43 protein-coding genes and 1 pseudogene (1 of these 44 only partly in view) are annotated in these 57,671 nt (G+C 70.0%); 12 read left to right on the top strand and 32 right to left on the bottom strand.

The annotated features are described in order from the left end of the window. Nucleotides 1-150: 150 nt before the first annotated feature. The 4 genes from ACFORO_RS35625 to ACFORO_RS35610 all read right to left on the bottom strand — a co-directional run bounded on the left by ACFORO_RS35625 (nucleotide 151) and on the right by ACFORO_RS35610 (nucleotide 4,514). Nucleotides 151-852, bottom strand: coding sequence for a hypothetical protein (locus ACFORO_RS35625; RefSeq protein WP_377869793.1), 702 nt, complete (start codon nucleotides 850-852; stop codon nucleotides 151-153). Nucleotides 853-1,071: 219 nt separating this feature from the next. Further along, complete coding sequence (locus ACFORO_RS35620; protein WP_377869792.1) at nucleotides 1,072-2,205, bottom strand: acyltransferase family protein; 1,134 nt, start codon at nucleotides 2,203-2,205, stop codon at nucleotides 1,072-1,074. Between the two features lie 1,159 nt (nucleotides 2,206-3,364). Beyond that, on the bottom strand, nucleotides 3,365-3,925 hold the full coding sequence (locus ACFORO_RS35615; protein ID WP_377869791.1) for an isochorismatase family protein: 561 nt from the start codon (nucleotides 3,923-3,925) through the stop codon (nucleotides 3,365-3,367). Between the two features lie 64 nt (nucleotides 3,926-3,989). After that, a complete protein-coding gene (locus tag ACFORO_RS35610) occupies nucleotides 3,990-4,514 on the bottom strand; it encodes a MarR family winged helix-turn-helix transcriptional regulator (protein WP_377869839.1) in 525 nt (174 codons plus the stop codon). A 79-nt stretch (nucleotides 4,515-4,593) separates the two neighbouring features. Here ACFORO_RS35610 and ACFORO_RS35605 point away from each other — a divergent pair, with 79 nt between their 5' ends. Continuing rightward, on the top strand, nucleotides 4,594-5,415 hold the full coding sequence (locus tag ACFORO_RS35605; protein WP_377869790.1) for an oxidoreductase: 822 nt from the start codon (nucleotides 4,594-4,596) through the stop codon (nucleotides 5,413-5,415). Between the two features lie 31 nt (nucleotides 5,416-5,446). On the opposite strand, the gene ACFORO_RS35600 is transcribed toward ACFORO_RS35605, so the two are convergent. The 3 genes and pseudogenes from ACFORO_RS35600 to ACFORO_RS35590 all read right to left on the bottom strand — a co-directional run bounded on the left by ACFORO_RS35600 (nucleotide 5,447) and on the right by ACFORO_RS35590 (nucleotide 12,292). Continuing rightward, the gene (locus tag ACFORO_RS35600; RefSeq protein WP_377869789.1) at nucleotides 5,447-6,934 is read right to left on the bottom strand and encodes a S1C family serine protease; all 1,488 of its coding nucleotides are present in this window, start codon (nucleotides 6,932-6,934) and stop codon (nucleotides 5,447-5,449) included. A 203-nt stretch (nucleotides 6,935-7,137) separates the two neighbouring features. Beyond that, nucleotides 7,138-7,962: pseudogene (locus ACFORO_RS35595) on the bottom strand (glycoside hydrolase family 16 protein); the annotation flags it as partial. Between the two features lie 208 nt (nucleotides 7,963-8,170). Continuing rightward, entirely contained in the window at nucleotides 8,171-12,292 is a 4,122-nt protein-coding gene (locus ACFORO_RS35590; RefSeq protein ID WP_377869788.1) for a S8 family serine peptidase, read from the bottom strand. Between the two features lie 85 nt (nucleotides 12,293-12,377). Here ACFORO_RS35590 and ACFORO_RS35585 point away from each other — a divergent pair, with 85 nt between their 5' ends. Next, complete coding sequence (locus ACFORO_RS35585; RefSeq protein ID WP_377869787.1) at nucleotides 12,378-13,370, top strand: helix-turn-helix domain-containing protein; 993 nt, start codon at nucleotides 12,378-12,380, stop codon at nucleotides 13,368-13,370. Between the two features lie 244 nt (nucleotides 13,371-13,614). On the opposite strand, the gene glgB is transcribed toward ACFORO_RS35585, so the two are convergent. The 6 genes from glgB to ACFORO_RS35555 form a co-directional block, all read right to left on the bottom strand. Beyond that, nucleotides 13,615-15,816 carry a 1,4-alpha-glucan branching protein GlgB gene (glgB, locus tag ACFORO_RS35580; protein ID WP_377869786.1) on the bottom strand — a complete coding sequence of 734 codons (2,202 nt, stop codon included), beginning with the start codon at nucleotides 15,814-15,816 and terminating at the stop codon, nucleotides 13,615-13,617. 5 nt (nucleotides 15,817-15,821) lie between these two features. Beyond that, the gene (locus ACFORO_RS35575) at nucleotides 15,822-17,225 is read right to left on the bottom strand and encodes a maltokinase N-terminal cap-like domain-containing protein (RefSeq protein WP_377869785.1); all 1,404 of its coding nucleotides are present in this window, start codon (nucleotides 17,223-17,225) and stop codon (nucleotides 15,822-15,824) included. 1 nt (nucleotide 17,226) lies between these two features. Further along, nucleotides 17,227-19,020, bottom strand: coding sequence for a maltose alpha-D-glucosyltransferase (gene treS, locus ACFORO_RS35570; protein WP_377869784.1), 1,794 nt, complete (start codon nucleotides 19,018-19,020; stop codon nucleotides 17,227-17,229). 88 nt (nucleotides 19,021-19,108) lie between these two features. Then, nucleotides 19,109-21,088 (bottom strand): alpha-1,4-glucan--maltose-1-phosphate maltosyltransferase, encoded by a 1,980-nt coding sequence (locus ACFORO_RS35565; RefSeq protein WP_377869783.1) that lies wholly within the window; start codon nucleotides 21,086-21,088, stop codon nucleotides 19,109-19,111. Nucleotides 21,089-21,413: 325 nt separating this feature from the next. Then, a complete protein-coding gene (gene glgX / locus ACFORO_RS35560; RefSeq protein WP_377869782.1) occupies nucleotides 21,414-23,558 on the bottom strand; it encodes a glycogen debranching protein GlgX in 2,145 nt (714 codons plus the stop codon). Between the two features lie 103 nt (nucleotides 23,559-23,661). Continuing rightward, nucleotides 23,662-24,087, bottom strand: a complete 426-nt coding sequence (locus ACFORO_RS35555) for a nuclear transport factor 2 family protein (protein ID WP_377869781.1) — start codon at nucleotides 24,085-24,087, stop codon at nucleotides 23,662-23,664. A 63-nt stretch (nucleotides 24,088-24,150) separates the two neighbouring features. Between ACFORO_RS35555 and ACFORO_RS35550 the strand changes: the two genes are divergently transcribed. Next, nucleotides 24,151-25,131 carry a helix-turn-helix transcriptional regulator gene (locus ACFORO_RS35550; protein WP_377869780.1) on the top strand — a complete coding sequence of 327 codons (981 nt, stop codon included), beginning with the start codon at nucleotides 24,151-24,153 and terminating at the stop codon, nucleotides 25,129-25,131. Here the strand turns inward: ACFORO_RS35550 and treZ are convergent. The 5 genes from treZ to ACFORO_RS35525 form a co-directional block, all read right to left on the bottom strand. Continuing rightward, nucleotides 25,121-26,830 carry a malto-oligosyltrehalose trehalohydrolase gene (gene treZ, locus ACFORO_RS35545; protein ID WP_377869838.1) on the bottom strand — a complete coding sequence of 570 codons (1,710 nt, stop codon included), beginning with the start codon at nucleotides 26,828-26,830 and terminating at the stop codon, nucleotides 25,121-25,123. The genes ACFORO_RS35550 and treZ overlap by 11 nt on opposite strands. Beyond that, nucleotides 26,827-29,103 carry a malto-oligosyltrehalose synthase gene (gene treY, locus ACFORO_RS35540; protein ID WP_377869779.1) on the bottom strand — a complete coding sequence of 759 codons (2,277 nt, stop codon included), beginning with the start codon at nucleotides 29,101-29,103 and terminating at the stop codon, nucleotides 26,827-26,829. The genes treZ and treY overlap by 4 nt, the downstream gene beginning before the upstream one ends. Beyond that, nucleotides 29,100-31,226 carry a glycogen debranching protein GlgX gene (gene glgX, locus ACFORO_RS35535; RefSeq protein ID WP_377869778.1) on the bottom strand — a complete coding sequence of 709 codons (2,127 nt, stop codon included), beginning with the start codon at nucleotides 31,224-31,226 and terminating at the stop codon, nucleotides 29,100-29,102. The genes treY and glgX (ACFORO_RS35535) overlap by 4 nt, the downstream gene beginning before the upstream one ends. A gap of 54 nt (nucleotides 31,227-31,280) precedes the next feature. Beyond that, a complete protein-coding gene (gene malQ, locus ACFORO_RS35530; RefSeq protein WP_377869777.1) occupies nucleotides 31,281-33,221 on the bottom strand; it encodes a 4-alpha-glucanotransferase in 1,941 nt (646 codons plus the stop codon). Nucleotides 33,222-33,619: 398 nt separating this feature from the next. Continuing rightward, entirely contained in the window at nucleotides 33,620-34,474 is an 855-nt protein-coding gene (locus ACFORO_RS35525; protein ID WP_377869776.1) for an LLM class F420-dependent oxidoreductase, read from the bottom strand. A 152-nt stretch (nucleotides 34,475-34,626) separates the two neighbouring features. Between ACFORO_RS35525 and ACFORO_RS35520 the strand changes: the two genes are divergently transcribed. Then, on the top strand, nucleotides 34,627-34,920 hold the full coding sequence (locus ACFORO_RS35520) for a DUF3040 domain-containing protein (protein ID WP_377869775.1): 294 nt from the start codon (nucleotides 34,627-34,629) through the stop codon (nucleotides 34,918-34,920). Nucleotides 34,921-34,923: 3 nt separating this feature from the next. Here the strand turns inward: ACFORO_RS35520 and ACFORO_RS35515 are convergent, their stop codons facing one another. Continuing rightward, nucleotides 34,924-35,403: an Lrp/AsnC family transcriptional regulator gene (locus ACFORO_RS35515; protein WP_354750750.1), complete on the bottom strand. Its 480-nt coding sequence runs from the start codon at nucleotides 35,401-35,403 to the stop codon at nucleotides 34,924-34,926. 175 nt (nucleotides 35,404-35,578) lie between these two features. Here ACFORO_RS35515 and ACFORO_RS35510 point away from each other — a divergent pair, with 175 nt between their 5' ends. Further along, nucleotides 35,579-37,852, top strand: a complete 2,274-nt coding sequence (locus tag ACFORO_RS35510; protein WP_446681594.1) for a transketolase-like TK C-terminal-containing protein — start codon at nucleotides 35,579-35,581, stop codon at nucleotides 37,850-37,852. A 40-nt stretch (nucleotides 37,853-37,892) separates the two neighbouring features. Here ACFORO_RS35510 and ACFORO_RS35505 read toward each other — a convergent pair whose 3' ends face one another. From ACFORO_RS35505 to ACFORO_RS35495, 3 genes are all read right to left on the bottom strand, one after another. Then, complete coding sequence (locus ACFORO_RS35505; RefSeq protein WP_377869773.1) at nucleotides 37,893-38,975, bottom strand: alcohol dehydrogenase catalytic domain-containing protein; 1,083 nt, start codon at nucleotides 38,973-38,975, stop codon at nucleotides 37,893-37,895. A 23-nt stretch (nucleotides 38,976-38,998) separates the two neighbouring features. Continuing rightward, complete coding sequence (locus ACFORO_RS35500; protein ID WP_377869772.1) at nucleotides 38,999-40,411, bottom strand: aldehyde dehydrogenase family protein; 1,413 nt, start codon at nucleotides 40,409-40,411, stop codon at nucleotides 38,999-39,001. Nucleotides 40,412-40,474: 63 nt separating this feature from the next. Further along, on the bottom strand, nucleotides 40,475-41,146 hold the full coding sequence (locus tag ACFORO_RS35495) for a GntR family transcriptional regulator (protein WP_354750754.1): 672 nt from the start codon (nucleotides 41,144-41,146) through the stop codon (nucleotides 40,475-40,477). A gap of 183 nt (nucleotides 41,147-41,329) precedes the next feature. Between ACFORO_RS35495 and ACFORO_RS35490 the strand changes: the two genes are divergently transcribed. Continuing rightward, on the top strand, nucleotides 41,330-41,818 hold the full coding sequence (locus tag ACFORO_RS35490) for a hypothetical protein (RefSeq protein WP_377869771.1): 489 nt from the start codon (nucleotides 41,330-41,332) through the stop codon (nucleotides 41,816-41,818). Between the two features lie 260 nt (nucleotides 41,819-42,078). Here ACFORO_RS35490 and ACFORO_RS35485 read toward each other — a convergent pair whose 3' ends face one another. After that, nucleotides 42,079-42,285, bottom strand: a complete 207-nt coding sequence (locus ACFORO_RS35485; protein ID WP_377869770.1) for a hypothetical protein — start codon at nucleotides 42,283-42,285, stop codon at nucleotides 42,079-42,081. 916 nt (nucleotides 42,286-43,201) lie between these two features. Between ACFORO_RS35485 and ACFORO_RS35480 the strand changes: the two genes are divergently transcribed. Beyond that, nucleotides 43,202-44,116: a trypsin-like serine peptidase gene (locus ACFORO_RS35480; RefSeq protein WP_377869769.1), complete on the top strand. Its 915-nt coding sequence runs from the start codon at nucleotides 43,202-43,204 to the stop codon at nucleotides 44,114-44,116. Between the two features lie 164 nt (nucleotides 44,117-44,280). Here the strand turns inward: ACFORO_RS35480 and ACFORO_RS35475 are convergent, their stop codons facing one another. The 5 genes from ACFORO_RS35475 to ACFORO_RS35455 all read right to left on the bottom strand — a co-directional run bounded on the left by ACFORO_RS35475 (nucleotide 44,281) and on the right by ACFORO_RS35455 (nucleotide 49,342). Then, nucleotides 44,281-44,838, bottom strand: a complete 558-nt coding sequence (locus ACFORO_RS35475; protein WP_377869768.1) for a DUF3558 family protein — start codon at nucleotides 44,836-44,838, stop codon at nucleotides 44,281-44,283. A 583-nt stretch (nucleotides 44,839-45,421) separates the two neighbouring features. Then, the gene (locus ACFORO_RS35470; protein WP_377869767.1) at nucleotides 45,422-46,237 is read right to left on the bottom strand and encodes a hypothetical protein; all 816 of its coding nucleotides are present in this window, start codon (nucleotides 46,235-46,237) and stop codon (nucleotides 45,422-45,424) included. Nucleotides 46,238-46,331: 94 nt separating this feature from the next. Next, complete coding sequence (locus tag ACFORO_RS35465; RefSeq protein WP_377869766.1) at nucleotides 46,332-47,858, bottom strand: CehA/McbA family metallohydrolase; 1,527 nt, start codon at nucleotides 47,856-47,858, stop codon at nucleotides 46,332-46,334. A gap of 397 nt (nucleotides 47,859-48,255) precedes the next feature. Continuing rightward, nucleotides 48,256-49,056, bottom strand: a complete 801-nt coding sequence (locus ACFORO_RS35460; RefSeq protein ID WP_377869765.1) for an alpha/beta fold hydrolase — start codon at nucleotides 49,054-49,056, stop codon at nucleotides 48,256-48,258. A gap of 124 nt (nucleotides 49,057-49,180) precedes the next feature. After that, a complete protein-coding gene (locus ACFORO_RS35455) occupies nucleotides 49,181-49,342 on the bottom strand; it encodes a hypothetical protein (RefSeq protein ID WP_354745896.1) in 162 nt (53 codons plus the stop codon). A gap of 168 nt (nucleotides 49,343-49,510) precedes the next feature. Between ACFORO_RS35455 and ACFORO_RS35450 the strand changes: the two genes are divergently transcribed. Beyond that, complete coding sequence (locus ACFORO_RS35450; protein WP_377869764.1) at nucleotides 49,511-50,032, top strand: 2'-5' RNA ligase family protein; 522 nt, start codon at nucleotides 49,511-49,513, stop codon at nucleotides 50,030-50,032. Here the strand turns inward: ACFORO_RS35450 and ACFORO_RS35445 are convergent. From ACFORO_RS35445 to ACFORO_RS35435, 3 genes are read right to left on the bottom strand one after another with little or no spacing between them, the layout of a single operon-like run. Beyond that, nucleotides 49,974-51,050, bottom strand: a complete 1,077-nt coding sequence (locus ACFORO_RS35445) for a hypothetical protein (protein WP_377869763.1) — start codon at nucleotides 51,048-51,050, stop codon at nucleotides 49,974-49,976. The two genes, ACFORO_RS35450 and ACFORO_RS35445, sit on opposite strands and share 59 nt — an antisense overlap. Nucleotides 51,051-51,057: 7 nt before the next feature. Further along, complete coding sequence (locus tag ACFORO_RS35440) at nucleotides 51,058-51,666, bottom strand: hypothetical protein (RefSeq protein WP_377869762.1); 609 nt, start codon at nucleotides 51,664-51,666, stop codon at nucleotides 51,058-51,060. Beyond that, the gene (locus ACFORO_RS35435) at nucleotides 51,663-52,106 is read right to left on the bottom strand and encodes an XRE family transcriptional regulator (protein ID WP_377869761.1); all 444 of its coding nucleotides are present in this window, start codon (nucleotides 52,104-52,106) and stop codon (nucleotides 51,663-51,665) included. The genes ACFORO_RS35440 and ACFORO_RS35435 overlap by 4 nt, the downstream gene beginning before the upstream one ends. Nucleotides 52,107-52,340: 234 nt before the next feature. Here ACFORO_RS35435 and ACFORO_RS35430 point away from each other — a divergent pair, with 234 nt between their 5' ends. Together ACFORO_RS35430 and ACFORO_RS35425 are read left to right on the top strand one after the other, a co-directional pair. Beyond that, the gene (locus tag ACFORO_RS35430; RefSeq protein WP_377869760.1) at nucleotides 52,341-53,285 is read left to right on the top strand and encodes an NAD-dependent epimerase/dehydratase family protein; all 945 of its coding nucleotides are present in this window, start codon (nucleotides 52,341-52,343) and stop codon (nucleotides 53,283-53,285) included. Beyond that, the gene (locus ACFORO_RS35425) at nucleotides 53,282-55,456 is read left to right on the top strand and encodes a glycosyltransferase (protein WP_377869759.1); all 2,175 of its coding nucleotides are present in this window, start codon (nucleotides 53,282-53,284) and stop codon (nucleotides 55,454-55,456) included. The genes ACFORO_RS35430 and ACFORO_RS35425 overlap by 4 nt, the downstream gene beginning before the upstream one ends. Here the strand turns inward: ACFORO_RS35425 and ACFORO_RS35420 are convergent. Next, nucleotides 55,386-55,892, bottom strand: a complete 507-nt coding sequence (locus tag ACFORO_RS35420) for a GtrA family protein (RefSeq protein ID WP_354745883.1) — start codon at nucleotides 55,890-55,892, stop codon at nucleotides 55,386-55,388. The genes ACFORO_RS35425 and ACFORO_RS35420 overlap by 71 nt on opposite strands. 187 nt (nucleotides 55,893-56,079) lie before the next feature. Here ACFORO_RS35420 and ACFORO_RS35415 point away from each other — a divergent pair, with 187 nt between their 5' ends. Together ACFORO_RS35415 and ACFORO_RS35410 are read left to right on the top strand one after the other, a co-directional pair. Continuing rightward, entirely contained in the window at nucleotides 56,080-57,237 is a 1,158-nt protein-coding gene (locus ACFORO_RS35415; protein ID WP_377869758.1) for an NAD-dependent epimerase/dehydratase family protein, read from the top strand. A 147-nt stretch (nucleotides 57,238-57,384) separates the two neighbouring features. After that, nucleotides 57,385-57,671, top strand: the beginning of a protein-coding gene (locus ACFORO_RS35410) for an SWIM zinc finger family protein (protein ID WP_446681593.1). 1,027 nt of this gene lie beyond the right edge of the window; the window shows 287 of its 1,314 coding nt (coding positions 1-287); the start codon lies at nucleotides 57,385-57,387; its stop codon lies beyond the right edge, outside the window.

Here is a 57,671-nt window from a genome sequence, read left to right as displayed (position 1 = left end):
GCAGCGACCGCCTCGGCGAGACTGCCGCACAGGTCTTCCCCGTCCGGGCCGTTCGCCAGCGGTCGCCGCGAACTGGTTCCGGGCTGTGCCGCGGCGTTGATCGTCTGCTTCGCGGTGACCCTCTCGCCCGGTCACCTGGTCGCGACTGGATCAGCGGGAGTCGAGCCGGATTTCCCCGGCGCTGGAATTCACCTCGATGCGGTGGGCGCCGGTCGGCCGGTCCGGGAGGGTGCCGCTCCGTTCGCCGACCGAGGTTTTCGCCGATACCGCGTAGTCCGTGCCCGGGACGGTGAGGGAAACGGCACCCACGTCGGTCCTGATGGTGGCGTCGGCTGCCGCGCTCAGGGTGATGTCTACTTCGCCGACGGAGGTCACGGCCTTGACTGGCCCGGCGGCGTCCTGGACGGCGACCCGGCCCGCGGACATCGTCAGGTCCAGCGAGCTGATCTTGCCCGCTTCGAATTCGCCAGCTCCCATCTTTCCGGTCACTGCCACGCGATCGGGCAAGGTGACGGTGTAGGAGACTACGCACTGGGTTCCGCAGGTTCCGTCGAGTTCGAGCGACGTCCCGGTCAAGCGATGCCACACGCCCTCCGGTTTCGCGCCCTGGTAACGGATCTCGCGCTCGACAGTGATCGAGTCGCGGGCACCGCCGGAACGCAGCCGCACGTATCCGGCGGGGCTGTCGATCTTGATCGCCGTCGCCGAACCGGTGAGCGTCGACGTGTCCTTCACGGTGTTCTGCCAAACCCCGACGGAGACGCCGTCAGCTCCGTCCTGCTGCACGGGGAGCTGGCACGCCGAGACGCTCGCCGCCAGGACACCAGCCGCGACCAACCGACCACTTCGCACGTTTCTCGTCCTCTTCTCGTTCAAGCCGGACTTTCACGTTATGGCCATGATCAGCTTTCGGGCATCAGGGATGACCCGGACATAGACCGGGGATTTCTGCTGGAACGCCGAATTCCCGGAAGGTCGTTGCGGCACCTGCAACGGAACGCGCCTCAGACTGCTCCATCGTCGAAGGCGGGGCGTTCAGGCCGGACGGACGGCGCGGTCGGGTGCTGAGCGTCAGGGATTTCCGGCGGTGACCGGGGCAGGTTCGTCGTCGGGGCGGCGGCGGGCGGCCCAGGAGTCGTAGCCGCGCAGGAGGAAGCGGTGGGCGGGGCGTTCGACCAGCCGGGTGAGGGCCCAGCCCAGGAGGACGCCGGCGGTGATCATCCCGGCGGTTTGCAGCAGCGGGTCGAGGCCGAGGCCGGACAGCCAGTGCAGCACGAGGTAGCCGATGGCCTGGTGGATCAGGAAGACGCCGTAGGAGACGCCGGCGAACCAGGTGATCGCGCGCTGGGCGAACGGCGGGAGGAAGCGGTTCCAGTCCGGGCCCGCCGCGGCAAGGGAGATGACCGCGATGCCGATCGCGATGCCGATCGTCGAGCCCCATTCGACGTGGATTCCGGTGGGGGTGACGGTCGCGCCGTGCAGGGCGTGCGCGGCGACGCAGAGGACTTCCAGCAGCACGAATTCCGTCGTGGACACGCGTTTCGTCGTCCAGAGCCACACCGCGATGCCCGCGACGAAGAGGTGCCAGCGGTGGAAGCCGAAGCCGTCGACGATGACGCGGTACCACTCGGGCGGGCCCGCGATGCGCAGCGGCCATTGCGCGAGCGGGACGAGCAGGGCGGCCCACATGACGACGCGGAACTTGCGGCCGTGGCCCCAGCTGCTCCGGAAGAGCAGCGCGGCGACGGTGAACGCCATGAGCTGGAGGGGAATCGTCCAGTGGGAGCCGTCGAGGAAGGGGAACTCGGCGGGTTTCCAGTTCCAGAGCATCAGGAGGTTGCCGGCGAGATCGCCGAACCGCGGACTGAACCAGCCGGGCGGCGAGAGGTACCGCAGCGCGAAGTAGATCACCACGACGGCCGCGAGGAACGGCGGCAGCAACCGCGCGATCCGGCCCCACCAGTACCGGCCGAGCGACCCGCGCCCGATCGTGACGGCGGCGAAGTACGCGGAAATCACGAGCAGCAGGCTCGCCCCGATCTGATGCGGGAACACGAACCGCCGCGGCCCGAGCTCGGGATGGACGACGACGCTCATGAACGTCGCGTGGTACAGCAGCACCAGCACGACGCACCCACCGCGCACGAGGTCCCAGCTGATCCGCCGGTTCCCCGAAGACACGCTCACCGGACGGAACGAGGACACGCGCGCCACCGTAACTGGTGGGGTTCGCGGGACGGGGAGGGACCCTGGGGCGGGTTGGCCGGGGTATTTCCGGTACAGGGGCCCGGGTTCGTGGTCCGCGGGCGAGCGTGTTTCGGAGGAATCCTTGGTGGCAGAGGGGTTTTTGCTTTGGGGTGACTCGTGGTTCGCGGGGCGGCGGGGCTGTCGCTGTGCGGTGCGGGGTTCCGGTGAGTGAGAGGTTTTGGGTTGGGGGCAAGCAGGATTCACCCGTTGGATGTGACGGACAAATGCTTGCTTGGTCGCGGTGGGCGGTGTTGATCGGGAGGCGGCGGAAAGTGAGACGGGTCGCGGCTGAATCGGTCTTGTGGGTGGTCGCGTTGCGCGGGCTGATGGGAGAAGGTATTGGGCGAGTTGCCGGGCTTGGGTGCTTTGGGACCTCTGCCGCGAGTTGCGCGCGCCGTGGGCCGGACGCCGCTGTGGGTGGGGCGTGGTCTGGCGAGCGAGTTTGCGGACGTTGCCAGCCAGGTCGCCTTACCGCCGGTCCCGGAGGGCCAGGCTCGGGCGACGTGCGCCCGGTCGATCGCCGACGCTCAGAGCGGTGCCTCGGCAGGCCCGGACAGCCGAACCGGGATCCCGGCCGAGCACGGCCCGAACGGCTCGACCACGCCAATCCGGCTTTCGGCTGCCGGTCGAGCCGCACTGGCGGATTGCCCCGGCCCGCTCGCCCGACTTCCCGGCAGGTCGGAGCCGACCGCCCCGACCTTTCAGACCTGCCTGGTGCCCGGCTCCCGGCTCCCGGCTCCCGGCTCCCGGCTCCCGGCTCCCGGCTCCCGGCTCCCGGCTCCCGGCTCCCGGCTCCCGGCTCCCGGCTCCCGGCTCCCGGCTCCCGGCTCCCGGCGACGGTCTCACGCTCCGAGCGGCGACGCCATCAGGCTCCAGTTTTGGAGGCAGCCTCGTTCGTGACGACCGTGCCTACGCTCCTGCCAGGAGACGTGCAGCGACAGCGTCAGACTCCGGGATTGAAGGCAACTTCCTCCGTGGCGACCCGCCTGCGGTCCCGCCCGGGGCAGAGCAGGACAGCGTCACACCCAGTCTTGAAAGCGACCCCTCTGTGGCGACCCTGCCTGCGATCCGGCCGGAGGCAGACCGGAGGCAGACCGGAGGCAGAGCAGCGACGGCGTCAGACTCCCGTCTTGAAGGCGACCTCCTCCGTGACGACCGTGCCCGCGGTCCGGCCCGGAGCGGTCTGGTGGCCCCAGTACAGGTTCGTGTGCGCGATGACCTGCGCGGGCGACGGGGCTCCCCACTTGGTGAGGTCTTCCGTGGTGTGGGCGTCGCTCACCAAGGTCGCGTCGTAGCCTCGGGCGAAGGCTCCATGGAGAGTGGAGCGGATGCAGGCGTCCGTTTGGGCTCCGCTCACCACCAGGTGGCCGACCTTCAGGTCAGCTAGCACTGATTCCAGGGTGGTGTCTTCGAAGGAGTCGCCGTAAGACTTCTCGATCAGCGGTTCGGCGGGCGAGGGCGTCAGCTCCGGGACGAGGGCCCATTCGGCGCTGCCTTTCTCCAGGCCCTCGCCGGAGTGCTGCACCCAGACGACGGGGATCTCGGCCGCCCGGGCTTTGTCTACCAAGGCGGCCACGTTCGCTACGACGGCGTCGCGCTCGTGTGCGTCAGCGACGACGCCGTTCTGGACGTCGACGACGAGGAGTGCGGTGTTCGGGCGGTCGTTGAGCGTGGTCATCGGGTCTTCCCTCCAGTCAGGTACCGCTCACGCTAGACCCGGCCACCGACAAAAAACGCCGCACTCACTCCGGGCGGAGGGCATCGTGCGGAGAAGACGGACCGAATTCGGTTTCGAAGCGAGCCAGGAGGCGGGCCAGCACGGCGTTCAGGTCGGACAGGTCGTCCGCGCCTACGGCCGACACGAACAGAGCCTGCTCGCGTTCGGTGCGTTTCTTCGTGGCAGCGGCCCAGCGGGCGCGGCCTTTGCGGGTCAGGCGGATGGGGCGGCTTCGGCCGTCCGAACCCGCGGCGACGCGTTCTACCAGGCCCGCTCGTTCCAGGCGGTCGATGCGGACGGTGACGGTGCCGGAGGTGACGCCCAGGCGGTCACCGAGCTCTTTCGGCGTCAGCACCGCGGCGCGGTCGGATCGGTGCAAAGCCGACAGCGCTTGCCAATCCCCCGTGCTGAATCCGTATTCCTCCGCCACGCCGCGCAACACCTGTTCGAACTGCCGCGACAGCCGTCCGATCCGCTGCCGGGCCGCTTCGACCTGCTCGTCCACGCCCTCCGGCATCACGGCCAGCCATTCGGGCAGGCCCGCCCCCACTGAGTCCAACTGGACACTCCCTCGAAGCTCAAGGTAGTTTGGTTTGAGTATCAAGGTACCTGGTCCTGGGGAGGTTCGCGTGTCCGGACGCGTCTGGTTCATCACGGGAGCGAGCAGCGGGTTCGGCCGCGTGCTCGCGGAAACTGTGCTGGCGCGCGGGGAAAAGGTCGTGGCCACGGCTCGCGACACAACGGCGCTCGACGGGTTGAAGACATTCAAGGCCCGGCTGGACGTCACGGATCCGGCGTCGGTGGAAGCGGCGGTGAGCGCGGCGATCAGCGAGTACGGGCGGATTGACGTGCTCGTCAACAACGCCGGGCACGGACTGGTGGGGGCACTTGAGGAACTGACCGACGCGCAGGCGCGGCAGGTGCTCGAGACCAACGTGTTCGGCGTCCTGAACGTCACTCGCGCGGTGTTGCCGCATCTCCGGGCGCGGCGCAGCGGGCACATCGTGCAGCTGTCGTCGGTCGGCGGGGTGGTCGGGAACCCGGGGCACGCGTTGTACGCGACGTCGAAGTTCGCGCTCGAGGGGATGTCCGAGGCGCTCGCCGGGGAGGTCGCGCCGCTCGGGATCCGGGTGAGCCTGGTGGAACCGGGGCCGTTCCGGACGGACTTCGCCGGGCGGTCGATGACGTTCTCCGAGCCCATCGACGACTATCGCGACACTCCGGCAGGCGTTATGCGCCAACGGTTTTCCGCGCAGGACGGCGCGCAGCCGAACGATCCGGCGAAGGCCGCCGAGGCGATCGTCAAGCTGGTCGACACGCCGGACGCTCCGCTGCGGCTGCCGCTCGGGCCCGAGGCGGTGAACCGGATCCGGGCGAAGCTGGAGCAGCAGCTCGCGGATCTGGCGGCGTGGGAGGAGGTTTCGCTGGACACGCGTTATCCGGACGGCTGAACGAACTCAGCCGTCCGGATGGTCCGGCGGGTCAGCCCACGGGGCCCTCGGCGGGTACGACGGTGACGTTCTGCTGCTGACCGGTCTGGTCGACGACGGTCACGGTCAGTTTGTCGCCCGGGTGGTGCTGGTCCATCAAGGTGGTCAGCGTGGTGGGCGAGTCGACCGCTTTGCCGTCCACCGCGGTGATCACGTCGCCAGCGGCCAGGCCTGCCTTCGCGGCTGCACCGTCGGGGACGATCTGCTGGATCGCCGCGCCGGAGCCGGATCCGCCCTGCTGCTGCTGCTGTTGTTGCTGTTGCTGCTGCCCGGCGTCGCTGACGGTCACGCCCAGGAACGCGCTCTTTCCAATGTGGACAGTGTCCGAACCGGTGCCGCCGACGATCTCGTGGGCGATGGAGATCGCCTGGTTGATCGGGATCGCGTAGCCCTCGTTCCCGCTGGACCCCTGCGAGCCATTGCCCTGCGAACCATTGCCCTGCGAGTCGCCTGGGGAGTCGCCCTGCGAGCCGCTCCCGGGGAAGCCGTTGCCGAGCCCCCCGTGGCTCCGACGTCCGCCGCCGCCGTTGAACTGGTACCCGGCCGAGGCCGCGGTGTCCACGCCGATGACCTGGCCCTGCGCGTTCACGAGCGGGCCGCCGGAATCGCCGGACTGGATGTTGGCATCGACCTGGATCAGGTCCTTCAGCTGTTCGGACGAGCTGTTCGATTCGTCGGACGCGGTGATCGACTGGTTCAGCGCGGTCACCCGGCCGCCCGCCGGGATCGGCGCTCCCCCGGCGCCGCCCGCGTTGCCGAGGCCGACGACCGCGTCGCCGACCTTGACCGAGGACGAATCGCCGAGCGCCTCCGTGGCCAGCCCGGAAGCGTCGTTCAGCTTGAGCACCGCGACGTCGTGGCTGCGGTCGTAGCCGAGCACGGACGCGGTGTACGTCTGGCCGTTGCCGATGTCGGTGACCTTGATGCTGGTCGCGCCCTCGACGACGTGGTTGTTCGTGAGCACCTCGCCGTCGGCGGTGAGCACGATGCCGGTGCCGGCGGCGGCCGCGCCCTGATAGCCCAGCTCGGTGTTGATGTTGACGATGCCCGCGCTGACCTTCTTCGCGATCGCCTGCGGGTCGATGGCCGTGTTCGACGGGTTGGTCTGGTTGCCGATCGAACCGAAGTTCTGGTTCCCGGAGACTCCGGAGGGCGCGGACGGCGTCCACACGAAGTGCCCGACCCCGAGCCCGACGGCGACCGACAACGCGATCGCGCCGACCGTGACGGCCGCGGTCCGCAACGGGTGGCTGGCCCGCTGCGGCCGGTGGTACGGCGTAGCGAACTGCTGAGTCGGGTGCGGCTGCCCGGCGTACTGGCCGCCGGGCTGCGGGCCGTACGCGCCGGGCGGCGGGTTCCAGGCCTGCTGCTGTCCCCAGCCCTGCTGATACGGCTGCCCCGCTCCCGGCGAATAGGGATGCGCCGGTCCGCCGTAGCCGGGCTGTCCCTGGTCCTGCCCGCCTCGCTCCTGCTCGTTCATGGTCCGCTCCCGCGTCTCGTGACCCTCCGCCAGCTCAGCAAACACCCGGTACCTGAGATTTTCCTTGCCGTCGTCCGTGCGGAAGCTGTGTACCCGCGCGGGCGGCACGAAGAAGCCCCGCCCGGCTCGGAAAAGAGCCGGACGGGGCCTGCGGAGACCGCGCCTTCTCCGCGCCGCCGGGATTCCGGCGGCGAGGGTGGTCAGCTCACGTGCACGTAGTCGACCACCAGCTGTTGCGGGAACTGGGTGTTGCCGTCCGGGTCGCCCGGCCAGTCGCCGCCCACCGCGAGGTTGAGGATCAGGTAGAACGGGTGGTCGTACACCCATTTCTTGCCGTTCAGGTCCGCCGGGGTACGGGTTTGGTAGGCCTGTCCGTCGACCAGCCAGACGATCTTGTTGGGCGACCAGTCGACCGCGTAGGTGTGGAAGTCGTCGGAGAAGTTCGGGCCGTTGAACGCCGCGCCGATGCCGCCCGCTCCCGAGTAGCCGGGGCCGTGGATGGTGCCGTGCACGGTGTTCGGTTCCTTGCCGATGTTCTCCATCACGTCGATCTCGCCGTCGTCCGGCCACTGCCCGCCGCCGAGCATCCAGAACGCGGGCCACATTCCTTGCCCGCGCGGCAGCTTCATCCGCACTTCCATATGCCCGTACGCCTGGCTGAACTTGCCGGCGGTGTTGAGCCGCGCCGAGGTGTACTGGCACGCGCCGTACCAGCAGTTGTTGCCGGAGTTCTCCTTCTTGGCGGTGATCACGAGGTGGCCTTGGCCGTCGAGCGCGCCGTTCGCCGCGCCGGAGGTGTACCACTGCCGTTCGTGGTTGTTGCCGTTGTTGTCGCCGGTTTCGTAGCTCCACTTGCCCCCGTCGGCGGGTGCGCCCGCAGGGCCGTTGAAGTCGTCGGAGAACCCGGCGGCCGGAGCGGCTGCGGGGGCGGCATTCCCGGCGGGCGTCAGCGCGACCGCACTGGCGACGGCGAGCGCCGCGGGAATCGCGAGCCGCCGCCAGCGGGAGGAGGTGTGCGTGGACGTCATCGTCATCCCTCAATCACTCGAGGGGCGGCCTGGCGGCGCCACCCCGGGTTTGTTGTGGATGGCAACAAAGTATGCCCACCAGCGCCTTCACCGGCAAGACGTTCCGTGGGTCATTTTCCGACCGGTGCCGGGGAAAGGCGCTCCCGGAAGGAATTCCGGGCAAGGCCGGATGACCGGACGGGCAAGCGGTCCGGTCATCCGGCTTTGATCAGTACCGGAACTGCTGCAGCTGACGTCCGTCCGCCGACGGCGCCCAGCCGATGCGGCCGGCCGGGTCGAGCTGCGCCGAGCGCTCGGTCAGCGGGTCGAACTCGCCGCCGAACGGACCGGCCACGAAGTTCAGGCCCGGCACCACCGCAACCGGTTTCCCGGCGGCGAGGTCGACGACCGCGAACTGGCTCGTCGCGTTGTTGTCGGTGACCACGCCGCCGACCTTGCCGAACTGCGACAGCACCGGCGGCGTCCGGAACGCCTCCAGCCCGAGGCGGTGCACGCCGTCGACCGCCAGGAAGCCGCCCTTCTGCTTGCGCACGCCGATGGTGCCCGCCGGCGCCAGCGTCGCCTCATCGACCGACACCAGCGACGACGTGCCGACGATGTTGAGGCTGATCGCGCGGTAGTCCGACTGGTAGACCCGCCCGGCCCCGGAGTCGACCGCCAGCCCGGTCGCGCATCCGCTGCCGCCGTCCGCCCGCCGGACCTCTCCGGAGTTCAGGTCGACGCGAGCCACCGGACCGGCACCGCCGCTGAAGCAGATCAGGCTGCTGTTGGCCCGGCTCAGGTAGACGAAACCGTTCGCCGGATCGAGGTCGAGCATCTGGTACGCGCCTGCCCCCACGCCCGGCGGGTCGGCGGGCACTGGCTTGCCGAACGTGCCCGTGGCGAGGTCGAGCGGGAGCACCGTGTCGGCGTTGTCGCCGTCGTGGTGTGCCAGGAGCGCGGCGCGGTGGTGCACCGGATCCACGCGGCCGCCGTCGAGCGAGTACCCGGTTGCGGCGGCGCTGGCGACGAGCTTGCCCGAAGCCGTGTCGTAAGTCTCCACAGTGGACTGATCGCCGCCGAAGTGCAGCAGTGCCAAGCGATGTGCGTCTGGATCTGCGCCGAGGACCTGGTATCCGCGATCCGGCGATTCGTCGCTGGCGAGTGCCCGGCCGTAGGTGCCCTTGGCGGTGTCGTACTCCCGCACCGACTCCCCCGCGCCGGGTTCGCGCAGCGCGACGTACGACGTTCCGGTGGCCGATGCGGCGAAGCTCGTCACCACGGTGTCGCCTGGCGCGAGTCCGTCGTCGACGGTGAGGAAGGACGTGGGCGAGGCCTGGCCGAGGATCCGTCCGTGCGCGTCGGTCGCGAAGACGCGGACGTTGTAGGACAGCGAACCGCCCAGACCGAGCTTGCCCGCGTCCAGTGACGCGGTGCCATTGCGGCCGGGAAGCTGTTGGTAGGCAACCGATCCGGCACTCGGGCCGCCTGCGTCCCGGGTGTCGCCGTTCGCGTTCGTCACGGTGTTGAGCGATTTGAACAGCGTCGGTGCGGGTGCGGAAAACTCGACCGCCGCACCGGTCGCGCCGCGAATGCCGCGGACGTCGTAGCCGACCGAGAATCCCGGTGCGGCGCGGGTGATCTCCGCGTGGTGGCCAGTGCCGAGGATGGGCGCGTCCGGCCGTTGTCCGGCATCGCCGCCGACGCGAACCGCGGTGAATTCGCCGTACACCGGATCGCCGACGCTGCCGGTGACCGAGCGCTGCACGATTCCGATGCCGTAGATCCCGCTGCCGGAGGCGAATGCCGTGGCTGGCACGAGAATGTCTCCGGACGTCGCGAGCAGCGGGGCGGTAAAGGTGGTCCCGAACAGCGGGGCGCTGACCGGGCTCCAGTGGCCGAGCGTCGAGACGACCAGCTGCGGGTTCGACAGGTTGCGGACGCCGGTGAGGTCGTAATGCACGGTCGTCGACTGTCCGCTGTGGACAGTCGCGGGCGCGACCGGGGCCTGTGCTTCGGCGTAGGTGCCGTCGGTCGGGCCGAAGGTCAGCGTGCGGGTGGCCGACGCGATCAGCCAGCCCGCGATCCGGACCTCGAAGGTGACCGGGACGCTCCGGTCTGTTGTTGCTACGACGGGCATTCCGGCCGCGGTCAGGAGTTCGGTCGGGCTCAGCCGGACCGCGGGTACCGCTGAGCGGAACTCCTTGCCGCCGACCTTCACCGCGTACGACGCGCCCGGCGGTGCGCCCGCGACGTCGGCCCCGATCGTGACCGGGCCGACCAGGCCTTCGCCGGTGCCGTTGGTGGCGAGGTCGATCCGGCCGTCCGGCGCGTCCTCCAGGAACGCAGCGCCGAGACCGCCGGTGGTCACCCGGTGCGCGACTGAGACCCGCGCGATCGCCGGAGCAGTGTGGACGCCGAGTACGGACTGGAGAGCGGCGGTTACGTCGAGCTGCGGTCCGACGGTCACCGGCCGGTCTGCCTGCGGCGGGGTCGAGACCGGCCGCGCTGAATGCGTCAGCACGTTCCGGACGTCGAGCGGGTTCATCGGGCGGCCAGTCAGTTTCGCCGCTTGGAGCACGACGGCTGCCGCGGCGGCGGTCATCGGCGCGGAGGCCGAGGTGCCGCCGTTCAGCACGGGCGTCACGTCTTGCGCGGAGCCGTGTTCGGTGTGCTGATAGACGAGAATTCCGTCGCTGGGCGCGGAAATGTTGACCCGCGAGCCGAAGCCGGACGAGTAAGCCGCGCTGCCGTTGAAGCGGGTCGTGGCGTATGTCGGGTTGTGCGCGGCGGGAGTGCCTGAGCGTTGCGGCACCGACAGAGTGTCGTCCAGTGTCGTGCCGCCGACGGCGATCGCGCCGCTGTCGAGGACCTTGGTCGGGGTTGTGGAGTACGCGTCGTCGTCGATGTCGGTGGTGTCACCAGCGTTGCGAGCCACGTCGGTGGGCGTGCTGCCGCCGTCCGGGCCGACCGCGGTCGGCGTGTACAGCCGCGTTCCGTCGTTGGCCGAGATGGTGACGACGATGTGGTACTGGTGCACGATCGTGCTGACGACGGACTGCAACAGCGGATCGTCTTCGAGGTACCGGCCGGGGAAGCCGACCGTGTCGGTGCCCTCGCCGAGGCTCGCCGTGATCACGTTCGGCCGCGGCGTCTGCCGGGCGGCGGCCAGCAGCGAAACCGCGATCTGGTCGACGGTCGGCTCCTGCGGCACGACGAGCCGGTACTGCGCGCCCGGCGCGATGCCGAGCAGGTCCGTGTAGCCGGAACCGGTCGCGTCCGGCCGTTGCGCGTCGTGCGGGAGCGGGGCCATCACGCCGAAGTCGAGCAGCACTTCGCCGAGCCCCGGGTCCTGGCCCTCCGCCGAGCCGAGCGGGTCCAGGCGGCCGGACGGGCTCGCCGTGTAGGTCGGGATCAGCGGCATGGACGGAAGATCGAGGTAACGCTGGCCGTCGCGGACGATCGTCGTCGGGCCGTAGGTGCGGACATACTGGTCGCCCGCGTCGGCCATGCCCTGGTCGGTCAGGTCGCCGATGGAGACGTTGGTGATGATTTGGCCGGTGCCGGGCAGTTGGCCGTATTTGGATTTCAGCAGGCTGTACGCGCCGAGTGCGTTGGTGCCGCCCGCGTTGAGGTAGCTCTCCGCCGACGAGCTGACGCCGTAGTTGTCCGGCAGCGGCGCGGGCGGCTTGGCCTGCGCGCGTTTCTGCTGCGCGGCCTGGACGGACGGTTGTGGTACCGGGACTGGACCGGTGGACATCGCGGACACGCGGCGGTTCACGCGGGCGCTCACCACACCTGGCGTCTTCGACAGCTTTTGCGCGGCCTGGGCTGCGTCTGTGCCACGAAGGTGCACCAGGACGGTCTTCGAGAGTGCGGGAACGTCGGTGGCGTCGGGGAAGACGGGCTCTACCGACGTTGCGCCGACATCAGTGAGAGCGGCGTTGACAACGTTGTCGGAAGTGCGAGCGGCCCGCTTGCCCGCCGCAATCGGCGGGCCTGTCACGGATGTCGACGGCGCTAGCCGCAGGACGACGTCGTGGGGTTGCTGGCGCGTGAAGGCGGCGCGGACCGCGTCGTCGGTCGGGGCGAAATCGCCGAGTGTGGACGTGCCTTGGGCAAGCGGCAGCACGGTTTTCGCGACAGTCTTGCCGTGGGCGTCGGTGCGGGTCGCGGTGCCGTCGGCGGCGAGCGTGACCGCTCCCCCGTCCGGCATCGCGACATGTCTGGACGGTGGCTGAGCCGGTGGCGCCGAGGCGGAAGCCGGAGCTGCGGCGAGGCCGCACAGCGTCACCGCGGCGGTGGCCGAGGCGACGAGGATGCGCAGCGAGGACGTTCGGGCGCGAGACACAGCGCCCCCTTTCAGGTCGGGGGGACGGGGGTCAGTGGTCGGATCAATTTCCCAGCTCGCGACGGCGTGGCGCAAGATAGCCACCATGACCAATAGTCGCCAGGTGGCGGATTCCCGCCAGGCCGCGCCGGATTTGTCCGCGCTCGGCCTGCCGCCCGCGGACATCCGGGTCTATACCGCGCTTGTCGGGCATCCGCGCACCCGGGCGGCGGACGTGGCCGAGCAATGCGGGCTGTCCGCGCAGCAGGTGTCGCGCGCACTTTCCCGGTTGACCGCAGCCGGATTGGCGAGCCGCGTGCCCGGACGACCGGCGCGCTATCTCGCCGCGCCGCCCGATCTCGCGCTCGGCGCGCTGGCCGCGGAACGGGCCGCCGAGCTGCGCGAAGCACGGGCGAAAATCGAAGAACTGATGGAAGTGCACCGCGAGGCGAGCCGGTTCACGCATCCGGCGGAGCTGGTCGAGGTCGTCACCGGGACGGAGAACATCGACAGCCGGGTGCTGCGGTTGCAGGAGGAGGCCCGGACACAGATCCGAGGTTTCGACCGGCCGCCGTACGTCAAGCCGCCCGGCGCGAACCTCGGCGAGGAACAACGGCGGTTGAAAGCGGGGATCGCCTATCGGGTCATCTACGCGCAAGCCGCCATCGCCGTGCCGGGCCGGTTGCGCGGCGACATCCTGGCCAGCCACGGCGAAAAGTCGCGGGTGCGGCCGACGCTGCCGATCAAGATGGTGATGGCGGACGAGAAGGTCGCGGTGATCCCGATCAGCTCGTCGCCGCACGTCGTGGACGCCGCGTACATCATTCACGCGTCGGCGTTGCTGGACGCGCTGGTCACGCTCTTCGAGGCGGAGTGGGACCGGGCGGTGCCGATCACGCGGGCGCTGACCGGCGGGGACCGGGATACCGCCACGCTGCTCACGCTCCTGGCGTCCGGGCAGACGGACGCGGGGATCGCCCGCGCGCTCGGGTGGAGCGCGCGGACCACGCAGCGGCGGGTTCAGCGGCTGATGACGGAACTGAACGCCACGACCCGGTTTCAGGCCGGGATGAACGCGATGGCCCGCGGGTTGCTGTGACGAGGTCCGTGAAGGACTCCTTGAGGGAATCAGATTCTTTCAAGGGGCCTTTCACGGACGCCAGCGGCGGCGGAGATGCGGTCCGTGAGGGCCACCTTCAAGGACTCTGAGTCCCTCAGGGTTCCCCTCACGACCCTCACCTGTCCGTGAGGGGCCCCTTCACGGACTTGGATTCCCTCAAGGGGCCCTTCACGGACGCCAGCAGCGGTGCGCGGGGCGGAGGTGGCGGTGGCGGTGGCGGGCCTCAGTCCTCAGTGGACGGACGTTCCTCCAGCAACCACAACACCCCGCTCGGCGGAAGCTGCACCACCGCCGACGCGGGCTGACCGTGCCAAGGTTCCTCAGTCGCCTCCACCGCGCCCAAGTTCCCGACCCCCGAGCCACCGAACGACTCCGCGTCCGTGTTCAGCACCTCGGTCCACCGGCCCGCAGCGGGAAGGCCCACCCGGTAGTCGTGGTGCGGAACCCCGGCGAAGTTGGCGATGCAGGCCAGCCGCGAGCCGTCCACACCGAGGCGCAGGAAGCTCAGCACGTTCCCGGCCGAGTCGTTCGCGTCGATCCAGCGGAAGCCCTCCGGCCGGACGTCGCCGCTGAACAGCGCCGCGGTGTCCCGGTAGATCGCGTTCAGCTGCCGGATCAGGTCGCGCACTCCGCGGTGCAGCGGGGTTTCCAGCAGGTGCCAGTCCAGCGACCGCGACTCCGACCATTCGCGCGGCTGGCCGAACTCGCCGCCCATGAACAGCAGCTGCTTGCCCGGATGCGCCCACATGAACGCCAGCAGCGAGCGCAGGCCGGCCGCCTTGTTCCAGTCGTCGCCGGGCATCCGTTCCCACAGCGAACCCTTGCCGTGCACCACTTCGTCGTGCGAGAGCGGCAGGACGAAGTTCTCGCTCCACGCGTACACGAGCGAGAAGGTCATCTCGTTGTGGTGGTACGCCCGGTGGATCGGCTCGTGCGACAGGTAGCGCAGCGTGTCGTGCATCCAGCCCATGTTCCACTTGAAGCCGAAACCCAGGCCGCCCAAGTGCGTCGGGCGGGTGACGCCGGGCCAGGCGGTGGACTCCTCGGCGACCATCACCACGCCGGGGTGTCGCTTGTAGACAGTCGCGTTCAGTTCCTGCAGAAACCTTACGGCGTCGAGGTTTTCCCGGCCGCCGTACTCGTTCGGCAGCCACTCGCCGTCCTTGCGCGAGTAGTCGAGGTACAGCATCGAGGCGACCGCGTCGACGCGCAGGCCGTCGAGGTGGAACTCCTCCAGCCAGAACAGCGCGTTCGCGACGAGGAAGTTGCGCACCTCGTTGCGGCCGAAGTTGAACACGAGCGTGCCCCAGTCCGGCTGTTCGCCGCGGCGCGGGTCCTCGTGCTCGTACAGCGGGCTGCCGTCGAACCGCGCCAGCGCCCAGATGTCGCGCGGGAAGTGCGCGGGCACCCAGTCCACGAGGACGCCGATGCCGCGCTGGTGCAGGTGATCGACCAGGTACCGGAAGTCGTCCGGCGAACCGAAGCGGGACGTCGGCGCGTAGTAGGACGTGACCTGGTAGCCCCACGAGCCGCCGAACGGATGCTCCGCCACCGGCAGGAGTTCGACGTGCGTGAAGCCGGTTTCCTCGACGTAGTCGGCCAGTTGGTCGGCCATCTCGCGGTAGCCGAGCCCGGGCCGCCACGAGCCGAGGTGCACCTCGTACACGCTCATCGGCGCGTCCGCCCAGTCGGTGGCCTCGCGCCGGGCGATCCAGCCGTCGTCGCCCCAGGCATACGACGATTCGGTCACCTTCGACGCGGTCGCGGGCGGCACCTCGGTGGCGAACGCCATCGGGTCGGCCTTCTCGTGCCAGTGCCCGTCCGCGCCGAGGATGCGGAATTTGTAGCAGCTGCCGACGGAAACGCCGGGGACGAACAGCTCCCACACGCCCGAAGACCCGAGCGAGCGCATCGGGTGGCCGCGGCCCTCCCACGCGTTGAAGTCGCCGATCACCCGCACGCCGCGCGCGGTCGGCGCCCACACCGCGAAAGACACGCCTTCGACAACGCCGTTCGGAGTGTCGTACCGGCGCACGTGCGCGCCCAGCACGTCCCACAGCCGTTCGTGCCGTCCTTCGCCGATCAGGTGCTGGTCCAGCTCCCCCACCGTCGGCAGCCAGCGGTACGGATCGTCGGTGACGACAGTGTGGTTGTCGTAGCCGACCTCGAGCCGGTAGTCGCCCGGATGTTCCGGCAGCACCGCGGCGAACAGCGCGTCCGCCACGCGCTCCAGCGGAACGCGGCGCTCGCCTGCGACGACGGACACCGACGTCGCGCCCGGACGAAGCGCGCGCACGACGATGTCGCTGCCGTCGGTGTGCACGCCGAGCACCGAATGCGGGTCGTGGTGCTCGCCTGCCAGCAGCCGGTCGATGTCGAGCGGAGACGGCGCCGCCGAGGGCAGATCCGCGGGGACAGCGTTCACGGGGGTCACTCGCTTCCGTCGGTGCTGCGGGCGATCGCCGCCAGGGGCACGCTCAGCCAGTCCGGCCGGTTCGCGTGCTCGTAGGCGACCTCGTACACGGCTTTGTCCAGTTCAAAGGCGCGGAGCAGGCCCGCCTGCGCCTGCGGGTCGCCCACCGGGCCGCCGGCGCGGGCGTACCCGGAGCAGAACGCGGCGCGGTTGCGCCGGGCCCATTCCATCGCGTGCCGGGTCACGTCCGCGTTCTCGGGCTGCCCGACGAGCCGCTGGTGCGCCGCGTAGTCGAACGACCGGAGCATGCCCGCGACGTCCCGCAGCGGCGAGCGCAGCGCGTGCCGTTCCGCGACCGGGGCGGCCGGTTCGCCTTCGAAGTCCAGCAACAGCCATCCGTTGACGGTACGCAGCACCTGGCCCAAGTGCAGATCGCCGTGGATGTACTGCATGACGATCGGCGACTCGTGCGCGCGCACCGTTTCGAACACTTCGCGCAGCGCGGGCGCGTACACGGCCAGCTCCGGGACCACGCTGGACACCTGGTCGAGGCGCTCGGTCATCGCGCGCACCGTGCGGTCCAGCTCGTCGCTGTCCGCGGGCTCGGTGCCGAGCGCGGTCGCCAGGTCCGCGTGCACCTCGGCCACCGCGGCGCCGAGCCGCTCGGACTCGCCCGCGAAGTCGCCGCCCGCCTCGGCCGCGGCCTGGTCCGGTGCGGCCAGCAGGTCCCGCACGCTCGTGGTCGCCATCGCCCAGCCGTCGACCGCGTCCGGCAGGAACTCCTGCAGCATCCCCATCGTCGCGGGCTCGCCGTGCAGTTCGCCGGAGATCGAGCCGACCACGCGGGCGATGTGCTTGCAGCCCGCGTCCCGCAGCGCGCGGTGCAGCAGCAGGTCCTTGTTCGTCCCCGCGCTGAGCTTGCGGAACAGCTTGAGGATGTACTGCCCGCCGTACACCAGCGAGGTGTTGCTCTGCTCGGCGGTGATCGGCCGCGAGCGCAGGCCGGGCTCGAGCGTCGCGTCCGGCTCCGCCGCGAACCGCAGCGGCCCGGCGGACCCGCCCGCCGCCATCCGGTCCAGCAGCCCGGCGGTGAGGTCCGCGTCGCCGCTCGCCTCGTAGAGGCCTTCGCCGAGCACCGCCGCCGAAGCGACCTCGGGAACCCCGGACCGGCGGCCGACCAGCAGCTGGTACGGCTCGGTGCGGTCGCCCTGCAGCACGTCGACGACCGCGTGCACCAGCAGCGGATCAGGCCCGGCCAGTACGGTCAGCTCGACCGGGCGGACCTCGTCGACCGGCCGGTCCTTGCCCGCGAACCAGCGCTGCGCGGGCAGCCAGTCCGGCAGCAGGGCGGTCAGCGCCCCGGACACCTCGGACAGTTCGGGCTGTGCGGGCGGGAAACCGTGGTGCGACAGCGGACTCACCTCATTCTTCCGGCTCGAGCAGCTGGAACCAGTAGAACCCGTGGCCGGGCAGCGTGAGCAGGTACGGCAGCTCGCCGATGTCCGGGAAGCGCACCCCGCCGGTCAGCTCGACGGGCGTCGCGCCCTGGTGCGCGGACAGGTCCAGCTCCACCGGCTGCGGGAACCGGGACAGGTTGTTGACGCACAGCACGACGTCCGCGCGGCCGTCCGGGCGCAGCCACCGGCGCTGGTAGGCGAGCACGCTCGGGTTGGAGCCGCCGAGGTCGGTGAAATCGCCCTGGCCGAACGCGTGGTGCTGCTTACGCACCTCGATCATCCGGCGCGTCCAGTTCAGCAGCGACGACGCGTTGTCGGCCTGCGCCTCGACGTTGAGCGCTTGGTGCCCGTATACCGGGTCCATGATCACGGGCAGGTAGATGCGGCCGGGGTCGCAGGTGGAGAACCCGGCGTTGCGGTCCGGGGTCCACTGCATCGGGGTGCGGACGGCGTCGCGGTCGCCGAGCCAGATGTTGTCGCCCATGCCGATCTCGTCGCCGTAGTAGAGCACCGGCGACCCGGGCAGCGACAGCAGCAGCGCGGTGAACAGCTCCTGCTGGTCGCGGTCGTTGTCCAGCAGCGGGGCCAGCCGGCGGCGGATGCCGATGTTGGCCTTCATCCGCGGGTCCTTGGCGTACTCGGAGTACATGTAGTCGCGCTCTTCGTCGCTGACCATCTCGAGCGTGAGCTCGTCGTGGTTGCGCAGGAAGATGCCCCACTGCGTGCCGGACGGGATCTGCGGCGTCTGCAGCAGGATCTCCGAGATCGGGAACCGCGACTCCCGGCGCACCGCCATGAAGATCCGCGGCATCAGCGGGAAGTGGAACGCCATGTGGCATTCGTCGCCGCCGGACTCCGCGTCGCCGAAGTACTCGACCACGTCGGTCGGCCACTGGTTCGCCTCGGCCAGCAGGACCCGGCCGGGGTACTCGTCGTCGACGACCTTCCGGCAGCGCTTGAGGAAATCGTGCGTGCGCGGCAGGTTCTCGCAGTTGGTGCCTTCCTCTTCGAACAGGTACGGCACGGCGTCGAGCCGGAAGCCGTCGATGCCGATGTCGAGCCAGAACCGCAGCACGTCGATCATCGCGTCCTGCACGGCCGGGTTCTCGTAGTTCAGGTCCGGCTGGTGGGTGAAGAACCGGTGCCAGTAGAACTGGCCGCGCACCGGGTCGTAGGTCCAGTTCGACGTTTCGGTGTCGACGAAGATGATCCGCGCGTCCGCGTAGCGGGAGTCGTCGTCGCTCCACACGTAGTAGTCGCCGTACGGGCCGTCCGGGTCCGAGCGCGACTGCTGGAACCACGGGTGCGCGTCCGACGTGTGGTTCAGCACCAGGTCGGTGATCACCCGGATGCCGCGCCGGTGCGCCTCGTCGAGCAGGTACACGAAGTCCTCGACGCTGCCGAATTCCGGCAGCACGGCACGGAAATCGCTGATGTCGTAGCCGCCGTCGCGCAGCGGCGAGGCGTAGAAGGGCGGCAGCCACAGGCAGTCCACCCCGAGCCATTCGAGGTAGTCGAGCCTGCCCGCCAGCCCGCGCAGGTCGCCGGTGCCGTCGCCGTTCGAATCGGCGAACGCGCGCACCAGCACCTCGTAGAACACCGCGCTCTTGAACCATTCCGGGTCCTTCGGCGCCGCGTGCGCGTGCGCGAAGTCGTCCGCCTGCGGCTCGACCAGCAAGCCGTCGGCCGTCACCGCCTCCCCCGTGTGCGGCACGTCCGCCAGTCCCGCCGCGGCGCCGGGCCGGCTGTCTTCGTCCATCGTTCCACCTTGTCCTGAGTGCCTGTGCTGAATAGTGGTTATCCCGAACCGAGCCGGGATAACCACTCGCGAAGATCTGGTGCGGAGTTCAGGCCGCGAGCCTGCGGCGCAGCGCCACGATGTGCGCGACCGCCCGCCACGGTTCGAGCCGGACGAAGTTCGCCTGGCCCCAGTCCCACGTCTCCCCGGTGACCTCGTCGTGCGCGATGAGCCGCTCCGACCAGTCGAAGCCGAGGGAGGGCAGGTCGAGCCAGAGCGTGCCCTCGTGCGCTCCGTGCGGGTCGAGGTTCACCACCGTGACGACCGTGTCGCCCGTCGCCGGGTCCTGTTTGGAGTAGGCCAGCAGCGCTTCGCTGTCGACGTGGTGGAAGCGCAGCGACCGCATGCCCTGCAGCGCCGGGTGCGCGCGGCGGACGGCGTTGAGCCGGGTCAGCCACGGTTCCAGCGAACGGCCTTCGGCGAGCGCGCGGGCGAAATCGCGCGGGCGCAGCTGGTACTTCTCCGAGTCGAGGTACTCCTCGCTGCCCGGCCGCACCGCCTCGGATTCGAACAGCTCGTAGCCGGAGTACACGCCCCAGGTCGGCGACATCGTCGCGGCGAGCGCGGCGCGCAGCGCGAACATGCCCGGACCGCCGTGCTGCAGCGATTCGTGCAGGATGTCCGGAGTGTTCACGAAGAGGTTCGGCCGTCCGTGGTCCCAGTGCTCGACGAGGTCCGTGCCGAACTCGGTCAGCTCTTCTTTCGTGGTGCGCCAGGTGAAATACGTGTAGCTCTGGGTGAAGCCGAGCTTCGCCAGCCCCCACAGCCGGGCCGGGCGGGTGAACGCCTCGGCGAGGAACAGCACGTCCGGATGCGCGTCCTTCACCGACTGGATCAGCCACGCCCAGAAGTCCGGCGGCTTGGTGTGCGGGTTGTCGACCCGGAAGATCCGCACCCCGTGCGACACCCAGTGCAGCACGACGCGCAGCACCTCGTCGTAGATGCCGCGCGGGTCGTTGTCGAAGTTGACCGGGTAGATGTCCTGGTACTTCTTGGGCGGGTTCTCCGCGTAGGCGATGGTGCCGTCCGGGCGGGTGGTGAAGAACTCCGGGTACTTGACCACCCACGGGTGATCGGGCGCGGCCTGCAGCGCGAGGTCGAGCGCGACCTCGAGGCCGAGTTCGTCCGCGCGGGCGGTAAAGGAGTCGAAGTCCTCGATGGTGCCGAGCTCCGGGTGGATCGCGTCGTGCCCGCCTTCGTCCGCGCCGATGGCCCACGGCGAGCCGACGTCGTCCGGCGTCGCGTCGAGAGTGTTGTTGGGGCCCTTGCGGTTCACCCGGCCGACGGGGTGCACGGGCGGCAGGTAGACGACGTCGAAACCCATGCCCGCGACGCGGTCCAGCTCGCGCTCGGCGGTGGCGAAGGTGCCGTGCACCGCGCGCCCCTGCGCGTCGACGCCGCCGGTGGAACGGGGGAAGAATTCGTACCAGGAACCGAAAGCGGCGCGTTTGCGGTCGACCCACAGCTTCAGCACGCGGCCCTTGGTGATCAGCTCGCGCACCGGGAAATCGTGCATGAGCTGGCGGACCTCGGGCGACAGCGCCGGGCCGACGCGCTCGGCGAGGTCGCGTTCGTCGTCGCGCAGCGCGGCCGCGGCCCCGGCGAGCAGCGGGCGCTCGGCCCGGCGCTCGGGGCGGCGCGACACCCGGTCGAGCAGCAGCGCCCCGCTCTCCAGGTCGTTGGCCAGCTCCCCCGGCCCCTGCCCGGCGGCGATCTTCACCTCGACCGCGTGCTCCCAGGTGGCCCACGGATCGCTCCACGCGTCGACGCGGTAGGTCCACATGCCCTCGGCGTCGGGCACGATCACCGCGCCGAACCGGTCGAGCCCCCGGCCCCGCTCGGCCATCCGCGTCTGGCGCGCGGCGCGGTCGCCCGGACCGCGCCAGGCGACCGTCGCGGCGACCGCGTCGTGGCCCTCCCGCCAGACCGTGGCCGTGACGGGGAAATGTTCGCCTGCAACGGCTTTGGCCGGATATCGGCCGCAGCTGACAATGGGTGCGACGTCGTCGATCCCGAGCCTGCCGGTCATGGCAATGCCCCTTTTTCACGGTGGGTGGGAGTGTGGTCGGAGTGTGCCTCCGCGAGCACGGTCAGTGTGCCTGATTCCTCCAAAGCCGTTGACAGCGGGGCCTTTTTCGGAAATTCCCGCCACCCGGTCGGGCGAAACGCGCCCATTCGGCGGAACTCCCCGACGCATTCCCGTCTCCCGCCCGCAACACGAGCGCCGAATTGCGTTAACAATCGCCCGCCACGTTCCGGTGATTACCCGCCAGTACCACCCGGCGACAGGTCCGTGAAGGACTCCTTGAGGGAATCTGATTCCCTCAAGGAGTCCTTCACGGACCTCGGCCGACCTACAGTTGCGGGATCTCGACTGTGTCCCGCGGCGCGCGCAGCAACAGCAGCGACCGCGCCTCGACCGTGATCCGCGCCTTCGGCTCGAGCACGCCGGGATTGGCCGGAGTGCCGTCGGCGGTGCTGGTGTCCAATGTGGGCTTGAAGGTCTCGCCGTACTCCGGTCCGGGCAGCACGATCTCGGCCGGTTCCGCGCCCGCGTGCAGCACCAGCAGCCACGAATGGTCGGTGACGAGCGCGCCCTCGCGGTTGCGCGCCTGGCTGTTCGACCCGTCGATCCACATGCAGAGCGTGCGGCGGTCCTCGTCGAACCAGTCGATCTCGTCGAACTCCTCGCCGTCCGGACGGAACCACACGAGGTCGGGTTTGCCGGTGACCGTCGTGCGGCCCTCGAAGAACTCCGGCTGCCGCAGCGCCGGGCTGTGCGCGCGCAGCCGGATCAGGCGGCGGGCGAACTCGAGCATCGGCTCCGAGGCCTCGGTCGGCGTCCAGTCGACCCACGACGTTTCGTCGTCGAGGCAGTAGGCGTTGTTGTTGCCCTGCTGGGTCCGCCACATCTCGTCGCCCGCGGTGAACATCGGCGTGCCGGTGGACAGCAGCAGCGTCGCGAACAGGTTGCGGGCCTGGCGGGTGCGCAGCGCGACGATCGCCGCGTCGTCGGTCCCGCCCTCCGCGCCGTGGTTCCACGACCGGTTGTCGTTCGTGCCGTCGCGGTTGTCCTCGCCGTTGGCCTCGTTGTGCTTTTCGTTGTAGGACACCAGGTCCCGCAGCGTGAAGCCGTCGTGCGCGGTGACGAAGTTGATCGACTGCCACGGACGGCGCAGGTTGTGGTCGTACAGATCGGACGAGCCGGACAGCCGGTAGGCGAGGTCGCGGACGCCGGTCGCGCCGCGCCAGAAATCGCGGACGGTGTCCCGGTAGCGGCCGTTCCACTCGGCCCACTGCGCGCCGAAGTCGCCGACGCGGTAGCCCTCGCCGGTCGCGTCCCACGGTTCGGCGATCAGCTTGCAGCGCGACAGGACCGGGTCGGTCGTGATCGCGGTGAGCATCGTGGACTCGCGGTCGAACATCTCGCCGCGCGGGCGGCCGAGCGTGCTCGCCAGGTCGAAGCGGAATCCGTCGACGCCCATCTCCTGCGTCCAGTACCGCAGCGAATCGGTGACCAGGCGGACGACCGTCGGCGAACCGGCGTCGAGGGTGTTGCCGCAGCCGGTGAGGTCGGCCATGTGCCCGCGGCGGGTGTGCAGGTAGTAAGCCGGGGCGTCGAGGCCGCGCAGCGAGAGCGTCGGGCCGTCCGGGCCGCCTTCGCAGGTGTGGTTGAAGACGACGTCAAGCAGCACCTCGATGCCTGCCGCGTGCAGGGCCGCCACCATCGTGCGGAATTCCTCGACCTCGCGGCCCGGCTCGCTCGCGTACCCGGCGTGCGGCGCGAAGTAGCCCAGCGGCGAGTAGCCCCAGTAGTTGTGCCGTCCCGAGCGGATCAGCGCGGGCTCGTCGGCGAAGGCGTGCACCGGCAGCAACTCGACGGTCGTGACGCCGAGCCGGGTCAGGTGCTCGATCGCGACCGGGTGCGCGAGGCCGAGGTACGTGCCGCGCAGCGCCTCCGGGATGAACGGATGCTGCTGGGTGAAGCCCTTCACGTGCAGTTCGCAGATCACCGACTCCTCGAACGGCACCTCGGGTTTGACCCCGGTGTCCTGTCCGCCCGGCGAGGTGACCACCGACAGCGGCACGGCGCCCAATGAGTCCACAGTGGACATCGGACCGCGCTCGGGGTCGCCGGTGAAGCCCTGCGCGGCGTGCAGCCCGGCGAGCCTGCCGTCGATCCGGCGCGCGTACGGGTCGACGAGGAGCTTGGCCGGGTTGCAGCGGTAGCCGCGCCCCGGGTCGTACGGACCGTGCACGCGGTAGCCGTAGCGCTGACCGACCGTGACACCCGGGACGAGGCCGTGCCAGACGCCGAACGTGCGTTCGGTCAGCTCGATCCGCCGCTCGGAGCCGTCGTCCCCGACGAGGCACACCTCCACCGCGTCGGCGACGGCGGACGTCACCGCGAACCGGACGCCGCCCGCCTCCGGGTGGGCGCCGAGCGGAAACGGACGTCCGGCGAGGACCTGGTTGTCGGTTGCGGGTCGCTGTGCCATGGGCCGATCTTTTCAAACCCGGGGCGGCGGCGGGCTCCGGCGCTTGGCTGAACTTGCCCGGGATAGGGGTGATGACCTGGGCCGATGGCGTCCCAGGCAGGAGTCAGGCCGGGCGCGCCCCGAAAGCGGCCTCGACGGCGAGGCTGTCCTCGTACATGTGGTGCTTCGCGATCCGCCCGTCCTGGACGGCCAACCTGAGCGCGAAGGTCATCGCGAACCGCTTACCGGTCGACTTGACCTGCTGAAAGCTGGCTCCGAAGAGGACCGCGACCGGGCCGTCGACGATGATCTCGTCGAGCCGCACTTCGCCTGCTTCGGGCACGCAGACGGCCGCGAAAGTCCGGTAGTGGTCCGCGACGTCGGCCCGGGTGGACCGGGGACGGATCCACGGCACGGCGGGATGCCGCGGCACCGGCCAGCTCACCCGCCAGTCGACGGTCTCCGCGTAGAGCTCCGCGATCCTTTCTGGGGTGTCCCCTGCCGCGGTCCGGCGCAGGAACTCGTCGACGACCGCTTTGGTTTCATTCATGGCCCGGACGCTAACCAAGGTCTGCTGACATCTTTTGTCAGTGGACCGAGGCATGCTAGGCCCATGCGTGCGAGCCGTCTCGTCTCCATCCTGTTGCTGCTGCAGGCCCGGCAGCCGAGGACCGCGGACGACCTGGCCGCGCGGCTGGAGGTCACCCCGCGGACGATCTACCGCGACATCGAGGCGTTGAGCGCGGCCGGGATCCCGGTGTACGGCGAACCCGGCCACGACGGCGGGTACCGCCTGGTCGACGGGTACCGCACCCAGCTGACCGGCCTGACCAGGCAGGAAGCCGAGGCTCTGTTCCTCACCGGCCTGCCCGCCGCGGCCTCCGGACTCGGCCTGGGGCCGGTCGTAGCGACCACGGAGCGCAAACTGCTGGCCGCGCTGCCCGCCGAGCTGCGGTCCCACGCCGACCGGGTCCGCCAGCGGTTCCATCTGGACGCGGCGTCCTGGTATCACGACGCGGAAGCCACGCCGCAGTTGCCGACTGTCTCGGACGCGGTGTGGCAGCAGCGCCGTGTCCGGATCCGGTATCAGCGCTGGGCCGCGCCTCACGAAGCGACGCGGGTGGTCGAGCCGTACGGCGTGGTGCTCAAGGCCGGGCACTGGTACCTGGTGGCCCGGCGATCCGGGGAGTTCCGGACTTACCGGGTGGCGCGGATCGTGGAGGCGGCGCTGCTCGACGAGACCTTCGACCGGGTTGAGGATTTCGATCTGGGCGGTTACTGGCAGGACTACCTCGATGACTTCGACTCGCGACGGCACCGGGGCGAGGCGGTGCTGCGACTGTCGCCGGAGGGAATGCGGCTCCTGCCTCAGCTCGCCGAGCCTGCCATTGCACGTGCTGCGTTGGAGAGCGGGATTGTCGAAGCGGACGGGTGGATTCGGGTGGTCGTTCCCGTTGAGCACCCCGAACAAGCCGTCCACGATCTGTTGCGACTCGGACCGTTGGCGGAAGTCGTTGCGCCGCAAGGGCTTCGCGACCGGCTGGCCGAGGCGCTGACGTCGATGCTCCGCCGCTACGCCGAGGTCAGCGAGTAGCGACCAACACGAACGACTCCGCGGGCAACACCGTCGCCTCGCCGCCCACCGCGGGATTCCCCCACGAGGCCAGCACTTCCCCCGCCACCGGAAGCTCGACCGGCTTCGCCGCGAAGTTGCACGCCAGGCGCAGTCCGCCCCGGTGCAGGATCAGCCACGAATCGTCCGGCGGGGTCTCCGCGACGACCCGGTCCAGCCGGGGATCGGTCAGCTCCGGGTACGAGCGGCGGAGGCGGATCAGCGTCCGGTACAGGCCGAGGATCTCCCGGTGCCCCGGTTTGCCCGGCTCGGTCCAGTCGAGCCGCGAGCGGGCGGCCGTGGCCGGGTCCATCGGGTCCGGGACGTCCGTTTCTCCCCAGCCGTGGCGGGCGAACTCGCGGCGGCGGCCGGTGCGGACGGCCTCGGCCAGTTCCGGGTCCGGGAACGACGCGAAGAACTGCCACGGCGTCTCCGCGGCCCATTCCTCGCCCATGAACAGCATCGGCGTGAACGGCGAGCAGAACACCACCGCGGCGCCGCAGGCCAGCAGTCCGGGCGAGACTGTCGCGGACAGCCGGTCCCCGGTCGCGCGGTTGCCGATCTGGTCGTGGTCCTGCAGGTAGGCCAGGAACCGGTGGCCGGGGGCGACGCGCCGGTCGAGCGGGCGGCCGTGCGTGCGGGAGCGGAACGACGACCAGGTGCCCGCGTGGAAGAAGGCCTCCCGCAGGGTCTTGGCCAACGCGCCGGGCTCGGCGAAATCGGTGTAGTAGCCGGTGGTTTCGCCGGTGAGCCGCACGTGCAGCGCGTGGTGCAGGTCGTCGGACCACTGCGCGTGCAGGCCGTAGCCGCCGGCGTCACGGGTGGTGACGAGCTTCGGGTCGTTCTGGTCGGACTCGGCGATCAGCGTCAGCGGGCGGTTCAGGGCCGCGGACAGCGCCTCGACCTCGGTGGCGAGTTCTTCCAGCAGGTGCACCGCGCGTTTGTCGACCAGCGCGTGCACGGCGTCCAAGCGCAGGCCGTCGAGGTGGAAGTCGCGCAGCCAGCCCAGGGCGTTGTCGAGGACGTAGCGGCGGACTTCGTCGGAACCGGGGCCGTCGAGGTTCAGGCCGGCGCCCCAGTCGGTGCGGCCGGCGAAGTACGGGCCGAACCGGTCGAGGTAGGCGCCGGACGGGCCGAGGTGGTTGTAGACGACGTCGAGCACCACCGCGAGCCCGCGTGCGTGGCAGGCGTCGACCAGGCGTTTCAGCCCGTCGGGACCGCCGTACGGTTCGTGCGCCGCGCCCCACAGGACGCCGTCGTAACCCCAGCCCGCGGTGCCGTCGAAGGAGTTCACCGGCAGCAGTTCGACATGCGTGACGCCGAGGTCGGCGAGGTGCCCGAGCCGGTCGATGACCGCGTCGAACGTGCCTGCCTCGGTGAAGGTGCCGACGTGCAGTTCGTAGACCACGCCGCCGGGCAGCTGCCGTCCGGTCCACGGCTGGTCGGTCCACTCGAAGGCGGAATGGTCGTAGACGCGTGAGGCTTCGTGGACGCCGTGCGGCTGGCGGAGCGAGCGCGGGTCCGGCAGCGGACGGTCGTCGTCGCCGAGGAGGAAGGCGTAGTCGGTGCCGGTGACGTCGGCCTGCCACCAGCCGTCGGCGGCGGCGGTCATCTCGTGGTCGGTGCCGTCCACGCGGACGCGGACGCGCTCGGCGGACGGGGCCCACACGCGGAACATCAGGAGTCCTCTCGTACCAGAAGCGCGACTGGGTACTGCTCGAACAACGCCGAAGCTTGCGGTGCGTCGCCTACCCCACGGCCGGTCAGCACGTCAGTCCATTCTCCGGCGCGCAGCGGCAGAGCGGTGTCGCGCCAGCCGCCCGCGCGGTGCAGTCCCACGGGTAGCCGGGTGACTGCCACGGTCAGGCCAGCTCCGCGTTCGAAGGCCAGGAGGTGTTCCGCGGCAACGCCTTCGGCCTGCAGCGGCCGGTATCCGGTGAAGAGTTCCGGCCGGTCGCGGCGCAGCGTCAGCGCGTGGTGCACCACCAAGAGCTTTGCCGCACCGGTCTCGTCGATCTCGGGGGTTTCGCCTGCCTGGATCCGTTCGAGCAGGGAGCGGCGGACGGCAAAGTCGACCTCGCGGCGGTTGTCCGGATCGACCAGCGAGTAGTCCCAGAGCTCGGTGCCCTGGTACACGTCCGGCACGCCGGGTCCGGCCAGCTGCACCAGCTTCTGCCCCAGCGAGTTCGCCCAGCCCGCGCCGCGCACCCGTTTGACGAACGATTCGACATCCGCCGCCAAGTCAGCGTCGCCGAGCACGGCTGACGGCCACTCGGCGACGGAGCGCTCGAAGTCCTCGTCGTGGTCCGTCCAGGAGGTGCGGAGTTTCGCTTCCTTCGCGGCCTTGTCGAGGTAGTCGCGCAGCCGCTCCGGCGAGATCGGCCACGCGCCCACAAGCGTCTGCCACGCAAGGAGATTCAGCGCGGGCTCGTCGATCCCGCGCGCGGCGGTCCACCGCCGGACCGCGACCGCGAACTCGTCCGCGACCTCCGACAGCGCGGCCATCCGCGCCCGCGTGTCCTCGGAGCGCTTCGTGTCGTGAGTCGTCAGCGTGGTCATCGTGGCCGGAGCCGCAGCCGCCCGGCCCGCGGCCAGCGTGTGGAATTCCCCGGTGCTCAAGCCGAATCGGTCCGGGTTCCCGCCGACCTCGTTCAGTGCGGCGAACCGGGTGAACCGGTAGAACGTGGTGTCCTCGGTGCCCTTCGCGACGACCATGCCGGACGTCTGCTGGATCCGCGTCGCCAGCTCGCAGGCCGGCGCGCCGCGCACCTGGCTGTCGAGCGCGTCGAGCGCCGGGGCCAGTTCGGGCCGCCGCTTGCGCGCCCGCGCGACGGCCGTCGCCCAGTGCCCGGAACCTTCCGGGAGATAAGAACGGTAAACCGGGAAAGCGATCATCACCTCAGCGACGGCAGCTCGGGCCGCGTCGGCGTCCACGCCTTGGAGCAACGCGGCGATCCGGTGCACCTCGGCGACCAGGATGCCGTCGGTCACCAAGCGCCGCGCGCGTTCCTCGACCGCGTGGTAGTCGGTGCGCACGCCCTGTTCGGCGGCGAGCCGGGTGAACACCGACGCGGCGGCCGGGTCCACGAACACGCCGGTGATCTCGCGCAGCGCGTCGTATCCGGTGGTCCCGTCGACCGGCCAGCTCTGCGGCAGCGCCTCGCCGGGATGCAGGATCTTCTCGGCCACCAGCCACGCACCGGGCGCGCCCTCGCGGAGCCGCCGGAAGTACCCGCCCGGGTCGGCGAGCCCGTCCGGATGGTCCACGCGCAGGCCGGTGACGTCGCCGTCGGACACCCAGCGCAGCACCTCGCCGTGCGTCTCGGCGAACACCTCCGGCCGCTCCACGGTGACCGCGGCCAGGTTCGTGATGTCGAAGAACCGCCGGTAGTTCAGCTCCCGGTTGCCGCGCCGCCAGCCGACCAGCTCGTAATGCTGGCGCGCGTGCACCTCTCGCGGCGTGCCGTCGCCGGTGCCGGGCGCGATCGGGAACCGGTGGTCGTAATAGACCAGCTCGTCACCCTCGACAGCAAGCTCGTCGTTGTCGTCGCCGAGCACCGGAAGCAGCAGCCGACCCCGATGCCAGTCGATGTCGAAGAACGCGGCGTACGGCGAATCCTGGCCGTTCCGCAGCACGTCCCACCACCACTGGTTCGCCTTCGGCACCTCGACGGACATGTGGTTCGGCACGATGTCCACCACGAATCCGAGCCCGGCGTCTTTCAGCCGCGCCGACAACGCCTTTCGCGCTTCTTCGCCGCCCAATTCGCCCCGGGCACGCGTCGGATCGGTGACGTCGTAGCCGTGCGTGGACCCGGGCGTCGCGTCGAGCATCGGCGAGCCGTACAACGCGCCGATGCCCAAACCGCGCAGGTAATCCACGATCCCGGCGACCTCGGCGAAGCCGAACTCCGGCCGCAACTGCACCCGGTACGTCGAGGACGGCGTGCTCATTCGCCCTCCTTCGCGGTGCGCTGCAACACGACCAGCGAACGCGCGCCGAGCGTGAACTTGCCGCCGCCTTCGACCGGTTCGACGTCCGTCTTCCCCACCGCACCGGTCTCGGTGTCGACCACGACTGTCCACTCGCGACCGTAGCCGTTGCCCGGCAAGGTCATCGCGATGTCCTCCCAGTGCGCGTTGAACGCCAGCAGGAACGAGTCGTCCGCCACCGGCATCCCGCGCGGGTCGAGGTCCGGAATCCCTTCCCCGTTCAGGAAAATCACCACCGATTTGCCGAACGCGTCGTCCCAGTTCTGCTCGGTCATCTCCTCGCCCGCGGGAGTGAACCAGGCGATGTCGCCCAGTTCTTCTCCCTTGCGCACCGGTTTGCCCTGGAAGAACCGGCGGCGGCGGAACACGGGATGCGCCTTGCGGAACGCGGCGAGCGCGCCGGTGAACGCGACCAGGTCCGCGTTCTCGGTGGCGAGTTCCCAGTCCATCCAGGACAGTTCGGTGTCCTGGCAGTAGGCGTTGTTGTTGCCCTGCTGGGTGCGGCCGAGTTCGTCGCCGTGCAGCAGCATCGGCACGCCTTGCGACAGCAGCAGCGTGGCGAGCAGGTTCCGTCGCTGCTGGTCGCGCAGCGCGAGCACCTCCTCGTCGTCGGTCGGGCCCTCGACGCCGCAGTTCCACGAGCGGTTGTCGTCCGCGCCGTCGCGGTTGTCCTCGCCGTTGGCCTCGTTGTGCTTTTCGTTGTAGGACACCAGGTCGGTGAGCGTGAAACCGTCGTGCGCGGTGACGAAGTTGATCGACGCGAACGGACGGCGGCCGTCGTCCTGGTACAGGTCCGACGAACCGGTGATGCGCGACGCGAACTCACCCAGCGTGGACGGTTCGCCGCGCCAGAAGTCGCGGACAGTGTCGCGGTACTGCCCGTTCCACTCCGTCCACAGCGGCGGGAAGTTGCCGACCTGGTAGCCGCCGGGCCCGACGTCCCACGGTTCGGCGATCAGCTTCACCTGGCTCACGATCGGGTCCTGCTGCACGAGGTCGAAGAACGTCGACAGCCGGTCGACGTCGTAGAACTCGCGGGCCAGCGCGGAGGCGAGGTCGAACCGGAAGCCGTCCACGTGCATCTCGGTCACCCAGTACCGCAGCGAATCCATGATCAGCTGCAGCGTGTGCGGGCTGCGCACGTTGAGCGAGTTCCCGGTGCCGGTGTAGTCCATGTAGTACTGCGGATCGTCCTCGACCAGGCGGTAGTACGCCTCGTTGTCGATGCCGCGCATGGACAACGTCGGGCCGAGGTGGTTTCCCTCGGCGGTGTGGTTGTAAACCACGTCGAGGATCACTTCGATGCCCGCCTCGTGCAGGGCGCGGACCATGCCCTTGAACTCCTGCACCTGCCCGCCCTGGCCCTGCATCGCGGCGTACCCGTCGTGCGGCGCGAAGTACCCGATCGTGTTGTAACCCCAGTAGTTGCGCAGGCCTTTTTCGTCGAGACCGTGGTCGGTGACGAACTGGTGCACCGGCATGAGCTCCACGGTGGTCACGCCGAGTTTCTGCAGGTGCTCCACGATCGCCGGGTGCGCCAGCCCGGCGTACGTGCCGCGCAGTCGCTCGGGCACGAACGGATGCGTCATCGTCATGCCGCGCACGTGCGTCTCGTAAATGACCGTTTCGTGGTACGGCACCCGAGGCGCGCGGTCGTTGGCCCAGTCGAAGAACGGGCTGACCACCAGCGAATACGGCACGTGGCCGGCGGAGTCGTCCTCGTTGAGCTGCTCCGGGTCGTCGAAGCGGTAGCTGAACAGCGCTTCAGTCCAGTCGACGCCGCGCGACAACGCCTTGGCGTACGGGTCGATCAGCAGCTTGCTCGGGTTGCAGCGCTGGCCGCGGCTCGGGTCGTACGGCCCGTGCACGCGGAATCCGTACCGCTGCCCGGGTCCGACGCCGAGCAGGTAGCCGTGGTGGACGAAGCCGTCGACCTCCTCCAGCCGCGAGCGGGTTTCGTTGCCCTCGTCGTCGAACAGGCAGAGATCGACGTGCTCGGCGACCTCGGAGAACAGCGCGAAGTTCGTCCCCACGCCGTCGTAGGTCGCGCCGAGCGGGTAGGGCTTTCCGGGCCAGGGCCGCACAGGGCTTCTCCTTGGGCATCGGTTTTCGGTGTCCGGACGGGCTTTTCGAGCGGTTCAGCGCAGCGGGCGGGCCGCGGCGAGCGGGGCGAGGGCCGCCCGCACCCGCGGGTCGGCGAAGAACCCGTCGACAGTGACGGGAAGCGGGATGCGCCAGTTAGGGTACTCATCCACCGTGCCCGGCAAATTCGGCTGGTGCCGTTCGCCGACGACGTCCGCCGGCGCGGTCAGCACCAGCCGCGACGCCGCCGAAGCGAGCAGCGTGTGCAAGGCGACCACCAAGTCGTCGTCCGGAATTCCTTCGCTGGCAACCAGTTCGAGCAACGCCGTCCGCTCGGCCGCCGCTTCGGCGTACTCCTGCTCCACCGGACGGTCGAGCTGGCCGAGCCCGGCGCGGACCCGGACGTGCTCGGCGTCGAGCCAGCCGGACACCGTCGGCAGGTCGTGCGTCGAAATGCTGGCCATCGCGTCCGGATCCCAGCGGTCCGGGCGGACGAACGGCTTGCCGGGCGCGTCCCAGTCGCGCTGGAACCACAGCACGGCGGAGCTGAGCAGACCGCGTTCGTGCATGGTTTCGGTGACGGTGTCCTCGACGGTGCCGAGGTCCTCCCCCACCACGACCGCGCCCGCGCGATGCGCTTCCAGCGCGAGCACCCCGAGCATCGCTTCGGCGTCGTAGTGCACGTACGTGCCGCGACCGGCCGGTTCGCCCGGCGGAATCCACCACAGCCGCCACATTCCGGCGACGTGGTCCACGCGAATGCCGTCGGCGTGCCGCAACACTCCGCGCACGACGTCGCGGAACGGCGCGTATCCGGCTTCGGCGAGCCGATCCGGCCGCCACGGCGGCAGATTCCAGTCCTGGCCCTGCTGGTTGAACGCGTCCGGCGGCGCCCCGACCCGCACCCGCGCGGCGAACACGTTCCGCAGTGCCCAGGTGTCGGCACCGCCGGGATGCACCCCGACCGGCAGGTCGTGCACGACGCCGACCGGCATTCCCGCCGCACGCGCGGCGCGGCGGACGTTGTCGAGCTGCTCGTGACAGAGCTGCTGAAGCCAGCCGTGGAACTCGATCCGCTCGGCCAGCTCCTCGCGCGCGGCGGCCGTTTCGGCGCTGCCGGGATCGCGCAACGGCTCGGGCCACTCGCGCCAGTCGCTGCCGTGCACCTCGGCGAGCGCGCCGAAGGCGGCGAAATCGCGAAGGTCGCCGTCCAGGTCGACCGGGTGCGGGTGGTGCGGGCGCAGCAGTTCCAGCGCGGCGCGTTTGGCGGTCCACACGGCGTCGTAGTCGATCAGCTCGCCGATCGGATCCGGTGCGAGCGCCCGCACCTGCCGCCGGGTGTCTTCGTCGGCGCGGGCGAACGCCTCGGTGTCGGCGACCCGCAGGTACAGCGGGTTCGCGAACCGGCGGCTGGACGGCGAATACGGCGACCGTTCGACCGGATGCGCCAGGACGGGCGCCTGCACCGGGTTGACGAGCAGCACGCCCGCGCCCAGTTCGGCGGCCGACCGGGACGCCATTTCGGCGAGATCGCCGAAATCGCCCATTCCCCACGACCGCTCGGAATGCAGCGCGTAGAGCTGGAGCATCCAGCCCCACGCGGGCGGCACCGCGGGCAGCCGATCCGGGACGACAGCCAGCGAAACCCGTTGCTCCGCGGTCACGATTTCGTGCCAGCCCAGCGGAAGGTCAGCCGGAAGTGTGGCGCCGACGTCACGCGCTGTGCCGTCTTCGAGTTCGACAGTGGCGGGTCGGCCGAGTTCGCGTCCTTGCCCGGCGCGCACCACGACAGTCGGCGGCAACGCTTGCGAGGCACGGGCTTCCCGCACCGCGGCCAATTCTCGCTGAATTGCTTGTGGACTACCGGCATCGACGTCAAGCTGCGCCAATACGGCGATCACAACGTCTGGGTCGACCTGTACTTCGACTTGGTCGGCGTTTTCGTAGCGGGTGGCGACGCCGTGGGCAGCGGCCAGTTCGGCCAGTTCGGGGGTCACGTTTCGGTCCGGGGAACGGGAATGCGCACCGGACCAGTCTCCCGGGCAGTGCCGCGCGGCGCCATTCGCCTCGCCGCCGCAGACGGGCGAAGCGGTGACCGGCCGGTCGGGGGGCGTGCCGGCCGGTCACCGCCACACGAAACAAGAGGGAAGGCCGCCTCAGGAATGACGCGCGACGGCTGAGTTCACCCGTTCAGGCGCTTTTCGCTCTTCCAGCGCGCAGGTCCATACCAACGGAGGTAGCGCGGTCCCACAATGGCGGCTCGGCGCGGATTTGCTGTCCGTGAGGGGAACCCTGAGGGACTCAGATTCCCGCAGGGTTCCCCTCACGGACCTCAGCAAACGGTCAGCAGGCACACGGCTCAAGCCCAAGGCAGCGCGGTCCGAAGTGGACGCCGTCAGGCTCCGGCCAGCTGCCCGAGCTTCCCGGCGAGCCGGTCCAGCCACGCCTCGACCTCGCCCGCCGAGCGGTCCGGGAGCCCGAACACGACCTCGGTGACGCCTGCCTCCTCGAGCTTCGCCAGCCCCTCCGGATCCGGGCGCGGGCCGAGCGCGATCACTTCCGGCTCGCCTTCGCGGCCTTCCTCGCGCCAGATTTCGCGCAACTGCGCGACTTTCTCGGTGATGTCGCCCTCGGCGGGCGTGGTCAGCCAGCCGTCGCTGTGCCGCGCGATCCAGCGGAACGTGCGCTCGTTCCCGCCCGCGCCGACGACCACCGGCACCTTGGGCTGCGCCGGTTTCGGCCACGCCCAGCTCGGCCCGAACTCCACGAACTCGCCGGAGTAGCTCGCCTCTTCCTCGGTCCACAGCGCGCGCATCGCCTCGAGGTACTCGCGCAGCGCGGTGCGCCGCCGCTTCCCGGGCACGCCGTGGTCGGCGAGCTCGTCGGTGTTCCAGCCGAACCCGACGCCGAGCGTGACCCGGCCGCCGGACAGGTGGTCCAGCGTCGCGACGGTCTTGGCGAGCGTGATCGGATCGCTCTCCACCGGCAGCGCCACCGCGGTCGCCAGCCGGATCGTCGAGGTCACCGGCACCGCGCTGGCCAGCGCGACCCACGGGTCGAGCGTGCGCAGATAGCGGTCGTCCGGAAGCGAGGAGTCGCCGGTCCGGGGATGCGGGGCGTCGCGCCGGATCGGGATGTGGGTGTGCTCGGGCACGTAGAACGTCGCGAATCCGGCCTCTTCCGCGGCCTGTGCGGCCGCCGCCGGGGAGATGCCCCGGTCGCTGGTGAACAACACGATCCCGTATCTCACCCCCGGCACGTTATTAGAACGTGTTTCAGTTTGCAACGGCCTCCGGCCCCGCGCGATCATTCCTGGTGAAACCCGGGCTTGACGGCAGCGTGGACCGGGTATTCCACTGGTACTTGAGCGATCACCGGCCCGTCCTGCCCGAGGAGGGGATCATGCTGCCCCATCGCGACCGCAGCGCCCTGCGGAAGATCGAAGAGGAACTCGCCGCGAGCGACCCCGTGTTCGCCGCGACCCTGAGCCAAGGCGTGCTGCCCGCGCAGTCCCGGCGGTGGCAGAAAATCCTCGTGCTCGCCGAGGCGACAGTCCTGTTGATGCTGGTCTTCGGCCTCATGGCCGGGGACACCGGCTGGTTCCTGTGGGGCCTGCTGGCCGCGCCGCTGCTGGTGTGGGCGCACCGGGCCATGCTGCAGCGCGGCCGCGAGCGCGCGGCCGACGACCAGCCGTGATTTTCAGCGTTGGGCAGCGCGTTCGAGCAGCGGAGTGAGCCGGTAAGGCACCATCTCGCGCATGACGAGCGCGTTGTTGGTGCGCTCGACGCCGGGGATTTCCAGGATCTCCCCGGCGATCCGGTACAAATCGTCCGCGTCCGTCGCGACGACGTGCACCAGCAGGTCCTGCGCCCCGGTCAATCCGCGCACCTGCAGCACTTCCGGCACCGCGGCGAGCGCGCGGCCGACCTCGTCCAGCAACCGTTGCCGCGCTTGCACCGTCACGAACGCGGTGAGCGGGTAGCCGAGCGCGGCCGGGTCGATCCGGTGTTCGGCCGAGCGCAGCGCGTCGCCTTGTTCGAGGCGGGCGAGCCGGCTTTGCACGGTGTTGCGGGACAGGCCCAGTTCGTCGGCGAGCGCGACGGCGGTGGCCCGCGGGTTGCGGCCGAGCGCGAGCAGGATCCGGGCGTCGGTGGCGTCGAGCCGTTGAGTGCTGGGCATGCTGCGCAGTCCTCTCCGCACCGCGAGGTGCTGTCTTGGGCGTTCTGCGCAATGTTGAACGCGCTTGTTGTGCACCCTACCCAGCTCTGCTGGACTGTCCTGAACTTTCCGCCCAAGAAAGGTCCGATCCGTCGTGAGCAGCGCCGCCCCCGAACGCCTTCCGGACAACGACACGGTGACCGTCCTGCGCGAGGTGCAGGACCGGGTGCTGTGGCTGTCGACCGCGATCATCGACCACGCGAACCGCGTCCGGCCCAATCCGACCGGGCTCAAGGTCGGCGGGCACCAGGCGTCCAGCGCCTCGATGGTGTCGATCATGACCGCGCTGTGGTTCGCCCGGCTGCGCGCGCGGGACCGGGTTTCGGTCAAGCCGCACGCCTCCCCCGTGCTGCACGCGATCAACTACCTGCTCGGCGACCTCGACGAGAAGTACCTGACGACGCTGCGCGAGTTCGGCGGCCTGCAGAGCTACCCGTCGCGCTCGAAGGACCCGGACCGCGTCGACTACTCCACCGGTTCGGTCGGCATCGGCGCGACCGCCCCGATCTGGGGCGCGCTGGCGCGGCGCTACGTCGAGTCGCACGGCGGCGGCGCGGGCACCGGACGGCAGTACTCGCTGGTCGGCGACGCGGAACTGGACGAGGGCGCGTGCTGGGAGGCGATCCTCGACCCGAACGTCGCCGAACTGGGCGAGGTCGTGTGGATCGTCGACCTGAACCGCCAGTCGCTCGACCGCGTGGTGCCGAACATCGGCGCGACCCGGCTGCAGGGCATGTTCGAGGCGGCCGGCTGGCAGGTGCTGACCGTGAAGTACGGCCGGCTGCTGCAGGATCTGTTCGAGCGCCCGGGCGGCTCAGCGCTGCGGGCGCGGATCGACGAGATGTCCAACCCGGAGTACCAGCGGCTCATCCGCTGCACCCCGGCGCAGCTGCGCGAACGCCTGACGACGCCGGAGCTGGCTACGCTGCTGGACACTGTCGACGACGACACGCTGCACGCCGCGATCCGCAACCTCGGCGGCCACGACCTCCCCGCGCTGCTGGACACTTTCGACGCGATCGAGGACCACCGGCCGACCGTCGTTTTCGCTTACACCGTCAAGGGATTCGGTCTCGCCAGCGAGGGACATCCGCAGAACCACTCGTCGCTGCTGACCGCCGAGCAGCTGGGTTCGCTGGCCTCGCGGGTCGGAATCTCGCTCGACAACCCGTGGCAGAAGTTCCCCGAGGGTTCTGCCGCCGCCGAGCTGTGCGCTTCGACGGCCACTCGCCTGGAGCGGGAAACCGTTTCACTGCAACCGGTTCCGGCGCTGCCGTCCGACATCGGCCGCACGCCGTCCGGCCGCACGACGACACAGGCCGCGCTCGGCCGCGCGCTGCTCGACCTGACCCGCGAGGCGCCCGAAGCCGCGGAACTCGTCGTGACGCTGTGCCCGGACGTCTCGTCCAGCACCAACCTCGGCGGCTGGGTCAACAAGGTCGGCGTGTGGTCGCCGCAGGAACGCGTCGACTGGTTCGCCGACGACCCCGAAACGATCCTGCACTGGCGCGAGCGGCCCAGCGGACAGCATCTGGAGCTGGGCATCGCCGAGGTGAACCTGGTGAGCGCGCTCGGCGAACTCGGCACCACGTGGTCGCGCTGGGGCCGTCCGCTGCTGCCGATCGGCGTGCTTTACGACCCCTTCGTGGAGCGCGCGCTGGAACCGTGGTCGTTCGGCATCTACGGCGGCGGACAGTCCATTTTGGTCGGTACGCCGTCCGGCGTCACGCTCGCGCCCGAGGGCGGTGCGCACCAGTCGGTGACCACGCCTTCGGTCGGGCTCGAACAGCCTGGTTGCGTGACGTACGAACCGGCTTTCGCCTTGGACGTCGAGTGGACCCTGCTGGCTTCCTTGTCGCGGCTCGGGCGTCCCGACGGAACTTCCGCCTACCTGCGCCTGTCCACCCGTCCAGTGGACCAAAGCCTCGCCGCGGTGCCGACCGATCCGGCCGCGCGGGAACGCCGCCGCCGCCAGGTCGTGGCGGGCGCGTATCCGATCCGCACCGCCGCGGTGGCGCGCCCGGACGTCACGCTGGTGACGATGGGCGCGATGGTCACCGAGGCGCTGGAGGCCGCCGACCGGCTGGACGCGCTGGGCAAGCACGCCGATGTGGTGTGCGTGACGAGCCCCGGCCTGCTGTTCCGCGCTGTGCAGGCGAGGGCGGGGCAGGACACGGCTGAGACGTGGATCCTGGAGTCGGCGCTGCCGTCCGAACGGTCCGCGCCGATGGTGACGGTCCTGGACGGGCATCCGCACACGCTGGCGTTCCTGGCGAATGTCCACCGTGTGCGGGCGTCGCATCTGGGCGTGACGCGGTTCGGGCAGTCCGGGGATCTGGAGAGCGTGTACCGGCATCACGGCATCGATACGGACAGCATTATTCAGGCGGCGCTGGACGTGGCGGACTGATCGAAGGCGGCCGGGACTTGGTGCGGTCCCGGCCGGTCCTTCAGTCCCCGATCCGGATCAGCGAGCGGGCGCCCTGCCCTTGCCGCATCCGGTCGAACGCCTCGCCCACCTCGTCGAGCGAAATCCGGTGCGTCACCAGGGTTTCCAAGTTCAGCGCACCCGAACGGACCTCGTCGGCGAGAACCGGGATGTCGACGTCCGGGTCGGAAGCGCCGTAGACGGTGCTGGTGAGCGTGCGGGCGAAGTGGAAGATCTCCAGCGGGTTCAGCACGACCTGCTGGTCCTTCCGCCCGACGCCGACCACCGTGCAGTGCCCGCCGCGGCGCACCGAACTCCACGCCGTGCGGATCGTCGTCGCCGCGCCGACGCATTCGAAGGCGTAGTCCGCGCCGCGACCGTCGGTCAGCCCGCGCACCTGTTTGGCGAGTTTTTCGTCGCTCACCAGGAAATCCGTCGCACCGGCCGCGCGGGCGAGCGCTTCCTTCTCCGGCGACAGATCGGCCGCGATGATCTGCCCGGCTCCCGCGAGTTTCGCTCCGAGCACCACGCACAGCCCGATCCCGCCGAGACCGAGCACGAGCACGCTCTGTCCTTTTCGGACTTTCGCCGTGTTGCGCACCGCGCCGACCCCGGTCAGCACCGCGCAGCCCATCAACGCGGCCAGATCGAGCGGAACGCCGTCCGGCAGCGGCACGACGGATCGCCCGGGTACCACGGTTTCCTCGGCGAACCCGCCGACGCCCAGCAGCACGTTGAGCGGCCCGCCGTCCAACTCTCCGCGCGGCAACGTGGTGACGCCCTCGATCGCCGAGCACAGCCAGGGTTCTCCGGCCAGGCAGAACCAGCATTCCCGGCACGCGGCGGCCCAGTTGAGCACCACCCGGTCCCCCGGCCGCACGTGCGTGACCTCATTGCCGACCTCGGCCACGACGCCGGAGGCCTCGTGCCCCGGCACGAACGGGTACTGCGGGCGCAGCGTTCCGTCCACCATGGACAGATCGGAATGGCACACCCCGGCGGCCGCGATCCGCACCCGCACGTCGTCGGGCCCGACCGGCGGCAGCACGATGTCGCACACCTCCGGACGGCCGCCCTGCTCGCGCACAACCACGGCTTTGACCACGGTGTCTTCTCCTTCGGGTCGTGCTAGAGCTGGATGGATTTGAGCTCGGTGAACTCGTCGAGCGCGGCCCGGCCCATCTCGCGGCCGAGACCGGACTGCTTGTAGCCGCCGAACGGGGCGAGCGGGTTGAAAGCCCCGCCGTTCACGTCGATCTGCCCGGTCCGGACCTTGCGCGCGAAAACCAGCGCGCGGTCCTGGTCGGCCGACCACACCGCGCCGTGCAGGCCGTAACGGGAGTTGTTCGCGATGCGCAGCGCGTCTTCCTCGTCGTCGAACGGGATGATCGACAGCACCGGGCCGAAGATCTCCTCCTGCGCGATCGTCGAATCCGGGTCCACGCCCGCGAAAACTGTCGGTGCTACGAAGTAGCCTGTGTCGGCAGGAGCTTCAGTACCACCAGTCACCAGAGTCGCGCCCTCGGCGATGCCCTTCTCGATGTAACCGCGCACCCGGTCGCGCTGTGCTGCCGAGACAAGCGGGCCGAGTTTTGTCTTGGGGTCCAACGGATCGCCCGTCGTGAACCCCTCGGCGAACGTCTTCGCGAGCGCTACCGCTTCGTCGTGCTTCTCGCGCGGGACGAGCATGCGCGTCCACGCCGTGCAGGTCTGGCCGCCGTTGAGGAACGCGTTGGAGACGCCGACTTTGACGGCCGTCGCCAGGTCCGCGTCGTCGAGGATCACGTTGGCGGACTTGCCGCCCAGCTCCAGCGTGACGCGCTTGACCGTGCGTGCCGCCAGCTCAGCCACCCGGGTGCCGGCACGCACCGAACCGGTGAACGACACGATGTCGACCTCCGGATGCGTCGCCAGCGCCTCGCCCACCACCGGCCCGTATCCGGTGACCAGATTGACCACACCAGGCGGAAAACCGGCGTCGTGGATCGCGTCGAACAACTGGTACGCGCTCAACGGCGCGACCTCGCTCGGCTTGACGACGACCGTGCAGCCCGCCGCCAGCGCCGGCGCGATCTTGCAGGTGATCTGGTGCAGCGGGTAATTCCACGGCGTGATCGCCGCGACGACGCCCGCAGGTTCGCGCACGATCAGCGAGTTGCCGACCTTCTCCTCCGGCTCGTCCTGGCCGAGCAGATCGACGTACGTCTTCACGTCGGTCTGCGGCAGCGCGGCCTGGATCCGGGTCGCGATCCGCAACGGCGTGCCGACGTCTTTCGCGATCGTCTCGCCGATCTCGTTGGCTCGTTTCGCCAGCCCGTCGAGGAGTTTGCGCAGCAGCTCCGCGCGTTCCGCTCGCGTGGTTTCGGCCCAAGCCGGAAACGCCTCGCGCGCCACCCGGACCGCCCGGTCGACGTCGGCGGCCGTGCCCTCCGGGATGTGCGCCTGGACCTGCTCGGTGGCCGGGTTTTCCACCGGGATCGTGGCTTCGGAGTCCGAGCGGACCCATTCGCCGCCGAGGTACAGCACGTCGCGCTCAGCCACCGAGTCTCCTTCGATCTGGGTTCTCTCCCTCTCGGCGGATTCTATAGAAAACGCTCCGGCTGTCTAGTGCGCCGCGAGGACGCCCTGTGCCGCAAGGAAGTCGACCAGCAGGTCCCCCGCCTCGCGGATGTGCGCCGCCATCGCCTCCCGCGCCGCGTCCGGCTTGCGCTCGTTCAGGGCCGCGAGCACCCGATCGTGGTCGTCGCGCGCGAGGATCGGCCAGCCGGGAATGTCCGCATACGCCGAGAACGGCACGTACCGGAGCGTCAAGGACAGCATCCAGGTGAACTTGGGCGAGGCGGCGGCGTGATTGACCATGCGGTGCAACGCGAAATCGGCCCGTTCGGTCGCGTCGAGGTCGCCGTCGCGGACGGTTTTCCCGATCTCGCGCTGGAGGTCGTCCAGCCGCGCCAGCCCCGCCGGATCGAAGGCCTCCGCCGCGCGCGCCGCCAGCTCGCCGGAGACGTAGGCCTGCATCGCGTAGACGTCCACGACGTCGCGGCGCGTCACCGGGATCACCCGGAATCCGCGCCCTGGACGGAAATCCACCATGCCCTCGCCCGCGAGCGCCATCAACGCCTCGCGGACCGGGGTGGCACTGACGCCGAGGCGCTCGGCCAGATGCTCCGTCCGCAGCCGCTCGCCGCCGCGGACCGCGCCGGTCAGGATCAGATCGCGCACCTGTTTGGCGACCCGCGGGCTCAGCCGTTCGCGCGCTTCTCCGGCCACTGTCACGAAAACTCCCCGCCAGCGTTCGATTTCCCGCTATCGTAGCCCTTGCCTGCGAATGTGACCCCGGTCACTTTTTGCTCCGGTGAGAACCTGCGGCGGGGGTCGCCTCGACTATCCGGACGAACCCCATGCACCGGGGTGTACCGCAGAGTGTCCTCAATGGACACTTCGAGGGAGGGAAACGGAATGTCAGTGAAGTCTTCAGTTCTGCGCCACGGCCGCCTGGTCGTAGGCACGGCACTCGCGGCGGCCGTCATCACCGGCGGAACGATCGGAGTCGCCGCGGCGGCCACCGGCGATCATCCGGTTGCGCCCGTCGCTGCCGCCGCTCCTGCCGCACCTGCCGCTGTTGCCGCTCAGCCGCCCGCCGAGCAGCCGCCGGAGGGAGCCCGCGCGATCGTGAAGATCGACCCGAACCCGGCCGCCCCCGGCGGAGACATCACGCTCACCGGCAACTGCGGCGGAGGCAAGGGCCTGAAGAAGGTGATCGGCGGATTCCCGGGTCACCAGATCCTCAAGGACGTCAAGATCGTCGACGCGAACCCGGACGCTTTCAAGGCAACAGCGAAAGTCACCACGAAGGTCGGCAACGGAGTCGGTCCGGTCATGGTCGACTGCGACGGCGAAGCAGGCGTGACCTTGCTGGTCACGCACACTCCCGCGGCGGGTGAGTAGCCGATGCCAGAAAAGATCCGCGGCACCAGGGTGACCCGATCCGGTTCGGCGGTGGTGCCCGGCTAGGTCGGTCTGGCGGTCGCGGTTGTCGGTTCGACGCTGTTGCGCAGACCCTGGTGACTCGGTAGCGGTCTCGACGCTGTCGACGCGATCCCGCTAGGGCGCGGTTGTCGTCCCCCGGGGGACGACACCGTGGTCACGCGCTCGGCACCGGTGTGCCGCGTCGACGCCGAGCCGGATCTCGTCGTGACATCGGTGCCTCAGCGCCGAAACGGTGCCGCCGACCGGGCAAACCGCTCCGCCAACGCGGACAGTCGCCGACGCGGACAGTCGCCGACGCGGACAGTCGCCGACGCGGACAGCCGCCGACGCGAGCGGTCGCCAGCGCGGCCGGTCGCCAGCGCGGGGCGGTCGCCGAGGCGAGTGGTCGCCAGCGTGGACCGGTCGCCGAGGCGGGTGGTCGGCAACCCGGCCTCGTCGGCAAGGCGAACCGGCAGGCAACGCGGACCGGTCGGCAACCCGGCTCGGGAACAGCACCGACGGCGAGGGCCGCATCTGGCCATCGCCGACTCAACCGGCGACGTCGTGACCGAGCCGGTCATGCATCCATTTCGAGGGGTTGGCCATCCGGCCGGATGGCCAACCCCTGCCGGAGGGCCACGCCACCGATTGGGCAAGGCCGTGGCCGAGCGCCCGCGGCCCGGCCACACCAGGCGAATCGATCACCCCGCCACACGAACGACCGCCAACCCGGGGGCCGGGCACAACTTGGCCAAGGCCGCGGCCCAGCACGAATCGCAGCCGGGGCCACACCAGGCGAATCGACCGCGCCGCCGCATGGACGATCGCCAACCCGGCCGGACACAGCTCGGGCAAGGACCACCCGGCGCGAACGGCAGCCCGACCACACCTGACGAATCGACCGGCACGCCACACGGACGATCGCCAGCCCGGCCGAACACGGGCGTCGTCGCGACGGGGTCACTGCCCCGCGCTGGCCGTGCCCGGCTCGGCCCGGTCGCGTCAACCGCCGAGCGGTCAGGTGCTCGGCGCGTCCGTCCGGGTGACAACCCAATCAGCCGAACAGAGCGCCAACACGGACGACAGCCCGGCTCGGCGGAGTCCCGCGGGCTGCCCGCACAACAGGCGAGTGACCGGCCAGTCCCCCAGCCCGGCCGGTCACCCCTGCCTGCGGCAAAGGCACCGCGGGACGGGACGTCACCACCTCGCGGCGCACCCGTTCACCCACCCCCGCCAGGGTGGAAAATTCCGGGCGCGGCAGATCGAATTCCCTGCTGTGAGGCGATGTGCAAGCGCTGTGAGGTTGCTGTGCATCCGGCCGCACGGGATGCCTGGCGGGCGTCGGCATGGTCATCTTGAAGCGTGAGAGTCAACGTTTCCCGGACAGCGCTGATCGTCTGCGCGGCGGCGGCGATCGTCGCGACCGGCGGTGCCAACGCCGTCGTCGACACCGCCGACGTCACCGGCCCGGCGAGCCAGCCGAGCGGCACGGGCACCCCCGCCGTCTCGACCGGCGATGATTCCCGCGGCACGGCGGCGACCCCATCGACCGGCGACACCGGCACGCCGCGCAGCGCTTCCGCCACCGGCGACACCGGCACGTCCCCCAGCGCCGCCACGACCGGCGACACCGGCACGTCCCCCAGCGCCGCCACGACCGGGACGGCGAGCCGGACCGTCGGCGCGCTTTTCTCCGGCGGCAACCACTTCTGCTCGGCCAGCGTCGTGCACAGCCCGGCCGGCGACCTGCTCCTCACCGCCGCGCACTGCGTCAGCGGCGACGTCTCCGGAGTCACCTTCAAACCCGGCTACCACGACGGCATCGCGCCGTACGGCACCTGGCAGGTCACCGCCGCGATCACCGCCGACGGGTGGAAGTCCTCGTCCGATCAGGACCTCGACTTCGCGTTCCTCAAGGTCGCCCAGCCCGGTTCCGCGAGCCTCGAAAGCCTCATCGGCGCCAACCAGCTGGGCACGAACCAGGGCTTCTCCCACACGATCACCCTCACCGGCTACCCCGACGGCACCGAGCAACCAGTCGTCTGCACCGGCACCACCACCCAGTCCGACGCCTTCCAGCAACGAGTCGCCTGCCCCGGCTTCCCCGACGGCACCAGCGGCGGACCGTGGGTCATCAACCAAGACCCGAACACCGGAACCGGCACCGTCATCGGCACCATCGGCGGCTACCAAACCGGCGGCGCCACCCCGGACGTCTCCTACAGCGCCTACTTCGACGACGACATCGCTCAGCTCTACAACTCGGCGATCAGGTGAATTAAGGCCGCCAGCAGCTTTATCCGTCGCGGGAAGCACCGACGCCGACGACCTGCTGGATCGACGGCGAGGTCACCATGGACGTCGACTCCGGCACACCGCGCGGGAGGGAGAAGATTCTCTTGGTTCCGAAGCAGCCCTGCGACAGACAGCGGCCGCCGTCGCTAGCCGGGGATTCTCGCGGCGGCGGCCTCCGCGACCCGCCTGGCGAACGCGCAGTTCTCTGCCTGGTCCAGCGCATCGGAAACCGGAGTCGCGTCGACGCTCAAGTGGGCCAGCGGGCGCAGATTCACGAGGACGTCGCAATTCATCGGTGCCTGCAGGAACGCGACCACCTTGGCGTCGCGCCCGCGGATCTGTTCCCGGCTCACCTCGACCTTGGTGAAGTAACTGGTGTCTTTCGGGAAGTCGGCGTCGTGGAAGGCGAGGGCCAGCTGGGTGTCGTCGCCGGTCCACCGGCATCGCGCACGGCGGCTGCCGCCCATCTTGTACGGCCGGTCCCAAGCCTCGCTCGGACCGGCCAGCCCCAGGGCCTGCTTGTCCGCATCGGTCAGCAAGGCGCAGAGATCCGCGCCGGTGAAGGTTCTCGCGGACGGTGACGTCGACACGTTGCCGGGCGGAGGTGCCTGGCTCGCCCCGACGCTGTCTTCCGGGGAACCGCAGGCTGCGAGAGACGCCAAAACGGCCGCGGGAAGGAATCGCACCGGTCGCGTTCTGCTCATTCTTCCGCCTTCGACAGTGAATACCTGAAACTGGCAATCCAGATGTCGCGCTCGGCGGCCATTCAACCACGACTCCGAGACGATCTCCACTGCGTTGCGTTAGAGCTGTTCTGCCAGGATCTTGTTGACACAAAGGCAAATCACCAGCGCGCGAACGATGGCTTTTCCGTCGAAGCGCCGGAGGTGCACAACGGTTTTTACTCGCGGCCGAATTCACCGAAATAATTGCCCAAGCCGCCGGATCCAGCTGCACAAAGAATTGAATGCCACGGATTCGTCCGGCGGCGCGAGCCGAGGCATGGCCGAGACTGCGACCACGGGAACCGAAAGTGCCGTGGCAGCGGACCCTCTCAAAGCGCAGTGCTCCTGCCGAGGACGTCAGTTGCCAGCGCCCCGGCGTCTGCTGTCGAAGTCCTCGTGCGATCTGGCCGATTTACCGTCGGCACTTGACCGGATACCGGTGGTTCGCGGCGTTCGGGAGGCGCAGCAGCCTTTAGCCCGGAGCGGTCGGGCACTCAGCGGGCTGCCAGCGTCCGCACGAGGTCCGCGATTCGAGCCGTCAACAGCAGCCTGGCCGGTCCGATCAGCCCGAACTGGGCGGCGCGACCGGCGCCTGATGCAGCGAGAGATTCTGCCCAGCCTTCTCATCCGCCGCCCACGCGCCCGACTCCGCGGTCCACGTCTGACCGGCGAAGCTCACCCGGTCCACGCCCAGCTTCGCCGCTCGGGCTACCAGCCAGCTCGCGATTCGCCAGCCTTCCGCGGCCGGGTGCGCGCCGCTCAACCGAGCTGTGCCCAGTTCGGCGTTCGCGACTGTCACCAGGTTTGCCGGCGGGCTGAGCGTCAGGTTGCGGCAGGTCAGGGCCGCCGGGTGCTGGCCGGTCAGTGCGCCGGTCAGTGCGGTGGCTTCGTCTTCCCACTGGGCGTACGCGTCGGGAGCGCCGGAGCGCTGCACGGCCTGCGCCGCTTCGGTGATCGGGATCGTCTGCCAGTTGTCGAGTTTCGCCAGCTTCTTGTAGAACTCCGTCGCCGAGTAGACCGGGTCCTGGAGCTGGTCGGGCGTGCCCCAGCCCTGGCTCGGGCGCTGCTGGAACAGGCCGATCGAATCCCGGTCGCCGCCGCTCAGGTTGCGGAGCTTCGACTCCTGCAGCGCCGTCGCGAGGGCGACCGTGACCGCGTGCGAGGGCAGGCCCTGTTTGAGGCCGACGGCGGCGATGATCGCGGCGTTGTTCATGGGGTCCGGCTGCAGCGTGTACTGCGGCGCGGAGGCGTCGTTCGGTCCCTTCGGCAACGCGACAGTGCAGCCGGGGGTCTTCACCTCGTCACTGCTCGAGAACATGACCACCACGACGACCACCGCCGCGAGGGCCACGACGACCGCAAGAATCGCCGCTCGCACGCCACACCCGCGCACCCGTGCCCGCCCTTCCCCACTGCCCACTTTAAGTGCACAGTCTGCCCGGACGTCTCGGCCGCGAGACGCTCGGGTCGGGTCAGCCGGCGTCGGGCGCGCCCAGGAAGACCGGGTTCGACATGGCGACCATGGCGTTCGGCGTCGTGGTCTTCGGGCCGCCCGACGGACGCCGCACCTCGACCCGGACCCAGCGGCTGTAGCGCGGGTACGTGGTCCACGTGACGGTCGCGGTGCCGGACTCCGGAACGGTCTCGCTGTGCTCCGGGCCGAGCTGGTCGAGGAAGGTCACGGTGGTGCCGGGCACGCCGCGAACGACCGCGCGCACCTCGATCGGCGTGCCGGTGCCCGCGACGAGCCGTCCGCCGATGCCCGCGGTGCGGCCCGCGCCGGAGACGGAGAAGTCGAGCTGCACGTCCTTCGATTCGGCGAGCCAGGACCGGCCTGCTTTGAGCCCGGTGAGCAGTTCGGCGCGGCCGAGCCGGTCTGCCTGGACGACTGTGTGCGGGAGCGCCACGGTCTGGTCCGGGTTGTGCGCGTCGGAATCGCCGATCGCCGGGATGAACCGGCCGCCGCGCAGCAGGCCGTCCCAGTGCGTGACGCTCGCTTCGTCGTCCGCGGTCCACGGGCCGTTCCAGACCTCGACGAGGTCGGCGATCTCGTAGGCGAATTCGTAGGTGCAGCCGAAGCAGTTCGCGAACGGGTGCGCGGCGGTGACGAGGCCGCCGGCCCGGTGCACCTGGTCGGTGAACCGCCGGAAGTCTCGCGGGTCGGACGCGCGGTAGCGCCAGTCGATCCACGTTCCGGCCGGGACGCCGATCGCGGGCCAGTGCCCGGACCGCGTGGTGACCTCCTCGCCGTTCAGGATCAGCAGGTCGTCGGTCGCGTAGTTGCCCCACACCAGCTGCGAGCTGGACGTGTTGTGGTCGGTGGACACGATGAAGTCCAGCCCGGCCGCCCGCGCGTCCGCGACCAGCTGCTCGGGCGTGCGCCTGCCGTCGGAGTGGACGGTGTGCAGGTGCGAGTCGCCGCGATACCAGGACCGGCCGCGATCGCGCGCGGGCGCGCTCTCCGGGGCCGGGTTCGGCTGGAACGGCTTCGAGGTGTCGCGGCCGAACGTCAGCGTGATGTCGACGCGGTAGTTCAGGCCCTGCGGCGCGACCGTGTACGGGCCGAGGACGACATGCCAGCGGCCGGGCGTGATCGGTCCGGCGAGGTACCCGGGCGTCGCCTCGGCGGCGCTGATCGAGAACCGGTCGCGGAAGCCGCCGGACCAGCCGCGGAAACCGCGGCGCGTGCCCAGTTCGTGTCCTTCCGGCCCGAACATCCCGATGTCGCAAGCGTTCCCGCGCGTTCCGGCGGGCACCGACGGCTTGTCGTAGGAGTACACGACGTCGATCTGCTTCACGCCGCGCGGCACGTCGACCGGGAGGTAGTACCAGTCGGGCACGTCCGGGCGGAAGGTGCCGGTGACGGTCTTCGTCTGCTGCCCGGCGCCGGGCGCGGACTCGGCGAACGAGACGCCCGGCACCATGCTCATCGCCGCACCCGCCGCGACGACGCCGCCGGCCCGGAACAGGTTGCGCCGGTTGAGTTCCCCAGTGGACATGCCTACCTCCGCAGCAAAGAAGTCGCGCCGACGCTAGCCGCCGGAGCAACCCCCATCAACGACGCTGCGGTGAACACTCGGTGCCTCGCCTCGCGCGGCACTGAGGTCCTCAGCCCGCCGATCCGTGCCTCGAGGAGAGGCGAGCGACCGGCGAAGCAGGATCACCTATCCCATAAGGAATAGTCGCGCACCAACCCACGCGCTCGCCGCCGAGCAGCGGACCGTGCGCGCTCGGCCAAGCAGCGCACCGCGCGCTCACCGCCGAGCAACACACCATGCGCACACCGCCGAGGAACGCACCGCGCGCTCACCGCCGAGCAACACACCGCGCGCTCACGGCCAAGCAGCGCACCGTGCCCACCGACGCAAGCGCGACGACCGCGAACCTCACCCCGTCTCACCGCACCGCACCACTCCCCTCCACGACCCGGTCCAGCCATTCCTCCACCAGCGCCTCGAACAACACCGGCTGCTCGAACTGCAGGTTGTGCCCCGCCCGGTCGAGCACCGCGTAACTCGCCCGCGGATAGTGCCCCAGCAAGCCGTACGGCTCGGCGAATCCCGTAGCCGAGTCCTGCCGCCCGCACACGATCAGCGCCGGTTTCCGATACTCCGGACCGCTTTCCGGGTCGACCGACAACGTCCAGCCCGCCAGCATCCGCTGCAGCGCGCTCCGGTCGGCGGCCGCCAGCCCGGGCGCGACGTCCGCCCGGAACCGCGCCAGCGTCTCCGCGGACTGGACCACCGCGATGTCCCCGTACTCCGCCGCCTCCGCCGGATCGAGACTTTCCAGCAGCTCCGGATCAGCGCGCAGCACCTCGTGGTCCGGCACGTCCCGCTCCAGCACCGGCACCGGACGCCCGACCGGGCACACCAAGGCCAGCCCGGCGACCTGCGCGGGCCGCGCACGCACCAGCCCCCGCGCCAGATAACCCCCGTACGACTCCCCGACCAGCAAGAACGGCTCGTCGCCGATCAGGTCGTCCACCAGGTCCTCCAGCGCGGCGACGAGGTCGTCCGACCCGCGCGCGGACCCGGCGGGCGACTCGCCCATCCCGGGCAGATCCGGGTAAATCCGCCGGAATCCGGGCCGCCGCGCGAAGACCGGCTCGAGACAGCCGGTCATCAGGCGGTGGTCCGGCATCCAGCCGTGCACGGCCAGCACCGGCGTGCCGGAACCGTGTTCGACGTAATGCATCGTTCCCTCCCTGTCAGCCGGACACCGTTGTACCGCACGGCACCGACAATTCCGGGACACGGCGGCCGGGAGGAGGGGGCGCCGGCCGCGGGAGGCGCGTATTCCGGGAGAATTTCCCGGAAAGTCAGCCGCGGGAGCTGATCAATTCTCTTTCGGGTGCCGGGCGCCCCTGCGCGGGACGGCGCGGAACACAAGCCAGCAGAAGGAAACCTGCCACGACGCCCAGGAGCACGTGGCCGGCGACGGCGCACAATCCGCACAATGCGGTCCATAGGACGATCTTCATCCACCGAGTGTAGGACCGCTAAGAATCGCCGACGGCGGACTTGGGGAAGACTTAGGGTTCGGTTAAGCAGAATTCCCCGGAAGAAGCACAACGGAAAGGGTTGCCTTTCCTTTCCGGCTCGCGAGGGGCCCTTCCGGCGCGGCGAGGGCGTCCGGCAGGATCGGGGCCGTGCCCACGCCCGGAACCAGCGCGCTCGTCGTCACGCTCCCGTCCGCCGCCGTCCTGCTCGAAACCGCCGCGGCCGTCGACCCCGGGCTCGTCCGGCCCGGCCTTCCGCCGCACGTCACCGCGTTGTACCCGTTCCTGCCCGCCGACCGGCTCACCGAGCAGACCGACGCCGCTATCCGGCAGCTCGCCACCAGCTTCCCCGCGACGGAAGTGCAGCTGACCGACCTGGTCACCGCGCCCGGATTCGTCGCCGCGGCTGCCCCCGCTCTCCAGCCCCTCGCTGACGCCGTATGCGATCACTGGCCCGAAGCACCCCCGTATAGCGGCCGTTTCGGAGCGCACCCGCCAGCGCATCTCACGATCGCTCTCGGCGGCACCGACGACCAGCGCGCCAAGGTCGCCGAACGGGCGCGAGCCGCGCTGCCGATCACCGCGCGGGCGGAGACGCTGCATCTCGTCGTGCTCACGGAGCAGGGTTGGCAGCTCCGGCTGTCGGCTCCGCTCGGAACGCCTGCGCGATAGCCCGCAGCCGAGCCACGTCAGCAGCGAAAGCCGTCTCCCCAGACGGTGCTGCGGGCTCGTCCGGCACCGCCGCGGCCGAACTGCGCAGCACCCGCGCGGCCGCGTTCGGCGACAGCCCAGGCCCGACGCCGGACAGCAACAGCCCGTCGTTGATCTCGCTCATCATGGTCAACAACCGCTCCCGTCCGGTCCCCGAAGCGTCGTCAAGGCGGACGACGTCCGGGTACCGCAAAGCCAAATGCTCGCGAAGCGGCCGCAGCACCGACCGCGTCCGTGCGTCGCGCACGGCCCGTCCCAACGCGGGCAACGCTGGCACCGTCAGCCCCACCACGATCAGCAGCACCGAAACCGCGGGGAAGCCGACCGCGAGTGTGCACCTCACCGTGGAAAACGCGCCGCGGCACAGCTTCGTGGCCGGATGTTCGGCAGTCAGATCGCTGATCAGATCGACGATCTTCCCGACCAGGTAAGCGAAAGCGAACACACAAGCCACGAGCATGATGCCCAGCCCGGCCCGCAACGCACCCGTGCCAGCGCGCACCGCGCCTGCCGACACCACAGCGATGTCCGCCACCGCGAAGCCCAGGTACAGCGTGTACACAACGATGTACACGACCAGTGACGGATTAGACCGGTACAGCTCGTCGAAGAGCCCGACGCCCGTCGGCAGCCCGCGCGTCACGAAGAACGACGCAGTAAGCACGACAAGCGCGACAATCAACGCCCCGAGTCGCGCGCGCCGTCGACGCTCTGCCACGCCACCGATCTCCGCGACAGTGACTTCGATGCCGTACGCAGCCACCATCGTCGCGAGATTCGACAGCAGCCGCCCTAGGCTCGGGTACAGCTGGCTTTCGATCGCCTGCGCACTGTCGGCGAGCAAGCACAACGCGACGCCGAGGGCGATCAAGCTGGTCGCCAGCCCCGCACCCGCGCCAGTCCGCCGCGCTCGCACCGCGCGCCAGATCCCGGCCGCGAGGGCGAGCAGGCCGACCCCGAAGAACAGAACGTCGATCATCCGCGCGCTATCCCAGCAGCGACGCGAAGCGCCGCGCGCGGTCCGCGGCCGGGCCGGAAGCGCCTGGCCGCAACTGGGCGGCGTCCTCGGTGGCGGCGCTCATCAGGAACACGGCAATGAGCTCCGCTTCGTACTCGTCGGAATTCGTGGTGACGCGGGTGAGCAGATGCGACAGCAGGTGCGCGCTGAGATCAGGCGCGACCGTCGCCGCTTCGGCGTCAGTGAGCACGCATTCGCCGCGATGGCCGCACAACAGGTGCGCGATTTCGTGGGCGATGATGTGGTCCTGGTGCAGCGACGACGTGCCCGCCGCGTACGCGATGAGGTCGAAGTCTTCGCGGCGCTGCCACGCACCGGAGGGCTGGCCGGGCGCGTAGTCGACCGCGATCAGGTCGATGTCGCGGCCCCGGTGCCGTTCCAGCCGGTCGAGCCACGCGTTCATCGACCACGGCCGCGGCGCGGGCACGTGCCGCAGCAGGTCGCGCACCCGGTCGCGGGCGCGCACTCGCACGGTCGGGTCGATGTCCCCTCCCGAGGCGATCGGCGGCTGGACCAGCCTCGTGCACCAGGGGGTCCCCGGCGCTCCGGCCGTCGCCAGCATAGCCGCCCGGCTCACTCCGGCTTGCGTCCGCGCCGGGTGCGATCGCGTCCCTCGGTGTAGCTGTCGAGCTGGTCCATCAGGGCGGAAACAGTCCGCCGGTCGCGCTCGGAAAGCCGCATCGCGCGCTGCGCCAGGTCGCGGGCCTGGGTGTCGCGCCAGGCGACGACATCGGCGACTTGCTCGTCCACCCGGCCGGCGACCTCGTCGTCGAAGAAGTAGGTGACCGGCACGCCGAAGAACCGCGCGAGCGCCTGGATGTGCGAGCGCTTCGGGTCGCGCCGGGCCCCGACGGCCAGCTGCTGCACGTGCGTGGCCGACATGCTGACGCCGGTGACGTCGGCGACGCCCTGCGCGATCTCGCGGTAGGAGTAGGGCTTGCGGTCCGGCGGGTGGACGGTCGCGATCAGGTGCGCCAGCCGCTCCGCGAAGCTGCGCTCCTCCTCCTGCTCGGCCATGCCGCCCCCACCACCGTTCCGTCTCCGTAACAGCTTCCAGCATAACCGTCCCGAAAACTTGACACCAGCCGTCCCGTTCCAGCTACACTCGCCCCGCGCATCGTTTAGAAAACTAAACACCGGGATCCGCGTGCGGTCGCTGGGGGTGACCGCACGCGGTACCGCGCAAGTTGGTGTCTGTCCGAGCGAGGGACGCACAAGTGACGCACAGACTGCGGAGGTAGGTTGTGCGCCATGACACTCCCCCACAGTCCCGAAAGGACACCCGTCGTCGTCACGGGCGGCAGCGGCTTCATCGGGCGCGCTGTCGTGCGCGAGTTTCGTGAGCGCGGTTATCCGGTCACGGTCGTCGACCGCGTGCGCTACGAGACGACGGACGAGGGAGTGCGCGTCGTCGTCGGAGATCTGCGTGCCGCCGAAACCCGCGAAGCAGCTGTCGAAGCAGGAGTCGGCGGGATCGTGCACCTTGCCGCGCTGACGTCCGTGCTGAAGTCAGTAGAGCTGCCGCGCGACACGTACGCGGAGAACGTCGCGGTGACACAAGAGCTTCTCGAACTGTGCCGCGTACGCGACGTACCGCGATTCATTCTGGCTTCTACGAACGCAGTGATCGGCAACGTCGGCACTAACACCATCACAGTCGACCTGCCCACGAAGCCGCTTACGCCCTACGGCGCGACGAAGGCGGCCTGCGAGATGCTGCTGTCGGGCTACGCGGGCGCGTACGGAATCACGACGTGCGCGCTGCGCTTCACCAACGTGTACGGACCCGGCATGTCGCACAAAGACAGCTTCGTACCGCGCATGATGCGCGCGGCGTTGAATAATGAAGGCGTGCGTGTGTACGGCACCGGTGAGCAGCGTCGCGACCTCGTGCATGTCGACGACGTCATACGCGCGATCGCGCTCGCGTACGAGAGCGGCTACACCGGCCGCGCGATCGTCGGCGCCGGACATTCCGTGTCAGTGCTGGAAATGGTCGAGACCGTGCGCGCGGTGACCGGGGCCGAGCTGCCGATCGAGCATGTGCCCGCGCCCGCCGGCGAGATGCCCGCGGTGGTCGTGGACGTGTCGGCGAGCGCCGAAACCATCGGCTACCAGCCGGAAATCACCCTCGCCGACGGTCTCGCCACCGCCTGGAAGTACTTCTCCGGACTGGACCGGGCCGAGGCGCAGTGACCGGGTTCCTCCGCCGCCACGCGTTCCTGCTGGTGCTCCTCGCCGCGGGAACCACGCTGCGGGTGCTGTCCTGGATCGCGTACCAGCCGGCGCTGCTGTACATCGATTCCTTCCGGTACCTGGACAATCTGCACGGCCTGCGCGCCGACGGGATCAACCCGGTCGGCTACGACCTGCTGCTGAAGCCGCTGCTTGCGGTCGGCGGGCTGTCGTTCGTCGCCGCCGTGCAGCACCTCGCCGGGCTGGCGATCGCGGTCGGGATCTACGCGCTGGCCCGGCGGCTCGGCGCGCGCAACTGGGTGGGCGCGCTGGCCGCCGCGCCGCTGCTGCTCGACGCGTACCAGGTGCAGATCGAGCAGAACATCATGGCAGAAGTGCTGTTCGAGGCGCTGCTGTTCGGGCTGCTGTGGCTGGTGCTGGCCAGGGGAAAGCCGAACTGGCGGCGGATCGCGCTGGCCGGGCTGGTGGTCGGCTTCGGCGTGCTGGTGCGGCTGATCGGCATCACGATCGCCGCGCCGTTCCTGCTGTACCTCCTCGCCGCGGGCAGCGCTTGGCGTTCGTGGCGCGGCTGGCGCAACGCCGGGATCGGGCTGCTCGCGATCCTCGTCGTGGTGGTCCCGTATGCTGCGCAAGTCAAGGCAGAGACCGGAAAATGGGGGTTGAGCGGGCCTTCCGGCAGCATGCTCTACGGCCGCACCGCCGCGGTCGCCGACTGCGCGAAACTCCAGCTCGACCCGGTCGTACGGCAGTTCTGCCCCACCGAACCGGTCGAGAACCGGCTCGTCGACAACTACACGCACGCCGATCTCGACCCGGCGTGGCCCGGCCCGCTGCCGCCCGGCGCGGACAAAGGCGCGCTGGCGCGCGAATTCGCCATGACGACGCTGAAAGCGCAGTGGTGGGACGTCGCGATGTCGATCCTCGGCGACTTCGGCAAGAGCTTCCAGTTCACCCGCTACACCGCGGCCAACGACGTGCCGATCGACCGGTGGCAGTTCCAGCTGACCTACCCGCAGTTCGCCGATCCCGCCGCGATCAAGGCGGTCACCCAGCAGTACGACGGCACGGATCCCAAGGTCAACGAGCCGATCGCGGTGTTCCTGCGCGACTACCAGATCAACGGCGGGTTCGTGCCCGGCGCGGTGCTCGGGTTCTTCGCGCTGCTCGGTCTGCTGACCGTGCTGCGGCGCAAGAAACCCCGGCACATCGCGCGCAGCGGTGCGCTGTTCGCTGCCGGCACTGGGTTGTTCCTGCTGTTCTCGTCCGCGGTGTTCGAGTTTTCCTGGCGCTACCAACTGCCTGCGCTCGTGCTGTTGCCGGTCGCCGGTGCGCTCGGGTTCACGACGCTCACGGTGGCAAGCCGTCGTCGCCTCGGCAGTTATCCCGACACTGTCGACGAAGGCGCGGTCGCGGACTTCCACGACCGGCATCCCGGCGCGAAGCTGTCCGAGCTGACCGTGGTGATCGCCGCGTACAACGAAGCTGACGGCATCGGTCAGGTGCTCGAGAAGATGCCCGACGAATGTCTCGGGCTGCCAGTGGACGTCCTGGTGGTTGTAGACGGCGGTACGGACAACACTGCGGCCATCGCGGAAGACCATGGCGCGTACGTGTGCGTCGCGCCGACTAACCGCGGCCAGGGCGCCGCGCTGCGCCTCGGATACCACCTCGCGGCCGAGAACGGCGCGAAGTACATCGTGACGACCGACGGCGACGGTCAGTACGACAACAGCGAAATGGCCGAACTCCTCGCGCCGCTTTTGGACGGCACGGCGGATTTCGTGACCGGCTCCCGGCGGTTGGGGCACGAAGAGGCCGACAGCCGGATGCGGTGGGTCGGCGTGCGAGTGTTCGCGTGGCTCGCTTCGGTGCTCACCTGGCGGCGGATCACCGACACGTCGTTCGGATTCCGTTCGCTGCGTGCGGAACTCGCGTGCGCGATCCCGCTGAACGAACCGCAGTACCAGTCGTCGGAACTGCTGCTGGGCGCGACCGCGAGAGGCGCGCGCGTGCTGGAACGGCCGATGAGCATGCGGCTGCGCAAGGCGGGCAAGAGCAAAAAGGGCGGCAGTGTCGTGTACGGCGCGAACTACGCGCGGGTCATGACAGGGACGTGGTGGCGGGGGTACGTGCTGCGCCGCGGCCGAAAACGAACCGGTCGAGCATCGTGAACTTCGCGACGAACACCAGCGCGTAGCTGAGCACGTACGCCGCGTCGAGCAGCACGACCCACCAGAAGTGCGGCAGGTGCAGCGGCGCGAGCAAGTGCCCGGCAAGCGTGGTCAGGCCGACCGAGGCGAGACCGCCGAGCGAGATGACGAGAACGTAGGGCAGCAGCTCGCGGCCCACTTCCGGACGGCCGCGACGGCCCCATACCCAGCGCCGGGTGAGGAAGAAGTTCAGCACCGCCCCGGCCGCGAACGCGCACGCGCTGGCGAGCCACGGGGCCCCGTTCGCGGCGAGCACCGCGATCAGCGCGGCCTGGCTGAGCAGGGTCGCGGCCACCGAACTGGCGGCCGCGCGGACGAACCGGGCCAGGCCGCGGCGGCGCGGCTTGGGCGATTCCTCCGTCGTGCGGGGGTTCGCCGGGTTGGTTACCGTCGTCATGTCCCCAGTCTCCCCTCGGGCCGCGGGCTTCGCCGCGCGACCCCCCGGCCCACAGCGGATTCACAGCTCACTGCCAGCCGAACATCAGCGGTCGGCGATTAGGTTCGGATCTGCCACGCGACACCGCGCGCCGTGTTACAACAAAAGGCCGCGTTTGTCGCGAAGACGAAAGGAAAGGGTGCTCTGGATGCGAGTGCTGGTTCTCGGCGGTGACGGTTACCTAGGCTGGCCCACTGCGCTCCACCTGTCGGACAGAGGCCACGAAGTGGCGGTTCTGGACAATTTCGCGCGGCGCCGGTACGACGTGGAACTCGGCGCGGAGAGCCTGGTCCCGATCGAAGACCTGAGCACCCGCGCCGACGCGTGGCACGCGGTGTCCGGAAAGCGGATCGAACGCTACGAAGGCGACCTGCTCGACGCGGAATTCCTCTTCGACGCGGTGCGCGATTTCCGTCCTTCCGCGATCGTGCATTTCGCCGAGCAGCGGTCCGCGCCGTATTCGATGATCGACCGCGAGCACGCGGTCTACACGCAGCACAACAACGTCGTCGGCAACCTCAACCTGCTGTACGCGATCGCCGAGATCGACCCGGACATCCACCTGGTCAAACTGGGCACGATGGGCGAGTACGGCACCCCGAACATCGACATCGAGGAAGGCTGGCTCGAGGTCGAGCACAACGGCCGCCGCGACCGGATGCTGTACCCGAAGAAACCGGGCTCGTTCTACCACCTGTCGAAGGTCCACGACTCGCACAACATCGAGTTCGCCTGCCGGATCTGGGACCTGCGCGCGACCGACCTCAACCAGGGCGTCGTGTACGGCCAGCAGACGCCGCAGACCGCGCTCGACCCGCGCCTGGCCACGCGGTTCGACTACGACGCGGTGTTCGGCACGGTGCTCAACCGGTTCGTCATCCAGGCCGTGCTGGGGCAGCCGCTCACGGTGTACGGCAAGGGCGGGCAGACGCGCGGGCTGATCGACATCCGCGACACCGTCGAGTGCATCCGGCTGGCCGTCGAGAATCCGGCCGGGCGCGGCGAGTTCCGGGTCTTCAACCAGATGACCGAGAGCCTGTCGGTGCGGGAGATCGCCGAACTCGTCGCCGACCGCTTCCCCGGGCCGGTGCAGATCGAGAACCTGGACAACCCGCGGGTCGAGCAGCCGGAGCACTACTACCACGTCAAGCACACCGGGCTGGTCGGGCTGGGGCTGGAGCCGCACCTGCTGTCGGACACGCTGATCGAGTCGATGTTCGACATCGTGGGGGCGAACAAGCACCGGGTGAACGACGAGCGGCTGCGGCCGACGGTGCGCTGGCGCGGGGCGGTCGAAGCGTCCTGACCTCGGGCTGGGCCGTTCTGGTCTCGCGCCGGGAAGTCCTGTGCTCCGCCTCGTTCCGCCGCCGTCGCGGAAATTGTCGGTGGCGGGTGGGATGCTCTTCGGGTCAGCCCCTACGGGGGTCGGAACCGGGAGAGCGGCAAGGAAAACGTGGGGGACGAAGCAGCGGCGCGGTGGAGCCCGGAGCGGGTGCTCGAACTCGCGCCGGACGCCGCGTCGGCGAAAGCCGGGCGCGGGCAGGCGGCGCCGGCGAAGTGGTCGGACGCGGGCGCGTCGGGCCGTGCCGTCTGGGGCGCGTGCCAGGGCAGCGGGAAGCGGCCGTACCAGACGACGGTGGAAACGGCCGGGCCCGCGTTCCGGTGCACCTGCCCGAGCCGGAAGTTCCCGTGCAAGCACGCGCTGGGGTTGCTGCTGCTCTGGTCGGAGGGGCAACTCCC

Origin of the sequence: Amycolatopsis halotolerans (genome assembly GCF_042647905.1) — a bacterium.
Taxonomy (GTDB): domain Bacteria; phylum Actinomycetota; class Actinomycetes; order Mycobacteriales; family Pseudonocardiaceae; genus Amycolatopsis; species Amycolatopsis halotolerans.
This window is presented reverse-complemented; position numbering and strand designations above follow the sequence as displayed.

Excerpts from the sequence above, each read along its gene's own strand:
- glgX (WP_377869782.1), bottom strand. The coding sequence starts at position 23,558 with ATGGCACAGCGACCCGCAACCGACAACCAGGTCCTCGCCGGACGTCCG.
- ACFORO_RS35460 (WP_377869765.1), bottom strand. The coding sequence starts at position 49,056 with ATGCATTACGTCGAACACGGTTCCGGCACGCCGGTGCTGGCCGTGCAC.
- ACFORO_RS35475 (WP_377869768.1), bottom strand. The coding sequence starts at position 44,838 with ATGAGCAGAACGCGACCGGTGCGATTCCTTCCCGCGGCCGTTTTGGCG.
- treY (WP_377869779.1), bottom strand. The coding sequence starts at position 29,103 with ATGAGCACGCCGTCCTCGACGTACCGGGTGCAGTTGCGGCCGGAGTTC.
- ACFORO_RS35515 (WP_354750750.1), bottom strand. The coding sequence starts at position 35,403 with ATGCCCAGCACTCAACGGCTCGACGCCACCGACGCCCGGATCCTGCTC.
- ACFORO_RS35430 (WP_377869760.1), top strand. The coding sequence starts at position 52,341 with ATGACACTCCCCCACAGTCCCGAAAGGACACCCGTCGTCGTCACGGGC.
- treS (WP_377869784.1), bottom strand. The coding sequence starts at position 19,020 with ATGGACGAAGACAGCCGGCCCGGCGCCGCGGCGGGACTGGCGGACGTG.
- ACFORO_RS35465 (WP_377869766.1), bottom strand. The coding sequence starts at position 47,858 with ATGTCCACTGGGGAACTCAACCGGCGCAACCTGTTCCGGGCCGGCGGC.
- ACFORO_RS35435 (WP_377869761.1), bottom strand. The coding sequence starts at position 52,106 with ATGGCCGAGCAGGAGGAGGAGCGCAGCTTCGCGGAGCGGCTGGCGCAC.
- ACFORO_RS35585 (WP_377869787.1), top strand. The coding sequence starts at position 12,378 with ATGACCAATAGTCGCCAGGTGGCGGATTCCCGCCAGGCCGCGCCGGAT.
- ACFORO_RS35420 (WP_354745883.1), bottom strand. The coding sequence starts at position 55,892 with ATGACGACGGTAACCAACCCGGCGAACCCCCGCACGACGGAGGAATCG.
- ACFORO_RS35550 (WP_377869780.1), top strand. The coding sequence starts at position 24,151 with ATGCGTGCGAGCCGTCTCGTCTCCATCCTGTTGCTGCTGCAGGCCCGG.
- ACFORO_RS35455 (WP_354745896.1), bottom strand. The coding sequence starts at position 49,342 with ATGAAGATCGTCCTATGGACCGCATTGTGCGGATTGTGCGCCGTCGCC.
- ACFORO_RS35490 (WP_377869771.1), top strand. The coding sequence starts at position 41,330 with ATGTCAGTGAAGTCTTCAGTTCTGCGCCACGGCCGCCTGGTCGTAGGC.
- ACFORO_RS35600 (WP_377869789.1), bottom strand. The coding sequence starts at position 6,934 with ATGAACGAGCAGGAGCGAGGCGGGCAGGACCAGGGACAGCCCGGCTAC.
- ACFORO_RS35565 (WP_377869783.1), bottom strand. The coding sequence starts at position 21,088 with ATGACCGGCAGGCTCGGGATCGACGACGTCGCACCCATTGTCAGCTGC.
- ACFORO_RS35520 (WP_377869775.1), top strand. The coding sequence starts at position 34,627 with ATGCTGCCCCATCGCGACCGCAGCGCCCTGCGGAAGATCGAAGAGGAA.
- ACFORO_RS35615 (WP_377869791.1), bottom strand. The coding sequence starts at position 3,925 with ATGACCACGCTCAACGACCGCCCGAACACCGCACTCCTCGTCGTCGAC.
- ACFORO_RS35415 (WP_377869758.1), top strand. The coding sequence starts at position 56,080 with ATGCGAGTGCTGGTTCTCGGCGGTGACGGTTACCTAGGCTGGCCCACT.
- ACFORO_RS35555 (WP_377869781.1), bottom strand. The coding sequence starts at position 24,087 with ATGAATGAAACCAAAGCGGTCGTCGACGAGTTCCTGCGCCGGACCGCG.
- ACFORO_RS35445 (WP_377869763.1), bottom strand. The coding sequence starts at position 51,050 with ATGATCGACGTTCTGTTCTTCGGGGTCGGCCTGCTCGCCCTCGCGGCC.